Here is a 45,403-nt window from a genome sequence, read left to right as displayed (position 1 = left end):
AATTTTCAGCATTTTATTTTTCCTGAAAAGTGGCCGTCGCCATCTGCTGTCAAACAAGAGGGTGGCAGCTGTACACGGGTTGACAGACCGGTAGGAAAAATCAAAAACCCGGCGCACACGAGGTGCCCCATGCACAGCTGCCATAAAGGCAAAGCCATGGAATTTTAACCTGGGCGGCCTGTCAAAGCCGGTCGCTGATTAGCAGCGACCGTCCGAGACTAGGGCTCAACCCAGAGCACCGCAATGGCTTGAAAGGGGTTGGAAGTATGTTTGGGAAATGGACTACAAGGAATAGGGTAAGTCCTCAAAGCCAGGTGAAAAGCAGGGCCTGAAGTTCGACCGCATCATGGCCACCAGGCGCAAGTCACAGGCTATTGCAGCGTCCTCAAGATCGAGCGCCGCCCGCGAAGCCGGTGGCATGCCTCCCAGGTGCACAACAAGCCATCCCCCCAGCGCCACCACTTTTCCTGCCCCATCACTCCCACCTATTTAACTACCCCATCGCCCCACCCCCTCCTAGACTCGACCCATCCCGACTCAGGACCCAACACCATGCCCGAGACCCTGCTCAGCAGCCGCAACCTCGCCTTCGAACTCTACGAAGTCCTCGACGCCGAGGCCCTGACCCAGCGCCCGCGTTTCGCCGAGCACAGCCGGGAAACCTTCGACGCAGCGCTCACCACCGCGCGCACCATCGCCGAAAAGTACTTCGCCCCGCACAATCGCAAAGGCGACGAAAACGAACCGCGCTATGTCGACGGCCGCGCCGAACTGATCCCGGAGGTCAAACCTGCCGTCGACGCCTTCCTGCAAGCCGGTTTCCTCAACGCCAACCGCGACTTCGAAGCCGGCGGCATGCAGTTGCCAAGCCTGGTCTCGCAAGCCTGCTTTGCCCACTTCCAGGCGGCCAACGCCGGTACCACCGCCTACCCGTTCCTGACCATGGGCGCAGCCAACCTGATCGAGAACTTCGGCACCGACGAACAGAAGCGCCTGTTCCTCCAGCCCATGATCGACGGCCGCTACTTCGGCACCATGGCCTTGACCGAACCGCATGCCGGCTCATCACTGGCCGACATCCGCACCCGCGCCGAACCCGCCGCCGACGGCAGCTACCGGATCAAGGGCAACAAGATCTTCATCTCCGGCGGCGACCACGAACTGTCGGAAAACATCGTCCACCTGGTCCTGGCCAAGCTGCCGGACGCGCCCGCCGGGGTGAAGGGCATCTCGCTGTTCATCGTGCCCAAGGTCCTGGTCAACCCGGACGGCAGCCTCGGCGCACGCAACGATGTGCTGCTGGCCGGCCTGTTCCACAAGATGGGCTGGCGCGGCACGACCTCCACGGCGCTGAATTTCGGCGACAACGGCGCTTGCGTCGGTTACCTCATCGGCCAGCCGCACAAAGGCCTGGCGTGCATGTTCCAGATGATGAACGAGGCGCGCATCGGCGTCGGCATGGGCGCAGTAATGCTCGGTTACGCCGGCTACCTGTACTCACTCGAGTACGCGCGCCAGCGGCCGCAAGGGCGCCTGCCGGACAACAAGGATCCGCACAGCCCGGCCGTGCCGATCATTGCCCACACCGATGTGCGGCGCATGCTGCTGGCGCAGAAAGCCTACGTCGAAGGCGCGTTCGACCTCGGCCTGTACGCCGCGCGGCTGTTCGACGACACCCACACCGCGCCCGATGAGGCCGCCCGCCACCAGGCCCAGGAGTTGCTCGACCTGCTCACCCCAATCGTCAAATCCTGGCCGTCGGAGTTCTGCCTCAAGGCCAACGCGCTGGCCATTCAGGTCCTCGGCGGCCATGGTTATACCCGCGAATACCCGGTCGAGCAGTACTACCGCGATAACCGCCTGAACCCGATCCACGAGGGCACCCACGGCATCCAGTCGCTCGACCTGCTCGGCCGCAAGCTGGCGCAGAATGGCGGCGCGGGCCTCAAGCAGCTGATACGGCTGATCGCGAGCTGCACCGAGCGCGCCAGCCACCACCCTGCCCTGGACGCCTTGCGCGTGCCGCTGGAGCAACTGGTCACGCGCCTGCAACGCGTGACCCTGGCACTGCTCGGTGAACTGGCCGAGGGCAAGCTCAGCAGCGGCCTGGCCAACTCGGCGCTGTACCTCAAGGCCTTCGGCCATTGCGTGATCGGCTGGCGCTGGCTGGCACAGGCGATCCACGCCGAACTCGGCCTGCTCAATGGCAACGCCGCTGACCGCGACTTCTACTTGGGCAAGCTGCAGGCCGCGCGTTACTTCCTGACATGGGAAGTCCCTGGTTGCCATCACGAGCTGGCCTTGCTCGAAGCATCCGACGATACCTGCCTGGCCATGCAAGAGCAGTGGTTCTAGGGAGCCGTTGCGGGCGCGGCCGACTTGCGCGGCTGGCGAGTGATGACGATGCCTGCCGCGACCACCGCAATACCCACGTAGGTTGTCCAATGGATCACATCCCCGAACATCAGTGCCGCCCAGATCAACGTCACAGGCGGCTCCAGATAGACCAGCGCGGAAACACGGGTCGCCGACAGCTTTGTCAGCAATATCCACAGGCTCAAATAGGCAATGAACGTGGAGAACAGGGTCAGCCATGCGACAGCCACCCAGACCTGGGTGCTCGCCGGGACTTCGATCAACCCCAGCGGCAAGCCAGTAGTCGAGAGCAGTATCAGCGTTGCAGTCGATTGCAGGAACAGCGGTAGCAGCAAACCGTCCTTGCTGTGACCGGTTGCCATGATCGATTGCCGTCGCTGATAAAGCGTGGCGATGGACAATGTGATCGCGGCGATCAGCGGCAGGGCGTAAAGCCAGAGGTCAAGGCGGGTCGCCGACAGGCTGTACTCTGCGAAAATGATCAGGCTGACACCGGCGAACCCCAGCCCAAGCCCTAGCCACTCCTGCCGACCACTGCGCTCATGATGATCGCTGTTGCTCATCGACGCCGTGATCAATGGCTGCAGCGCGCAGATGATGGCGGCAATCCCCGCCGGTAGCCCGCCTCGGATGGCGATATACACACTGACCAGATACGCAAACTGTGCCAAGAACCCGATGACCGCGTTGTAGCGTATCTGCGCCCATGAAATTGCCCGCAGTCGATGCAGGACAAAGGGCAGCAGGCAGATGCTGACCAGCAGAAAACGCCAGAACAGCAGGTTTATGGCACCCGCGTCCTCCGTGCCCAGCCGAGCGCCAATGAAGCCCGAGCTCCAGGAAAGGACGAAGATGGCTTGCAGCAGGATCAGGTACAGCGCATTGCTTGGCATACTCACGCCCCCGTCTGATGCAGTTCCTCGAACGTGATCGGCTCGATGCCCAGACGTGAAAACTGTCGAGCAGCCGAGCGTTGCAATGCCCACCGCAACCCTAACCAACGGGGGACAGTCGCGGCAATGCCGTCGTCGGAGGCCACGTGCCAGAAACGGTTGGAGTCGTCAGCGAAGTAGGGGCAATGAAAAGACAGTACCAATGACATGCGTCGCCCACTCAACACCGGGCGAACACCGTGGAACAAGCGACTGCCGTAGATGAACAATGCATCACCTGGCTCGTCCAGCTGGGCGCTCTCGAAGGTCCGGTGATCCAGCGCATCAAAGGTATCGAGGGTGCCGTTGTGGTACAGGAACTCACCCCCGCTGTAGTCAGAACTCCCCGAGAGCACGATGTTCAGCACATAGTTGGTGCCGTCCGTGTGCCACATGCCCAGTTGCTGCTGTTGCTCGACCGGCTTGGGATAGAAGTAGTTGACCTGCGAGCGAGCATTGACCATGGGGTAAGGCACCAGCGGCACACCTGCAATACGCGAGACGGCCAACAGGAATGCACGACTGCTCATCATGTCGTTGATAAACGACGACAGTGCCGTCACCCCTCGCGTACGCCGTGAAATGATCCAGTCGCTGTCACCCGCCCCTTCCTCCAGACGGGCGCAGATGTCTTGCAAGACCGCGACCCCCTCGGGCGTGAACAACCGATGCACGACTGCCACCCCCGTGATGGTGTCCACGGCAACTTTTGCGTGAGGGCTGTGGGTGTAGCCAAGCTGGCCGAGTGTTCGGGTGCCGCCGAGCAGGTGTCCTTGCTGGCACAGCAAACCGTCGCGCCAGGGCATCTGCTCGCCGAGGCAGATCGACGAGGGCCGCGGGGGGCGCTTCAATGTCGTCTTGAGCGCCAGCTTCACCCGTCCAACGCCGCGCTGGAACAGGGGTAATGTGTCTGAAGGGTTCATGATGCGTCTGTACCTCTGGAGTCGCTACTGAAGGTATTTCGCGATCTGATAGCGTACCGAGCCGTCACCACTGGCGAACTCGTCCACCACACTGCAGTTGCAGTGCTGGGCTCTGATCCGGCGGAATTGTTCGGGCGTGTATTTGAGGCAGATGTTGGTCAGCAGATAGCCACGTTGCCCTAGGCGCTGCACGGGCTGCAGGGTCACGACCACATGGATAGGTTCATCAAGAATGCGTAGCGGCAAGAGGATTGCTGCGTGCTCGCCCACTGGGGTGAAGCCTTGTTGAAGCGCGACCATTCGGGAGAACTGGAGCATGCAGGGGTTGGCGTAGAACCCGAGGATGGTGTTTTCCAGGCCGACCTCGTACACCTGCATTTCCGAAAGAATATAGGTCGCGTTACCGGCAAGGTTACGGATCAGCCGCCCAGTGCTCACGGGCAGCTCGTTACCCTCCTGGAAGCCAAGCAGGGTGATCAGGGTGAGCTCCTGATCGTGGTGCAAATCATCGTGGGTGACCGTGCGATAGTCAGCGGCGATGTAGTTGAAGCTGCCCTCCCCTGGCACGATGGGGCGCACGGCATCGCTCATCGCGGCTTCCGAGGTCTGGTTGATGTCGATGGCGGTGTAGCGGATGGCACTGGAGGTCTCGGCCATGCGTTTCAACAAGCAGGCGCTCTTGATCGGCTCGGGCCCCAACTCGACGTAGTGCACGCGGCGCCCACTGCTCAGTGCAGCCAAGCGCTCGGCAACGTTGCCGATGACGGTTGTGAGTGCACCCTGCCCCTGTGCGTCGGCACAGAGCCCGTTTTGCCCCACGCCTTGCTCATTCAAGGCCCGCATCAGCAGAAAGATCTCGTGATTGAACCGGTGATCGCCTGCAAGCCCGGACTCAGGCTGAACCAGCGTCGAGTACTTCTCATGGTTCTCGACAGTCCAAAGGCGTGCGTGCTGGTAAGGGGGGGTTCGTACGAGTGCATCTACCACGAAGTCGTTCAGGCTCATCCGTATCATTCCATTGCAATTTCAGAGGCCGGTCGGCGTTGACCCCACAGTAAGAGTGGGTATAAAGCCTGTACAGTTGAATAAATCGAAGCGCTGGTTCGATCCAACCAAATCAGGAAGAACCATGGGCAAGGGCCTCGACATCGATGTACTCAGAACCTTCCAGGCAGTGGCCCGGCTAGGCCGTTTCAAGGATGCAGCCGACTACGTCCACCGCAGCCCATCGGCGGTGACGACGCAAATCCAGAAGCTCGAGGAAAAGATCGGGCAACAATTGTTCACGCGCAGTAACCAGTCCGTGGAGCTGACCCCCTCGGGCCGCCAGTTGTTGAGCGAGGCCACACGCTTCTTGATGGCCCACGACCGGCTGCTGGCTACGTTGTCGCCGCAGCAGATGACCGGCAAGGTGCGTCTGGGGGTACCGGACGGTTATGCCGCCAACCTCATGAGCGACTTTCTGCCAGTGTTTGTCGCCAGCAATCCGAAACTGGAGCTGGAGGCAGTAGCGCGCTCCAGCGCAGAGCTCATTGACCTGTTTGCGCGACAGCGGCTGGATTTGGCGGTGGCGGTCAGCAGTGACGATTGGCAGCAAGGGGAGTGGCTTCGCTCGACTCAACCTCGCTGGGCCGCAGCACCAGGATTCAGCCACGATGGCAGTCGCCCCTTGCCCCTGGCACTGCAGTTGAAGGGCTGCCCCTACAGGGAGGCGGCCTTGCAGGCACTCAAAGCCCAAGGCATTGCGTACCGTATCCTGCTCGAAAGCGCCAACTGGCATGCGGTGCTGGCCTGCATGAGGAGTGGCCTGGCAGTCGGCATTGTCGAAGGGCTGGAGAGCGGTGACAGATCGCTCGCGTACGTGGAGGGGCTGGGCTTGCCCGACTTCGCCGAGCATCACGTCTATTTGCTGACAGATACCTCTCACCATGTCGCGGTGCATCTGAACGAGATGTTGAAGGCCGCCATCCAGAAAGATGGCGTCGCAACGACGCCCCATTGCTGGGAAGGCGGAGCGCGATGATGCTGGGCGGTAGCCACGGCCAACCTCGGTAATTTGCCGGCCCTGTTTTATTTCCTGACCTGGGAAGTACCTGCCTGCCATAATGACCTGGCATTGCTCGAGGCCCGCGACGACACCTGCCTGGGCATGCAAGAGGGGTGGTTCTAGGGGGAGCCACCGCGCCAACGGAGGTTCCCGCATGTTCGATTCCAGCGCCTTGTTGCGCCAGCGCTTCGCCGCGCTGCGCAGCACGGCCGAAGTGTTTTCCCTGCGTCACGTGAAGCAGTCGTACCAGGGGCTTTCAGTACGCCGCAATGTCGCCGAGCCGCCTTTTTTCAGCACCGACGAAGGCGCCATGCTGACCGTGCGGATCAACGGCGTCGAAGCCTATGCCGCGACCGCCGACCTGTCCCAGTCCGGCCTGCAGCGGGCACTCGAGCAGGCCGAAGCGCTGGCCCGGCAGATCGCCGCGCACAGCCTGCTCGACCTGCGTGAGCAGCCGGTGCCCAGCGCACGCCACGACCACATCTCACCGAATTTTGAAGCGGCACTGCCCAACCTCGCCGACTGCCTGGGCCTGCTCGCCGCCGAATCGGCCAGCGTGCCAGCCGACAGCCGCCTGGTGGACTGGCAGGCCAGCCTGGGGATCAGCGCTGTCGAGCAGACCTACCTGAACTCGGCCGGCGCCGAACTGCGCCACGCCCAGCGCTTCCTGTTCCCCGGCCTCGGGGTGACCGCCAGCGATGGCCAGGACAGCCAGAGCCGCAGCCTGGGCCGGGAAAACTTCGGCCAGCAGGGCGGCCTTGAGGTCATCGAGCGCTGCGGCCTGATCGGCGCCGCCCGCCAGGTCGCCGACCAGGCCCTGCAGCTGCTGCTGGCGCCGAATACCCCCAGCGGCGCGCGCGACCTGCTGCTGATGCCGGACCAGATGATGCTGCAGATCCACGAGTCGATCGGCCACCCGCTGGAGATGGACCGCATCCTTGGCGACGAGCGCAACTACGCCGGCACCAGCTTCGTCAACGCCAGCGACTTCGGCCACCTGCAATACGGCTCGCACCTGCTCAACGTGACGTTTGACCCGACCATTGCCGAAGAGCTGGCCAGCTACAGCCATGACGACGATGGCAGCCCGGCGAGCAAGCAGTTCCTGATCCGCCAGGGCAAACTGCTCCGGCCCCTCGGCGGGGCCCTGTCGCAGTTCCGCTCCGGCCTCGACGGCGTCGCCAACAGCCGCGCCTGCAGCTGGAACCGCGCGCCGATCGACCGCATGGCCAACCTCAACATCGAGCCGGGCGACCAGTCGCTGGCGCAACTGATCGGCGGCATCGAGCACGGCATCCTCATGCGCACCAACCGCTCGTGGTCGATCGACGATGCGCGCAACAAGTTCCAGTTCGGCTGCGAGTGGGGCCAACTGATCGAGAACGGCCAGCTCAAGGGCGTGGTCAAGAACCCCAACTACCGGGGTATTTCCGCGCAGTTCTGGAGCAACCTGGCGGCGGTCGGCGACCGCAGCACCTTCGAGGTCCTGGGCACGCCTAACTGCGGCAAGGGCGAGCCCAACCAGGTGGTGCGGGTCGGCCACGCCTCGCCGGCCTGCGTGTTCCGCCAGATCGACGTATTCGGAGGAGACGCCTGATGAGCGCCACACCCCAGCACCGCTTCGAAGCCCTGCTGCAGGCACTGCGCAGCGCCCTGCAGGACGGCGAACAGTTCACCCTCGGCTACAGCGCCGAAGCCTCGCAGTTCATCCGTTTCAACCATGCCAAGGTGCGTCAGGCTGGTGCGGTCAGCCAGGCCAGTGCCCAGTTGCGCCTGGTCCGCGAGGGGCGCCAGGCCGAGCAGCAGTTCACCCTGTGCGGTGACGACGCGCTTGACCAGCAACGCCTGCACGACGCCCTCGCACAGTTGCGCCAGACCTTGCCGCTGCTGGCCGTCGATCCCTACCTGAGCCTCGATGACAGCGCCTGGCAGTCACACAGCCAGCAGGACCACGCGCTGCCCGATCCGGCCGAGGTGCTGGCCCTGGTCGAGCGCGAAGCGGGCCAGCTGGACCTGGTCGGCATCTATGCCGCCGGGCCGATCTGCCGCGGCTTTGCCAGCTCGTTCGGGGCGTTTGGCTGGCACCAGGCGACCAGCTTCAACTTCGACTGGAGCCTGTTCCACGCCAACGGTGAGGCGGTCAAGGCCAACTATGCCGGTCAGGCGTGGGACGCCGCGGCGTTTGTCGAGCGCCTGCGCCTGGCCCGCGAGCAACTGGCCTTTCTCGGGCGCCCCGCGATCAGCCTCAAGCCCGGCAGTTATCGCGCGTATCTGGCACCCGCGGCCATGGACGAGATCGCCGGGATGCTCGGCTGGGGCGGTTTCTCGGCCCAGGCCCTGGCCACCGGCAACAGCCCGCTGCAGCGGCTTTACAGCGGCGACGCGCAGCTCAGCCCGCTGGTCAGCTTCAGCGAACAGGTCAGCGGCTCGCTCAGCCCGGCGTTTTCCGATGAGGGCCTGGCGCGTCGGGATGTGCGCTTGATCGGCGAAGGGCGAGCGCTGGACCGCCTGGTCAGCGCCCGCAGCGCGGCCGAATTCGCCCAGCTGGCGAACGGCGCCGACAGTTATGAAGCGCCCTGTGCCTTGAGCCTGGCGCCGGGCAGCCTCGCGCCCGAGCAGATCCTCGCGCGGCTCGGCACGGGGCTGTACATCAGCAACCTGTGGTACCTGAACTACTCGGACCTGCCGGCTGCGCGGATGACCGGCCTGACCCGCTTTGCCACCTTCTGGGTGGAACAGGGGCAGATCCAGGGGCCGGTCAGCACCATGCGTTTCGACGACACCCTGTACAACCTGCTGGGCAGCCAACTGGAAGACCTGACCCGCGAGCGCGAGCTGATCCTGTCGACCAGTACCTATGGCCAGCGGCAGACCGGCTCGAGTCATTTGCCAGGGGCGCTGATCAAAGGACTGACCCTGACATTGTGATTCAGGCCTGACTGAGTCGGGGCTGCTGCGCAGCCCCATCGCGACACAAGGCCGCTGCCACAGGGTCAGGTGAAACCCCGCAGGAATTGAGGTTCACATGTCCGAACGCACACCGCTGGACCCTGTCACCGCCCGCTGGATCCCCTGGGTGGTGGCCATCGCTTTCTTCATGCAGTCGCTCGACGGCACCATCCTCAACACCGCGCTGCCGGCCATGGCCCGCTCGCTCGAGGAAGACCCGCTGCGCATGCAGGGCGTGATCATCGCCTACATGCTCACCGTCGCCCTGCTGATCCCGGCCTCGGGCTGGATCGCCGACCGTTTCGGCACCAAGCGCATCTTCTTCAGCGCGATCCTGCTGTTCAGCTTCGGCTCGCTGCTCTGCGCGCTGGCCAACAGCCTGACGTACCTGATCATCGCGCGGATCATCCAGGGCCTGGGCGGCGCGCTGATGCTACCGGTCGGCCGGCTGGTGGTACTGCGCGCCTACCCGCGCTCGGAGCTGGTGCGGATCATGAGTTTCATCACCATCCCCGGCCTGCTCGGGCCATTGCTCGGGCCAACGATGGGCGGCTGGCTGGTGGAGATCCTCAGTTGGCACTGGATCTTCCTCCTCAACCTGCCGGTCGGCGCGCTGGGCTGCTGGGCCGTGTGGAAGTTCATCCCCGACCTGCGCGGCAGCGAGCGCACCCGCTTCGACGGCCCAGGCTTCTTGCTGTTCGGCGCGGCGATGGTGTTGATCACGATCGCCATGGAAGGCCTCGGCGAGCTGCACATGCCGCACTTGCGGGTGATGTTGCTGTTGTTCGCCGGCATGGCCTGCCTGGCCGCCTACTGGCTGCGCGCGGGGCGCGACCCCGAGCCGCTGTTCTCGCCCAGCCTGTTTCGCGTGCGGACCTTTGCCATCGGCATTCTCGGCAACCTGTTCGCCCGCCTGGGAAGCGGCGCCCTGCCCTTCCTGGTACCGCTGCTGCTGCAGATCGCGCTCGGTTATTCGCCGTCCCAGGCGGGAATGAGCATGATCCCCCTGGCGGCGGCGGCAATGGTCGCCAAGTCGGTCGCCCGGCCATTGATCGAACGCCTCGGCTACCGGATCATCCTCACCGGCAATACGCTGCTGCTGGGCATGCTCCTGGCCAGCCTGGGCCTGGTCGACGAGCACACGCCGTACGCCTTGCTGCTGGTCCAGCTGTCGCTGCTCGGCGCGGTCAACTCGCTGCAGTTCACCGCGATGAACACGGTGACCCTGATCGACCTCGACGATGCCAGCGCCAGCAGCGGCAACAGCCTGCTGTCGGTGGTCGCACAGCTGTCGTTGAGCCTTGGCGTAGCGTGTGCCGGGGCACTGCTCGGCGGCTTTACCGCGGCCGGCAGCGCCGAGGGCGTGGAAAGCACCTTGGGCGCGTTCCAGCTGACCTTCGTCACCATCGGCCTGATGGCCATGCTGGCGGCGGCGATCTTCCTCCAGCTGGCGCCGACGGACGGAAGGCGTGCTCGTCGTCCGGAACCGGAGATCGAACCTTAGGGCGAATGGCCACGAGGCTGGTAGACTGTGCGGCATTTTTTCGCTTCGCAACGCAGGCCTGCCTCGTGACCACCGAATCCACCGCATTTGCCACTCTGCCGCTGTCCAACGCCATGCTGGCCAACCTGGACGCTCTCGGCTATGCCGCGATGACGCCGATCCAGGCGCAAAGCCTGCCGGTCATCCTCCGGGGCCAGGACCTGATTGCCCAAGCCAAGACCGGCAGCGGCAAGACCGCCGCCTTCGGCATCGGCTTGCTCAACCCGCTCAACCCGCGCTACTTCGGCTGCCAGGCGCTGGTCCTGTGCCCGACCCGCGAGCTCGCCGACCAGGTTGCCAAGGAGCTGCGCCGGCTGGCCCGGGCCGAGGACAACATCAAGATCCTGACCCTCTGCGGCGGCGTCTCGCTCGGCCCGCAGATCGCTTCGCTGGAGCACGGCGCGCACATCATCGTCGGCACCCCGGGGCGGGTCCAGCAGCACCTCGACAAGGGCACCCTGGTGCTCGACGGGCTCAACACCCTGGTCCTCGACGAAGCTGACCGGATGCTCGACATGGGCTTCTTCGACGCCATCGCCAGCATCATCGGCAAGACCCCGTCGCGCCGCCAGACCCTGCTGTTCTCGGCCACCTACCCGAGCGGCATCGAACAACTGGCCGCCGACTTCATGCGCAAGCCGCAACAGGTCAAGGTCGAGGCGCTGCACAGCGAGACGCAGATCGAGCAGAGCTTCATCGAGATCGACGCTGAAGGCCGTCTCGACGCACTGACCCGTGTGCTCGGCCACTACCGCCCTGAGTCGTGCGTCGCGTTCTGCTTCACCAAGCAGCAGTGCGAGGACGTGGTCGCCCACCTCACCGCCAAGGGCATCGTCGCCCAGGCCCTGCATGGCGACCTGGAGCAGCGTGACCGCGACCAGGTGCTGGCGATGTTCGCCAACCGCAGCAGTTCGGTCCTGGTGGCCACCGACGTCGCCGCCCGCGGCCTGGACATCGACGGCCTGGACATGGTGATCAACGTCGAGCTGGCCCGTGATGCCGAGATCCACGTGCACCGCGTCGGCCGTACCGGCCGTGCTGGCGAGAAAGGCGTGGCGGTAAGCCTGGTGGCGCCGGCCGAGGGCCATCGTGCGCAGGCCATCGAACAGCTGCAGAAGCGCCCACTGCGCTGGGAGCAACTGGACAGCCTGAAGAACAAGGGCGGCGAGCCATTGCTGCCGGTGATGGTGACCCTGTGCATCGGTGCCGGGCGCAAGGACAAGCTGCGCCCGGGCGATATCCTCGGCGCACTGACCGGCGATGCCGGGATCCCTGGCAAGCAAGTCGGCAAGATCGCCATCTTCGATTTCCAGGCCTTCGTGGCCGTGGAGCGGGCGTTGGCCAAGCAGGCCATGCAGCGCCTCAACAGCGGCAAGATCAAGGGCCGTTCGTTGAAGGTTCGCATCCTCTAAAAACCACACAAAACCCTGTGGGAGCAGGCTTGCCCGCGAATACGTCAGCAGGAACAACGGTGTTGTCTGGCCGGACGCATTCGCGGGCAAGCCCGCTCCCACAGGGACCGTGGCGATTTCTATTCAACTGTTTCCAGGTAATCCATCGTGCACTCCACCGACGTGATCATCCTCGGCGCCGGCGCCGCCGGCCTGATGTGCGCTCAACTCAGCGCCCGCCGTGGCCGCCGGGTGCTGCTGCTCGACCACGCCAACAAGCCGGGCAAGAAGATCCTCATGTCTGGCGGCGGGCGCTGCAACTTCACCAACATGTACACCGAGCCGGCCAACTTCCTCTCGCACAACCCGCACTTCTGCAAGTCGGCGCTGGCCCGCTACACCCAGTGGGACTTCATCGAGCTGGTGAGCAAGCACGGCGTGGCGTACCACGAGAAGAAGCTCGGCCAGCTGTTCTGCGACAACAAGGCCAGCGACATCCTCGACATGCTGCTCGCCGAATGCGACGCCGCCGGCGCCGAGCTGCGCATGCAGACCAGCATCGAAACCATCGAAAAGCGCGAACAGGGCTATGTGCTGCAGACCAGCGCCGGGCCGTTCGCCTGCCAGTCGCTGGTGATCGCCACTGGCGGCCTGTCGATCCCGACCCTGGGCGCGACCGGGTTCGGCTACCAGGTGGCTCGCCAGTTCGGCCACACGCTGCTGCCGACACGCGCCGGTTTGGTGCCTTTCACCATCACCGAGCCCCAGCTCAAGGCACTCTGCACGGAGCTTTCGGGGACCTCGCTGGACTGCACCGCCAGTTGCAACGGCAGCAGTTTCCGCGAGAACCTGCTGTTCACCCACCGGGGGCTGAGCGGCCCGGCGATCTTGCAGATTTCCTCGTTCTGGGAAGCCGGCGACACCGTCGAGATCAACCTGCTGCCGGACCGCGATGCGCTGCAATGGCTGCAACAGCAGCAGGTCGAACGGGCCAACAGCGAGCTGAAGACCGTGCTCGGCGAAGTGTTCACGCGCAAGCTGGCCAACCTGCTGGCCGATCAGTGGTTCGTCTCCAAGCCGATGAAGCAGTACACCCCGGCAGAGCTTGCGCAGATCGCCGACAAACTGGCGGCCTGGCAGGTGGTGCCGGCGGGCACCGAAGGCTATCGCACGGCGGAAGTGACCCTCGGCGGGGTCGACACCCGCGAGGTGTCGTCCAAGACCATGGAGTCGCTGAAGAGCCCTGGCTTGTACTTCATCGGTGAAGTGCTGGACATCAGCGGCCACCTCGGCGGCTTTAATTTCCAGTGGGCCTGGGCCTCGGCCAACGCCGCCTCGCAGTTCGTGTAAGGTAGAATCCTCTGAGCACGGAACGCTTCTTGCTGGTTCCGTCAAAGGGCGGCGTGAGACCGCCCTGAAGGGTTCTCATTCGATCACTGCCAGCAGGCCATCATGTCATCGAGCTCGTTCCGCCATTCTCTGCGTCGTCTGTGGGGCCAAGACAAGTTCAGTTACAGCATCCGGGTGACCGTCGCCCTCACCGGCAGCATGGCGCTGTGCTGGTACCAGGATGAAATGAACCTGCTCATCCCCTTGTTCCTCGGGATCATCGCCAGCGCGCTGGCCGAGACCGACGACGGTTGGCAGGGCCGGCTGAGCGCCTTGATGGTCACCCTGGGGTGCTTTGCCATCGCCGCGCTGGCGGTCGAGCTGCTGTTCCCCTACCCCTGGATCTTCGTCATTTCGATGGCCCTGGCCGCGTTTGGCCTGACCATGCTCGGTGCGCTGGGTGAGCGTTACGGGGCGATCGCGTCGGCCACGCTGATCCTCTCGGTGTACACCATGATCGGCGTCGACCAGCGCGGCGGCGAGGTCACTGATTTCTGGCACGAGCCCTTGCTGCTGGTGGCGGGCGCGGCCTGGTACGGGCTGCTCTCGGTGCTCTGGCAGGTGATGTTTTCCAACCAGCCGGTGCAGCAGAGCCTGGCCAAGCTGTTCTACGAGCTGGGGCGCTACCTCAAGCTCAAGGCCAACCTGTTCGAGCCGATCCGCAACCTCGAGGTCGAGGCCCGGCGCCTGGAGCTGGCCCAGCAGAACGGCAAGGTGGTCGCTGCGCTCAACGCCGCCAAGGAAATCATCCTGCACCGGGTCGGCAACAGCCAACCCAACTCCAAGGTCAGCCGCTATCTCAAGCTGTACTTCCTGGCCCAGGACATCCATGAGCGGGTCAGCGCTTCACACTATCCGTACAACGCCCTGGCCGAGGCCTTCTTCCACAGCGACGTGATGTTCCGTTGCCAGCGCCTGCTGCGCCAGCAGGGCTCGGCCTGCCAACAACTGGCCGAGTCGATCCGCATGCGCCAGCCGTTCGTCTACGGCACCGGCTTTGCCGAAGCCCTGGAAGACCTGCACGCCTCGCTCGAACACCTGCGCATCCAGAGCAACCCGGCCTGGCGGAGCCTGCTGCGCTCGCTGCGCGCACTGGCCGGCAACCTCGCCACGCTCGACCGCCTGCTGGGCGCGGCGAGCAACCCGGACGGCCTGGCCGATGCCAGCGACAGCAGCCTGCTCGACCGCTCGCCACGCAACTTCAAGGACGTCTGGAGCCGCCTGCGCACGCAGTTGACGCCGACCTCGCTGCTGTTCCGGCATGCCTTGCGCCTGCCGTTGGCGCTGTCGATCGGCTACGGCATGGTCCACCTGATCCACCCGACCCAGGGTTACTGGATCATCCTCACCACGCTGTTCGTCTGCCAGCCCAACTACGGCGCGACCCGCCGCAAGCTGGTCCAGCGGATTTTCGGTACCGCCATCGGCCTGACGGTCGGCTGGGCGCTGTTCGACCTGTTCCCCAACCCGATCATCCAGTCGATGTTCGCCGTGGTCGCCGGGGTGGTGTTCTTCGTCAACCGGACCACCCGCTACGCCCTGGCGACGGCGGCGATCACCCTGATGGTGCTGTTCTGCTTCAACCAGACCGGCGACGGCTACGGGCTGTTCCTGCCGCGCCTGTTCGATACCCTGGTGGGCAGCCTGATCGCGATTCTTGCGGTGTTTCTGTTCCTGCCCGACTGGCAGGGGCGGCGCCTGAACAAGGTGCTGGCCAATACCCTCACCTGCGCCAGCGCCTACCTGCGCCAGATCATGCAGCAGTACGCCCATGGCAAACGCGACGACCTCGCCTACCGCCTGGCCCGGCGCAACGCGCACAACGCCGACGCGGCGTTGTCGACGACGCTGGCCAACATGCTCATGGAGCCGGGGCATTTCCGTAAGGAAGCGGATGTCGGCTTCCGCTTCCTGGTGCTCTCGCACACCTTGCTCAGCTACCTTTCGGGGTTGGGTGCGCACCGCGACACGGCGCTGCCGAACGAGGTCCATGAGCAGTTGATCGATGGCGCCGGTGGCAGCCTGGCGAAGAGCCTGGAAGAGATCGCCAACGGGCTGGCGGCACGCTTGCCGGTGGCCATCCACAGTGACGAGGAAGAGGCCCTGGCCAACGCCCTGGAGCAGATGCCGGAAGAGCTGGACGAGCACCAGCGGCTGGTACAGACCCAACTGGCACTGATCTGTCGGCAGCTCGGGCCGCTGCGGACCATGGCCGCCCACCTGATCAAGGAAGCCGCGCCGGCCTGACCTCAGAACCCGTGCTGGCGCATCAGCCGCTGGTAGCTGCCATCGGCCTTCATCGCCGCGATCGCGCGCTCGAAGCGCCGCACGATGCGCTGGTGCTCGGGGTGTTTCAGGCTGACCAGGATGTGCAGGCTGTTCTCCCCCAGGGGCCGCTCGACAAAGGCCACCGCATCGCGCACCTGCTGCGGCTCGCGCTGCAGGTTGTACCGCGCCACGTACTCGTCTTCCACTGCCAGGGTGACCCGCCCGGCCGCGAGCATGCGCACCGCGGAGGAAAAGTTGCGCACCTCGACTCTGCTCAAGCGCGTGTCACTGTCGAACCCAGGCGCATAGGCGTACCCCCGCACGACCGCGATGGTATAGGGATACAGGTCAGCCTGACGCGTGTAATCGAAGGCTTCGCCCTGGCGCTTGAGCAAGCGGATGCGGTTACTCAGGTAAGCCTTGGAAAACGTCCCGATCGCCGTCCGCGAGTCGTCGTACCAGGCATTCACCAGCACATCGTAGCGGCCATCGCCGACCCCTTTCAGCGCCCGCGCCCACGGTACCTGCTCGAACTCGCTGGCATAGCCGGCACGCTGCAACGCAGTGGTGACGATGCTGGTGGCCAAGCCGCCACCCGGCATGTCGCGGTCGGTGAACGGCGGCCAGCTGTCGGACACCAGCCGCAACGTGTCGGCTGCCATCGCCGGTGGCAGCAGCATTGCGGCAAGCAAACCGACAACACCAAGCAGTGGCCGCATGCTCAAATCCTTTTGCAAATAGGGCTCACGCGGGAACTGGCAGTCGTCAAGACTGCCTGGCTTGGAAGATTACACAAGGGCAGCGCGGACAGCAGCCGACAATGATGTCAAATAGCCTCTATTTCCGCCGAATTTCGCTCGGGCCGTCGGCAGACCGGTAATCAGCCCTGCAGGGCCTCGAAGGCACAACGGGCGATCTGTGCATCCTGCACGGCGACGCCCGTGAGGTCGGCGAGGGTCAACTGGCCCTCGTGCTCGCGCCCAGGCGCGTGCCCTGCCAGCACCGCACCGATTTCGCTCAGTTGGCCCTGGGCGATGAGGCCAGCCTTCAAGGCATGCGCCACCTCACCGTACTGGCTGCATTGCACCCGCGAGTCGACGATGATCCGCTGGGCGCTGGCCACCAGGGCCGGCTCGAGTTCCTGCTTGCCCGGCGCGTCCGCCCCGACTGCCGTGATGTGCGTACCGGGCTGTAGCCACGCGTGGCGCAACAGGGCTTCACGTGAAGGGGTCGCACAGACGATCAGGTTGCACGCCTCGGCCACCGCCTTCGGCTCGGCGACGGTGCGCACTGCAAACCCCAACGCTTCGGCAAAGGCGCGGTAGCCGAGCAATCCAGCCGTGCTGCGCCCCCAGACCACGACCTGTCGACAGCCGGTCACCGGCATCAGCTGTTCGAGCTGCAGGCGCGCCTGGGTACCGGTACCCAGGATACCGATCGCCTCGACCCGGCCAGGTGCCAGCAACTGCGCGACTATCCGCCCGGCGAGTGCCGTGCGCATGGCGGTCAGCCAGCCGCCGTCGGCCAGCAGGGCCAACGGTGCGCCGGTGCATGCACTGAGCACCAGCATCAGGCCATCATTGCTTGCGAGGCCCAGGGCGGGATTGTCGTAGAACCCCGTCGACAGCTTGACCGTGAACGTGTCGCTGCCCTCCAGGTACGCTGACTTGATGCAGCAATCACCATTCGCCCGGGCGAAGCTGAAGGCCTGCACCGGCGGCACCTGAACCTTGCCTGCGGAATAGGCGATAAAGCCCTCTTCGATACGCCGCAGCGCCAGGTCGAGGTCCAGCGCGGCGATGATTGCCGGCTTGTCGAAGGTCTTCATGCGATCGCCTCGAGAAACTTCTCGAGGACGATGTTGCGCCCGCACAGGACCACCGCCACCCGCTTGCCGCGGTACTCATCAGCCAGTTTTTTCATACCCGCCAGGGCGACGGCCGCCGCCCCTTCGATGATCCAGCGCTCGCAGGCAGCGACATCGCGCATGGCTGCCTTGATCTCGTCCTCGCTGACCAGCACGGTCTGGCTCAACAGACGCTGGCACAAGCCGAAGGTGACGCTGTCGGGCTCGACGCCGCCGGCAGTGCCATCGGAGAGGGTCTCCTGCTCGACCATGTCGATGATCCGCCCGGCCTGGAGCGAGGCCTGCAGCGTCGGCGCATTGGCCGGCCAGCAGCCAATCATGCGGGTGTTCGGCGAAAGCCCGTGCAGGGCCGCGCCGATGCCGCCGATCAGCCCACCGCCACCGACCGCGACAAACACCGCGTCCAGCTCGGGCGCCTGCTCGAACAGCTCCATGCCAACGGTACCCTGGCCGGCAATGACCTGAAGGTCGTTGTACGGGGAGACGAACACCTTGCCCTGCAGCCGCGCCTGGCGACCGGCCTCGAGCTCGACGCCCAGCGGATCCAGCTCCAGCGCCAGCACCTCGGCGCCAAGTGTGCGCATGGCCTGGAGCTTGTAGACCGAGGCATCGTGAGCGGTATAGACGGTGACCGGTACGCCAAGCGTGCCACCGGCCAAGGCCAGGCCCTGGCCATGATTGCCGGAAGAGGCCGCGATGACCCCGCGCTTGCGCTGGTTGTCATCCAGCAGGCGCAGCTTGTTGCGGGCGCCGCGGTATTTGAACGAGCCGGTGTGCTGCAGGTGCTCGCACTTGAGGTGCACCTCGCAACCGGTCATGGCCGAAAGCCGAGCGCTGTGGCTGAGCGGGGTGACCGCCACCTCGGGGCGCAGTGCCTGGTGGGCTTCGCGGATAGCCTGCTGCAAGGCGGCAAGGGATGCGTCGTCGATCATCTACGGGTTCTCTTGCAAGGTCGCCGGCACAGACGCAACGGCAACGAGTGGAAATGAGATCCACGGTAGAATTATATTCCACTCAATGCAAGTGACCCGCTGCAACCCTGAGCGGCCCGATCGGCTCAGGGATAGCCCAGAACCTCTCGAATCCTGCGCAGGTGCTGGATGATCCACTGCTTGTCGATGGCGCCCCAGTCATGGATGCGGTAATGCCCGGCATGGTTGCGCGCCCCCGCCTCTTGCTCGAACTCACAGACGATATCCAGGTCGGCCAGTGCAGCGATGGTGTCCTGCGCGGTACGCCGGGGCATGCCGGTGGCTTCCATGAGGGCCGGAACACTGGTGGCGGTCTGGCTGTCGATCAGCCAGGCGACGTACAGGCGGCGATAGAAACTGCTCTTGGTCTTGCTCACTTCCATGCTGGCGGATCCTCAGGTGATGCCCGGCAGTTCCCGGTAGGTCAGGTAGACGCGCAGGTCGAACTCCAGTTGGTGGTAGTCCGGCTCCATGTGCTGGCAAAGTTGGTAGAACGCCTTGCTGTGATCGCGCTCTTTGAGGTGGGCAAGCTCATGCACCACGATCATGCGCAAGAACTGCGGCGCGGCGTCCTTGAACAGCGCGGCGATGCGGATCTCTTTCTTCGCCTTCAGCTTGCCGCCTTGCACCCGCGATACGGCGGTATTGAGGCCCAGGGCACGGTGGGTCAGGTCGAGGCGGTTGTCGAAGAGCACCTTGTCGAGGCTCGGCGCACTGCGCAGGTAGGCCTGTTTCAGCTCCTGGGCATAGACGTACAGCGCTTTGTCGTTCTGTACTTCATGCCGCGCAGGGTAGCGCTGGCGCAGGTAGTCGCCCAGACGGTCACTGGCGATCATCTGGCGGACCTGCTCCTGCAGGTGCGGCGGGTAGGCTTGCAAATAGCGTAGGTCGGTCATGGCACGGCGTTCGATGAAAGCAAACGCGATTCTAGCCAATCACGACCGTGGCCAGGGGAAATTTGCCGGAAACCCACCCGCATCGGCGGCGGTCATCGGCCGTGCCACCAGGAAGCCTTGCACGTACTGACAGTCGTGGGCCTTGAGCCAGGCCGCCTGCTCCGGGGTTTCCACGCCTTCGGCGATCACCGTGATGGCGTAGTCGGCACACAGGCCGATGACACTGCGCACCAGCGCCGTGTCCACCGCCGAGCCGGGCAGCCGGGCGACCAGGTGGCGGTCGAGCTTGAGCGTGTCGATGGGCAGGTCGCGGATCATCCGCAGCGAGCAGTCACCCGCGCCGAAGTCGTCCAGCGCCACGCGCACGCCCAGTTCACGCAAACGATTGACCTGCTTCACGGCCGCATCGATGTTGTACATCAGCGAGGTTTCCGCGACCTCGACTTCCAGCTGCGAAGGGTGCAGGCCATGCGCCTGGATCACCCCCTGCAACTCGTCGACCAGGTTGGGCATGGCGAACTGGATCCTGCTCAGGCTGATGCCCAGCACCAGCGCGTCGGCAAAGCACGCAGACCAGGCCTTGCGCTGGGCGGCGCCCTTGTCGTAGATCCAGCTGGCCAGCCGACTGATCAGCCGCGTCTCCTCCAGCAGCGGGATGAACAGCCCGGGCGGCACATCACCGACACTGGGGTGCTGCCAGCGCAGCAGCGCCTCGAAACCGCGCAAGCGGCCGTCGGCAAAGGCCACCTGGGGCTGAAACACCAGGTTGAAGTCTTTCTGTTCGATGGCCGCGCGCACACCGTCTTCGAGCATCAGCCGCGAGCGCGCCCGCCCGTTGAGCTCCTGGTCATAGAAGCGGTACTGCTGGCGTCCGGCTTTCTTGGCCGCATACATCGCCGCATCGGCGGCGCGCAACAAGCCTTCCACGCTGCCGCCACAATCGGGGTAGGTGGCGATGCCGATGCTCACGCCGAGGTGAACGTCGACCCCTTCGACCGGATGGCTGATCGACAGGCGCTCGATGACCTTCTCGGCGAAGCGCCCTGCCCGTTCGGGGTACGGCAGGCCGTCGAACAGCGCGGTGAACTCGTCACCGCCCATGCGCGCCAGCAGCGCCTCGCTGCCCAGGCAATCCTTGAGCTGCTCGCCGACCCAGCGCAGTACCTCGTCGCCGGCTTCGTGGCCGAGCGAGTCGTTGATCCGTTTGAAGCCATCCAGGTCCATGTACATCAGGGCCTGGACCTTGTCCGAGCGCTCACTGCGCAGCAGTGCCCCCTCGGCGGCCTGGTAGAAGCCGCGACGGTTGAGCAGGCCGGTCAGCGGGTCGGTCACCGCCTGGTATTCGAGCTGCTGGTGCAGGTTGTGCACCACCGACATGTCCAGCACGGTCACCACCATTGCCCGCTGTTCGGCGGGCAGTGGCGCACACGACAGCGCCACCGGCACCAACTGGCCACCGAGCGTGCGCAGCTGGGCGTCGTGGACGCGGAAGATCTGCCGGGCCAGGTAGGCCTGGTAGAAGTCCGACTCGCGCCACAGGCTGGCGCTGGACAGTTGCACCAGGTCGAGCACGTGCGCACCTTGCAGCGTCTCTACAGGGGTTTCGAGCAAGCGGGAGATGGCCGGGTTGGCGAAGCCGATGGTGCCGGCCTCGTCCACCACCAGGATGCCTTCGGCGGCGTTTTCCAGGATCGACGCATTGAATGCCCTGGCGGCTTCCAGCTCGCGGGTCAGGCGCTGCAGCATGCGCCGGTTGCGCTGCTGCTCGAGCAAGGCCTGGACCTTGGGTTTGAGCACTTGCGGGTCAAACGGTTTGAACAGGTAGTCCACTGCACCTGCGGCATAGCCTTTGAGCACCGCCGCCTGTGACTGCTCGTTGGCGGTGAGGAAGATGATCGGGGTCAGCCGGGTTCGCTGGCTGCCGCGCATCAGCCGGGCCACTTCGAAACCGTCCATCTCCGGCATCTGCACATCCAGCAGGACCAGGTCCACCTCATGTTGCAACAGCGCGCTCAAGGCTTCCATCCCGGAGCATGCGGTCAACACCTGCCAATCCTGACGGGCCAGTAGCGCCCGCATGCTGATCAGGTTTTCCTGGTAATCGTCGACAACCAGCAGGACCGATTTGCCGTCCGGTGCGTTGGGTTGAGCTTCATCCATGCTGCTTCTCTTGTAAGAGCGACGTCCATTACCCATTGGATCCGAATAACTACTCTAGTCGGGGGATGGCGGGGTGCAATGCAATCAGAACGCTATCAGTGAATATATTTAGCGTGGGGCGACTAACGGTCGCGATCGGCGCAGATGCCAGGCATAAAAAAACCCGCATTTCTGCGGGTTTTTCATGCGCCAGGGGTCAGATCAGTTGATCTTCGCCGCCAGCTCACCTTTGGCATAACGCTGGAACATGCCTTCCAGGGAGATCGGCTTGATCTTCGAGGCATTGCCGGCGGTGCCGAAGGCTTCGTAACGGGCGATGCACACGTCACGCATGGCCTTGACGGTTTCGCCGAAGAACTTGCGTGGGTCGAACTCGCTCGGGTTGGTGGCCATCAGGCGACGCATGGCACCGGTCGAGGCCAGGCGCAGGTCGGTGTCGATGTTGACCTTGCGCACGCCGAACTTGATGCCTTCGACGATTTCTTCAACCGGTACGCCGTAGGTCTCTTTGATGTCGCCGCCGTACTGGTTGATGATCGCCAGCCACTCTTGCGGTACCGAGGAAGAGCCGTGCATCACCAGGTGGGTGTTAGGGATGCGCTTGTGGATTTCCTTGATGCGGTCGATCGCCAGGACGTCACCGGTAGGCGGCTTGGTGAACTTGTAGGCACCGTGGCTGGTACCGATGGCGATGGCCAGGGCATCGACCTGGGTCTTCTTGACGAAGTCGGCGGCTTCTTCCGGGTCGGTCAGCATCTGGCTGTGATCCAGAATGCCTTCGGCGCCGATACCGTCCTCTTCACCGGCCATGCCGGTTTCCAGCGAACCCAGGCAGCCCAGCTCGCCTTCTACCGAAACACCGCAGGCGTGGGCCATGGCCACGGTCTGCTGGGTGACGCGTACGTTGTACTCGTAGTCGGTCGGGGTCTTGCCGTCTTCGCCCAGCGAGCCGTCCATCATCACCGAGCTGAAGCCCAGTTGGATCGAGCGCTGGCAGACGTCAGGGCTGGTGCCGTGGTCCTGGTGCATGCACACCGGGATGTGCGGGAATTCTTCGATCGCAGCCAGGATCAGGTGACGCAGGAACGGTGCGCCGGCGTATTTGCGAGCACCGGCCGAGGCCTGCACGATGACCGGAGAGTCGGTCTTGTCGGCGGCTTCCATGATGGCGCGCATCTGCTCGAGGTTGTTGACGTTGAAAGCCGGAACGCCGTAGCCGAACTCGGCGGCGTGGTCCAGCATCTGGCGCATGCTAATGAGTGCCATTGTATCTCTCTCTCCCGACAAGCGTCGTTGTTTCGTGCAAGCCTGCCGTAGGGGCGGTTGCTGTTCAAGTAGTGTGGGCCACAGCATGGCGGCCCGGCCAGTCACGGTGCCTTGCAGCCCCGCCCAATCAGATCGTTGGTCGCCACCCAGTACACCAGGCCTTCTTCGCCCTTGGTGTGCAAGGCCAGCACTCCGTCGCTGTACAGCGCGCCGGAGGCGCCCGGCTCGGCCTTGAGCCGGTAGACCTGGTCGCCGCCGCCAAGGCGAACGTCGACCGTATCCCGCGATGCATCGGCGAACCGCCAGAGCACTTCGGTCTGCGTGTCACAGACCCAGCGGGTCCAGGTGTCCGCCGGAGCGGTCTGCGCTGGGCGCAGGCTTGCGCATCCTGCCAATGTCGCCAGGGCCATCACGGCCATCAGCGCTTTCATTGAATATCCTCTAGATGACCACCGCACGAGTGCTTGGTTGCCCTGCACCGATGAAACGCACCGTTCAAGGGCAACCTGGCGCCTTGCGCTGGTGCTCGTCGTCGTACTTTTCCAGGCCGTCCGGGCCCAGGCGCTTGTTGATCACCGGCACCGTCTCGGCCTGCCATTGCGACTGGTAGCAGCCGCCCTGGGGGCCCTGCGCCGGTGGCGCGTCGCTGGCCGGGCCGCTGGAACACGCGCCCAGCAGGCCAGCCACGATCATCACAGGCAATTGCTTGACCATCAGGCCGCTCCCTTTGCCGTGCGCCTTCATGCTCAGGCCTTGGCTCGCGCTTCCAGGATTTCCACCGCGGGCAGGACCTTGCCCTCGACGAACTCGAGGAACGCGCCGCCACCGGTAGAAATGTAGGAGATATCGCTGCCAACGCCATATTTATCGATGGCTGCCAGGGTGTCGCCGCCGCCCGCAATGGAGAACGCGTCGCTGGCGGCGATGGCCTTGGCCAGCACCTGGGTGCCGTTGCCGAACTGGTCGAACTCGAACACACCGACCGGACCATTCCACAGTACGGTCTTGGAGGTCTTCAGCAGCTCAGCGAACTGCTCGGCGGTTTGCGGGCCGATGTCGAGGATCATGTCGTCGTCGGCCACATCAGCGATCAGCTTGACGGTGGCCACGGCGCTCTCGGCGAATTCCTTGGCGACCACCACGTCCACCGGCAGCGGCACGTTGACCTTGGCGGCGATTGCCTTGGCGGTGTCGACCAGGTCGGGCTCGTAGAGCGACTTGCCGACCTTGTGACCGGCGGCGGCGAGGAAGGTGTTGGCGATGCCGCCACCGACGATCAGCAGGTCACAGACGCTGCTCAGGCTGTTCAGCACGTCGAGTTTGGTCGACACCTTGGAGCCCGCGACAATCGCGGCCATCGGCTTGGCCGGGGCCTTGAGGGCCTTGCCCAGGGCATCCAGTTCGGCCGCAAGCAGCGGGCCGGCGGCCGCGACCTTGGCGAACTTGGCGACGCCGTGGGTGGAACCTTCGGCGCGGTGGGCAGTGCCGAAGGCGTCCATGACGAACACGTCGCACAGGGCGGCGTACTGTTGCGCCAGCTCGTCGGCGTTCTTCTTCTCGCCCTTGTTGAAGCGCACGTTCTCGAACAGCACCAGCTCACCCGCCGCGATCTGGACACCGTCCAGGTAGTCGGCGACCAGCGGCACATCGCGGCCGAGGGCCTTGCTCAGGTAGTCGGCGACGGGCTTGAGGCTGTTCTCGGCGGAGAATTCGCCCTCGGTCGGACGACCCAGGTGCGAGCAGACCATTACCGCGGCGCCTTTTTCCAGGGCCAGCTTGATGGTCGGCAGCGCAGCCAGGATACGCGCATCGCTGGCTACCACACCGTCCTTGACAGGCACGTTGAGGTCTTCGCGGATCAGTACGCGCTTACCTTGCAGGTCGAGGTCGGTCATCTTCAACACGGTCATGAATGCAGTCCTTCAGGGCTGTTTGATGCGGGTTTGGTGAACGACGTGCAGGTAGTGACCGGCAACGTCGAGCATGCGGTTGGCGAACCCCCATTCGTTGTCGAACCACGCCAGCAGGTTCACCAGGCGGGGGCCGGAAACACGGGTCTGGCTGGCATCGACGATGGCCGAATGCGGGTCATGGTTGAAATCGCAGCTGGCGTGCGGCAGCTCGGTGTAGGCCAGCAGGCCTTGCAACGGGCCACTCAGCGCGGCGTCACGGAGCACCTGGTTGACCTCGGCCGCCGTGGTGTCGCGGGCGGTCTGCAAGGTGATGTCCAGGCACGACACGTTGACGGTCGGCACGCGTACCGCTTTGGCCTGAATTCGCCCGGCAAGTTCCGGAAGCAGCCGTTCGATACCACGGGCAAGCCCGGTGGACACCGGAATCACCGACTGGAACGCCGAGCGGGTGCGGCGCAGGTCTTCGTGGTGATACGCGTCGATCACCGGCTGGTCGTTCATCGCCGAGTGAATGGTGGTGATCTGCACGTACTCGATGCCGAACGCCTGGTCCAGCACCCGCAGCAGCGGCACGCCGCAGTTGGTGGTGCAGGAGGCGTTGGACACCAGGCGCTCGGCGCCGCTCAGGCAGTCCTGGTTGATGCCGTAGACCACCGTGGCATCGACGTCCGCCTCGCTGGCCATCGGCTGCGAGAACAGCACCCGCGGTGCACCGGCATCGAGAAAGCGCTGGCCATCGGCACGGGTGTTGTAGGCGCCCGAGCATTCCAGCACCAGGTCGACGTCCAGCGCCGCCCAGTCGATGCCTTCAGGGGTGGCGCTGCGCAGCACCTGCACGCAGTCGCCATTGATATGCAGACAATCGCCGTCGACCCTGACCTCGCCGGGGAAACGCCCGTGGGTGGAGTCGAAGCGCGTCAGGTATTCCAGGCTGGCCTGATCGGCCAGGTCGTTCAGTGCAACGATCTCGAAGCCGGCCTTCGCCCCACGCTCGACCAGTGCGCGCAGGACACAGCGGCCGATGCGGCCATAACCGTTGAGTGCAACTTTGTAGGGGCGTGGCTGGGGCATCTGGGGCTCATACCTTATCTGTCTGAAGCGGGGCAGCTTTGCTGCCCATTCGCGGCACAAGGCCGCTCCCACACGATCCGCGCAACGCAGATCCTGTGGGAGCGGCCTTGTGTCGCGAGGGAGGGCCGAGCCCCCCCTTGCGCGACCCGGGAGGGCATCGCTGCCCGCCCTTGTGTCATCAGTCTTCCAGCAGCTCTTCAGCAGTGCCCAGGATGTTCTCCAGGGTAAAGCCGAACTCCTCGAACAGCGCCGAGGCCGGAGCCGATTCGCCGTAGGTGGTCATGCCGATGACGCGGCCTTCGAGGCCGACGTACTTGTACCAGAAGTCGGCATGGGCAGCTTCGATGGCGATGCGGGCACCGACTTGCAGCGGCAGTACCGACTGCTTGTAGCCAGCGTCCTGGGCGTCGAACACGCTGGTGCTCGGCATCGACACGACGCGGACCTTGCGGCCCTGCTCGGTCAGCTTGTCAAACGCCTGCACAGCCAGGCCCACTTCGGAACCGGTGGCGATGAGGATCAGCTCAGGCTCGCCCGCGCAGTCCTTGAGCACATAACCACCACGGGCGATGTCAGCGATCTGCTGGGCGTCGCGGTCCTGGTGCTGCAGGTTCTGACGCGAGAAGATCAGCGCCGACGGGCCGTCCTTGCGCTCCAGCGCGGACTTCCACGACACGGCCGATTCGACCGCATCGGCCGGGCGCCAGGTGTCCAGGTTCGGCGTGCTGCGCAGGCTGGTCAGCTGCTCGATCGGCTGGTGAGTCGGGCCGTCTTCGCCCAGGCCGATGGAGTCGTGGGTGTAGACGTGGATCACCCGCTGCTTCATCAGTGCCGACATGCGTACCGCGTTGCGGGCGTATTCCATGAACATCAGGAAGGTCGCGCCGTAAGGCACCAGGCCGCCGTGCAGGGCAACGCCGTTCATGATCGCGGTCATGCCGAATTCGCGCACGCCGTAGTACATGTAGTTGCCGCTGGCATCTTCAGCGCTGACGCCCTTGCAACCTTTCCACAGGGTCAGGTTGGAGCCGGCGAGGTCGGCCGAACCACCGAGGAACTCCGGCAGCAGCGGGCCAAAGGCGTTGAGGGTGTTCTGGCTGGCTTTACGGCTGGCGATGGTTTCGCCCTTGGCCGCGACTTCAGCGATGTAGGCCGAGGCCTTTTCGGCGAAGTCGGCCGGCAGCTCGCCGCTGAGGCGACGTTTCAGCTCGCTGGCCAGCTCAGGGAAGGCTGCAGCGTAGGCCGCGAAGCGCTTGTCCCACTCGGCTTCGACAGCCTTGCCGGCCGCCTTGGCGTCCCACTCGGCGTAGATATCCGCCGGGATTTCGAACGGGCCGTGGTTCCAGTTCAGCGCTTTGCGGGCCAGGGCGATTTCGTCGTTGCCCAGCGGAGCGCCGTGGCAGTCTTCCTTGCCCTGCTTGTTCGGCGAACCGAAACCAATGATGGTCTTGCAGCAGATCAGGGTCGGCTGAGCGCTCTTGCGCGCGGTTTCGATGGCGGTCTTGATCTCTTCCGGATCATGGCCGTCGACGTTGCGGATCACCTGCCAGTTGTACGACTCGAAACGCTTGGGCGTGTCGTCGGTGAACCAGCCTTCGACTTCGCCGTCGATGGAGATGCCGTTGTCGTCGTAGAAGGCGATCAGCTTGCCCAGGCCCAGGGTACCGGCCAGGGAAGCGACTTCGTGGGAAATACCTTCCATCATGCAGCCATCACCCAGGAACACATAGGTGTGGTGATCGACGATGTCGTGGCTTGGGCGGTTGAACTGGGCGCCCATGACCTTCTCGGCGAGGGCAAAGCCCACGGCGTTGGCCAGGCCCTGGCCCAGCGGCCCGGTGGTGGTCTCGACGCCTGGGGTGTAGCCCAGCTCCGGGTGACCCGGGGTGCGGCTGTGCAGTTGACGGAAGGCCTTGAGGTCTTCGATCGACAGGTCGTAGCCGGTCAGGTGCAGCAGCGAATAGATCAGCATCGAGCCGTGGCCGTTGGACAGCACGAAGCGGTCACGGTCGGCAAAGCTCGGGTTGCTCGGGTTGTGCTTCAGGTAGTCGCGCCAGAGCACTTCGGCGATATCCGCCATGCCCATAGGGGCACCTGGGTGGCCGCTGTTAGCCTTTTGCACGGCATCCATGCTGAGGGCACGAATGGCGTTGGCACGATCACGACGGCTGGGCATCGCTAAGTCTCCTGGGGGCTTTGAATAAGTAATGAAGCGCAAAAAGGCGACCATTTTCGCCCACAGGCGCCCCGGGGGCAATCACGGATGGTCGCAGAGGGGCATATTTCCTGTGTTTGGCCGTAATGAATGACAAAAGCGCGCAATCCGCCCGCCTCGCCACCCCACTCATCGCGCAATATCAAAACTTTTTGATATTGCTATTGCGAGGGCATCGCTGCCTGTCTAGACTGCCGCGTCATGAACCTACGTGCGCAGTCCATCCCCCTTCAGCGAAGCGACGACCTGGCAGCCTTGTGCAAAGCCAGCGGCGATGAACTGCGCCTGAATGTACTGCGCGCCCTGGCCAGCGACTCGTTCGGCGTGCTCGAACTGGCGCAGATCTTCGACATCGGCCAGTCCGGCATGAGCCACCACCTCAAGGTGCTGGCCCAGGCCGACCTGGTGGCGACGCGGCGCGAGGGCAATGCCATCTTCTATCGCCGCGCCCTGCCCGACAGCCTGCGCCCGGGCGGCCGGTTGCACACGGCCTTGCTCGAAGAAGTCGACGGCCTGGCCCTGGCCGACGATGTGCAAGCGCGCATCGCCCAGGTCCAGCAGCGCCGTGCGGCCACCAGCCAGGACTTTTTCCTGCGCGTGGAAGAAAAATTCCGCGCCCAGCAAGACCTGATCGCCGGCTTGCCGCAGTACCGCGAAAGCCTGCTGGCGATGCTCGACAAGCTGAGCTTCACGGCCAGCGCCAGCGCGCTCGAAGTCGGCCCCGGCGACGGCGGTTTTCTGCCCGACCTGGCGCGCCGCTTTGCCAGCGTCACGGCCATGGACAACAGCCCGACGATGCTCGAGCTGGCGCGCCAGGTCTGCGAGCGCGAAGGTTTGAATAACGTAAACCTGCAGTTGGCCGATGCACTGAGTGCAACGGATGTGGAAGCCGACTGCGTAGTGCTGAACATGGTCCTGCACCATTTCAGCGATCCGGCCCTGGCCCTGCGCCTGTTGGCCAAACGGGTAAAGGCAGGCGGCAGCCTGCTGGTCACCGAGCTCTGTAGCCATGATCAGCATTGGGCGCGGGATGCCTGCGGCGATCTCTGGCTTGGCTTCGAGCAGGATGACCTGGCCCGTTGGGCCCGGGTGGCAGGGCTGGCTCCCGGGGACAGCCTCTATGTGGGCTTGCGTAACGGTTTCCAGATTCAGGTCCGACATTTTCAGCGGACGGCTGGCGACACTCACCATCGGTAAATTTTAGGAACCCGTCGAGATGAGCGAATACTCCCTTTTCACCTCCGAGTCCGTGTCTGAAGGGCATCCGGACAAGATCGCCGACCAGATTTCGGACGCGGTCCTGGACGCCATCATCACCCAGGACAAATTCGCCCGCGTCGCGTGTGAAACCCTGGTCAAGACCGGTGTCGCCATCATCGCCGGCGAAGTCACCACGTCGGCCTGGGTCGACCTCGAGGATATCGTCCGCAAGGTCATCGTCGACATCGGCTACGACAGCTCCGACGTCGGCTTCGATGGCGCTACCTGCGCGGTGATGAACATCATCGGCAAGCAATCGGTAGACATCGCCCAAGGCGTTGACCGGAGCAAGCCGGAAGACCAGGGCGCCGGCGACCAGGGCCTGATGTTCGGCTACGCCAGCAACGAAACCGACGTGCTGATGCCCGCGCCGATCTGCTTCTCGCACCGCCTGGTCGAGCGCCAGGCCGAAGCGCGCAAGTCCGGCCTGCTGCCGTGGCTGCGTCCGGACGCCAAGTCGCAGGTCACCTGCCGTTACGAAGGCGGCAAGGTCGTCGGCATCGACGCCATCGTCCTGTCGACCCAGCACAACCCTGAAGTGTCGCAAAAAGACCTGCAGGAAGCGGTGATGGAGCTGATCGTCAAGCACACCCTGCCGGCCGAGCTGCTGCACAAGGACACCCAGTACCACATCAACCCGACTGGCCAGTTCATCATTGGCGGCCCAGTGGGCGACTGTGGCCTGACCGGCCGCAAGATCATCGTCGACTCCTACGGCGGCATGGCCCGTCACGGCGGTGGCGCGTTCTCCGGCAAGGACCCATCCAAGGTCGACCGTTCGGCGGCCTACGCCGGTCGCTACGTGGCCAAGAACATCGTCGCCGCCGGCCTGGCCGAGCGTTGCGAGATCCAGGTGTCCTACGCCATTGGTGTCGCTCAACCGACCTCGATCTCGCTGAATACCTTTGGTACCGGCAAGATCTCCGACGACAAGATCGTCCAGCTGGTGCGTGAGTGCTTCGACCTGCGTCCTTACGCGATCACCACCATGCTCGACCTGCTGCACCCGATGTACCAGGAAACCGCCGCCTACGGCCACTTCGGCCGTACCCCGCAGCAGAAGACCGTCGGCGACGACACCTTCACCACCTTCACCTGGGAGCGCACCGACCGCGCCCAGTCGCTGCGTGACGCTGCCGGCCTGTAATTAGCCCTGCAGCCGCAAACGAAAGCCCCTGCCGAGTGATCGGCAGGGGCTTTTTCGTGATTACTGCAGGCGTTTTCGCTTAGGGCGAGGTGCAGATCCTCGCCGCCCAGTTACGCCTGCATGCAATCAAGGGTTTCTAATTTCAGCGGATCAGGGCAGCATTTCCTTTTCCGCTGCCCTGCCTTCGAATGGAGTCCCCGATGAAACTGTTTTCGTCCCTTGTCCTGTCCGCCGTCTTCGGCCTGGCTGCCCAGAGCGCACTGGCTGCCGAGCAACAGCCCGGACTGAGCGGTTGCGCGGCCAAGAAACAGGCGATCAGCGAACAGATCGAACAGGCCCGCGCCCACGGCAACGGTGAGCAGCAGGCAGGCCTGGAAAAGGCCCTGAGCGAAGTCAACGCCAACTGCACCGACGCCAGCCTGCGCAAAGAGCGTGAGCAAAAAGTGCTCGATGCCCGCCACGAAGTGAACAAGCGCACCAAAGACCTGGACAAGGCCATGAAGAAAGGCGACTCGGAGCGGATCAACAAGCGCAAGGACAAGCTGGCCGAGTCGAAGAAGGAGCTGCAGGACGCCCTGGACGACCTCGAACGTTAAGGTGCGAAATAGCAAAGCGCTATATCGAAACTACGACTACGTTTAAACAGGATCGAATCTTGTAGGGATTTTCTGAAAAAGGGTCCGATAAATCCTCCTAGGGTTCAGTAGTTCGCGAAATCAGGGCAGGATTCCCACCTCTATTTCGACTACTGCCCCTGCAAGGAGGCGCCATGAAACTCTTCTCTTCCCTTGTGTTGATCGCCGCTGTCGGCGTTGCGGCCACCCAGGCGCAGGCCGCACGGCCCGATCCGGGCTTGACCGGTTGCGCAGCCAAGCACAGCGAAATCGTCAACGAAATCGCCGAGACCAGCTGGTTCAACTGGTCCAAGAAACGCGGCCTGGAAAAAGCCCTGAAAGAGCACGACGCCCACTGCACCGATGCGGGCCTGCGCGCCGAGCGCGAAGCCGAGGTGGCCAAGGCGCAGGCAGAAATCGCCGAGCGTGAGGTCGACCTCAAGGCCGCCGAAGCCAAAGGCGACGCCGACAAGATCGCCAAGCGCAAGGCCAAGCTGGCAGAGTCGCAAGCCGAGCTCAAACAGGCCGAGCTGGAACTGCAGCGCTAACCGCCCCGCGCAGGCGTCGGCCACCCAGGCCGGCGTCGCGGCCTGCCCGGCAGCCCTCGCTGGTCAGTGATTACGAAATTCGCTATGGCAGGCCTTGCAGGCGGCCTCTACCTTGTCCATCGGCGCTTTCAGGCTCGCCGCGTCCAGCGGCTGACTGCGCGTCTCGCTGAGCAGTTCACCGGTCACCCCCTCCAATTGCCGCGCCAGGTCCTCGAACCGTGCCTGACGCTGCCACACCTCAGCCCGCGCACTGCTGTCGCCCTCATCCCGCACCTGCGGGAAGTGCTGCCAGGGCGCATGCGCCAACCCATCGAGCTGCTGCGCACCCTCGGCAAACCTGCCCGGCTCGAACGGCAGCCGGCCGCGCAGCATGCCACCCAGGTCTTCGCTGGTCTTGAGCATCTGCTTGAAGATCGTCTTGCGCTGCCCGAGCGGTGAGTTAGGATCGACGCGGTCGCAGGCTGTCAGGGTCAGGCAAGCCAACAGCAGCACGGTGAAACATTTGAACATCACGGTCACATTGGCATCGGATTAGGGCCGACAGTATCCTCGCCTGCTCGACAAACACCAATACCCTCACGAAAAACAGGGGCAACCATGACCGGCTGCCCGCTCAAGGATTCAGCCATGAAATCTGCTCTGCGCCACCTCGCCTGGGCGCTGCCCGCCCTGGCCCTGCTGGCCGGCTGCAACGGCGGCGAAAGCGCCAAGCCCGAACCCCATGCCATCGCCACCTATGCCCCAGCCACCTGGCAAGACCTGCCCAGCGTCAGTGACGCTGACCTGCTGGCGGGGTTCCAGGCCTGGCGCAATGGCTGCGAGAAGCTCAAGCGTGATGCGGTCTGGGCCAGCACCTGCGAAAGCGCCCAGGCGATCCCCGCCGATGCCGCCCAGGCCCGCGCCTTCCTGCAGCAGAACTTGCAGGTCTATGGCCTGCGCTCGGCCGAGAACAACGCCAACGGCCTGATCACCGGTTACTACGAGCCGGTCTACCCCGGCAGCCTGAAGCAGACCGCCGCCGCAGGGGTACCGGTCTACGGCGTCCCGCAGGACATGATCGTGGTCGACTTGGCGAGCATCTATCCCGAGCTCAAGGGCAAGCGCCTTCGCGGGCGGCTCGACGGCCGTGCCCTCAAGCCGTATGACACCGCTGAAGTGATCTACCGCGACGGCGTGCAGGCGCCGGTGCTGGCCTGGCTGACCGACCCGATGGACCTGCAGTTCTTGCAGATCCAGGGCTCGGGCCGGGTCCAGCTGGAAGACGGCCGGCAACTGCGGCTGGGCTACGCCGACCAGAACGGCCACCCGTATCGGCCGATCGGCCGCTGGTTGATCGAGCAGGGCCAACTGAAGAAAGAAGAGGTCAGCATGGGGGCGATTCACGCCTGGGCCGAAGCCAACCCGCAGCGGGTACCGGAGCTGATTGCGAGCAACCCCAGCTATGTCTTCTTCAGCGCCCGACCCGACAGCAATGAAGGCCCTCGCGGCTCGTTGAACGTGCCGTTGACGGCTGGCTACAGCGTGGCGATCGACCGCAAGGTGATTCCGCTGGGCAGCCTGCTCTGGCTGTCGACCACACGCCCGGATGGCAGCCCGGTGGTGCGCCCGGTGGGGGCACAGGACACCGGCGGCGCGATTACCGGCGAGGTCCGTGCTGATCTGTTCTGGGGGACGGGTGCTGCGGCCGGGGAGCTGGCGGGCAACATGAAGCAGCAGGGGCAGATCTGGTTGCTCTGGCCCAAAGGCGCGGCGCTGCCTGAAGTACCGAAAGTACCCTGATCGGCAGCGCGCTCATCGCGGGCAAGCCCGCTCCTACAGGGCCCTCTGCTGGCCGGGAGAGCGACCCGGAACCTGTAGGAGCGGGCTTGCCCGCGAAAGGAGCGACGCGGATTCAGACCGATACGACGAAGAAAGACACGATCAACGCCAGCCCGGCAAACCACACCAGCGAGCGCAATGCCGCCCAGTCCGCCAGGTAGCAGATGATGTAGAGCAGGCGACTGGTGATGTACATCACCGCCAGGACATCCTGGGTCACCTGCTCGGCGTTGCCGACGATGTCCGCCACCAACACCGCCGCGGCAAATGCCGGAAACGCCTCGAAGCTGTTCAGTTGCGCGGCATGCGCGCGCCGGGGCAGCCCTTCGAGCTTGTCCAGAAACGCCCGAGGGTCGTGGTTGGCGCCCAGGCCAAAGCGGCCGCTGCTGAGCTTGGCGATCAACGCACACAGCGGCGGCAGGACCAACGCAATCAGAATGCACCACAGGGCAACGGTCATAGGCAGGACTCCTTGTTCGAAATGATCGGGATCAGAGCTTCATCACCAGCATGCCCGCCAGGACCAGCCCGCAAGCTAAGAGCCTCGGCCCGCCAAAAGGTTCTTTGAGGTAGCGCACGCCCAACAGCACCACGAGGATCACGCTGACCTCGCGCAGCGCCGCCGCCTCCGCCACCGAGCCCAGGTGCATGGCCCACAGCACCAGGGCATAGCTGAGCAGTACACACACGCCGACCGCCAGCCCAAGCCGCCATTGTGTCCGCCAGAACTGGGCGAACGGTGCCCGGCGTGCGACGCTGGCCAGCAACGGGAAGGGCCAGGCGCTGAGCAGGGTCAGCCAGACCAGGTAATCCCAAGGCTGGCCCCACAGGCGCACGGCCTGGCCGTCGAACCAGGTGTAGCAGCCGATGCACAGGCCAATCAGCGCCACCACCGGCAGCATCGACCACGGCAAGCGGTCACCGCCGCCGCCCTGCCACAGCAGGCAGGCCATCGCGCAGGGGATCAGCAGGATGCCGATGATCTGCTGCTGGCTCAGCGACTCACCGGCAAACGCCAGGGTCAGGCCCAGCACCACCAGCGGCGACAACCCGCGCATCAGAGGATAGACCAGGCCCAGGTCGCCGACCCGGTAGGCCTTGATCAGCAGGACCCGGTAGAGCTGCTCGGCCAGCGCCGAGGCGACCAGCCAGGGCCAGATGGCAGCTGGCGGGACGTCGACGAAAGCCACCGCCGCGACGGCGAACGCCAGGGCCACCGAGTCCATGCTGGCGATGACCAGCAGGCGCTCGCCACTGAACTTGATCAGGGTGTTCCAGGTGGCATGCAAGAGGGCTGCGACCAGTACCAGGGAGGTTGCCAACACGCGAGAGTCCTTGCCGGTGGCCTCGTCGGGCCAATCACTTGTGAAGGCTCGAATATAGCGGGTTCCTGGCGATGGTTGGGGGCTGCGATGCCGCCTTGAATTTGGAACGATTCGTACATTTCTGGTCAGAGGGTGTGTCCCGACCCCCTCGGCAGGTCATCAAAGAACTGCCCGAGCGATTCGGGTAACGACTTGGACGCCACTCTTTACAGGATTCGGGATGCTTGAACTTGTTGCCGCTTTTATCTGCCTGACCACCCTCCTCACCTACGTCAACTACCGCTTCATCGGCCTGCCGCCGGCCATCGGCGTGATGGTCACGGCCTTGCTGTTCTCGTTGATACTGCAATGCCTGAGCCTGGTGGGCTTTCCTGGCCTGGAAGAACGCGTCGAAGGCCTGATGAATCAGATCGACTTCAACGACCTGCTGATGCACTGGATGCTGTCATTCCTGCTGTTCGCCGGCGCCCTGCACGTCAACCTCGGCGACCTGCGCAGCTACCGCTGGCCGATCGGCTTGCTGGCTACCCTCGGCGTGCTGATCGCGACCGTGGTGATCGGCTTTCTCGCGCACTGGATCTTCGCCCTGTTCGGCTGGCACGTCAGCCTGATCTACTGCCTGCTGTTTGGCGCACTGATTTCGCCGACCGACCCGATCGCCGTGCTCGGCGCCCTGCGTACCGCCAATGCCTCCAAGCCGTTGAAGACCACCATTGTCGGCGAGTCGCTGTTCAACGACGGCACGGCGGTGGTGGTGTTCACCGTGCTGCTGGGCATCGTCCAGCTCGGTGAAACGCCGAGCGTTTCCGAGACGGCCATGCTGTTCGCCCGCGAAGCCCTGGGCGGCATCGCCTTCGGCGGCCTGATCGGCTATGCCACCTACCGCATGATCAAGAGCATCGAGCAGTACCAGGTCGAGGTCATGCTGACCCTGGCGCTGGTCATCGGCGGTTCGGCGATGTGCTACGAACTGCACGTTTCAGCGCCGATCGCCATGGTCGTGGCCGGCCTGATCATCGGCAACCTGGGGCGCAACCTGGCGATGAACGACATGACCCGGCGCTACATGGACGGCTTCTGGGAGCTGATCGACGACATGCTCAATGCGCTGCTGTTCGCCCTGATCGGCCTGGAGCTGTTGCTGCTGCCGTTCAACTGGCTGCACCTGGCCGCGGGCGCGGTGCTGGCGGTGGCGGTATTGATGTCGCGACTGCTGACCGTAGCGCCGGCCATCGTCCTGTTGCGGCGCTGGCGCAGCGTGCCACAGGGCACTATCCGGGTACTCACCTGGGGTGGTTTGCGGGGTGGGGTGTCGGTGGCCCTGGCACTGTCGCTGCCGGTGGGCGAGGAGCGTGACCTGCTGCTGTCGATCACCTACATCGTGGTGCTGGCGTCGATCCTGATCCAGGGCCTGAGCATCGGCCGCGTGGTGCGTGGGGTCACTGCCCAGCCGAATACCGCGACACACTGAACGGACCTCGTGGGAGCGGGCCAGCCCGCTCCCACGCAACGCCGTTTCCAGCCAATCTCAACCGTTACTCGACAGCGCTGTCGGGGAACTGATCCTGCACGTACTTGATCTCGGTCCGCCCATGAGCGGCCGGCTGGCCATCATCGCCCAGGTTGACGAAGACCATCTTGTCGACGGTGAGGATGCTCTTGCGGGTGATCTTGTTGCGCACTTCGCACTTGAGGGTGATCGAGGTGCGGCCAAATTCGGTGGCGGTGATGCCCAGCTCGATGATGTCGCCCTGGCGCGAGGCGCTGACGAAGTTGATCTCCGAGATGTACTTGGTCACCACGCGCTGGTTGCCCAGCTGGACGATGGCGTAGATCGCCGCCTCTTCGTCGATCCAGCGCAGCAGGCTGCCGCCGAACAGGGTGCCATTGGGGTTGAGGTCTTCGGGTTTAACCCACTTGCGGGTGTGGAAGTTCATCAAAGCTCCTACCGGCTTGGTTTACGTGCAGCCATCATGGCAGAGCCTGCCGCGGGTCTCCATTGATGATCGACTATCGTCTCGATTAATCGACAGAAAACCTTGGGCCTGGGCACACGCCGAGCTATAATCTGCGCCGTTTCACATGGCAACCCGCCGCGGTGCCATGCCCGCCACCCATCCGAGGGGCGCTGCAGCAGGCTCGGCCTGTCAGGCTCGGTTGGGGCGTTGTCCGCCCTGCGGACGCTCAACGCACAACGGCGCCCATTCGCACACTACGAATGGAGGCTCTTCATGAGCGCTGTAAACACGCCTGCTGGTTTTACCGATTTCAAAGTCGCTGACATCTCCCTGGCCGCCTGGGGCCGTCGCGAAACCATCATCGCCGAATCGGAAATGCCGGCACTGATGGGCCTGCGCCGCAAGTACCTCGAAGAGCAACCGCTCAAAGGTGCGAAGATCCTCGGCTGCATCCACATGACCATTCAGACTGCCGTGCTGATCGAAACCCTGGTTGCCCTGGGTGCCGAAGTGCGCTGGTCGTCGTGCAACATCTTCTCCACCCAGGACCAGGCTGCCGCCTCGATCGCCGCCGCCGGTATCCCGGTGTTCGCCTGGAAAGGCGAAACCGAGCAAGAGTACGAGTGGTGCCTGGAGCAGACCATCCTCAAGGATGGCCAGCCATGGGACGCCAACATGATCCTCGACGACGGTGGTGATCTGACCGAGCTGCTGCACAAGAAGTACCAAGCCGTACTGGATCGCGTCCACGGCGTCACCGAAGAGACCACCACCGGCGTGCACCGCCTGCTCGACATGCTGGCCAAGGGCGAGCTGAAAGTCCCGGCGATCAACGTCAACGACTCGGTCACCAAGAGCAAGAACGACAACAAGTACGGCTGCCGTCACAGCCTCAACGACGCCATCAAGCGCGGCACCGACCACCTGCTGTCGGGCAAGCAGGCGCTGGTCATCGGCTACGGTGACGTGGGCAAGGGCTCGGCCCAGTCGCTGCGTCAGGAAGGCATGATCGTCAAGGTCTCGGAAGTCGACCCGATCTGCGCCATGCAGGCCTGCATGGACGGCTTCGAGCTGGTCTCGCCGTTCATCGACGGTATCAACAACGGCACCGAGTCGAGCATCGACAAGGCCCTGCTGGGCAAGATCGACCTGATCGTCACCACCACCGGTAACGTCAACGTCTGCGACGCCAACATGCTCAAGGCCCTGAAGAAGCGTGCCGTGGTCTGCAACATCGGCCACTTCGACAACGAGATCGACACCGCCTTCATGCGCAAGAACTGGGCATGGGAAGAGGTCAAGCCGCAGGTGCACAAGATCCACCGTACCGGCGCTGGCGACTTCGACCCGCAGAACGACGACTACCTGATCCTGCTGGCCGAAGGCCGTCTGGTCAACCTGGGCAACGCCACTGGCCACCCAAGCCGGATCATGGACGGCTCGTTCGCCAACCAGGTGCTGGCGCAGATCTTCCTGTTCGACCAGAAGTACGCCGACCTGTCGCCCGCCGAGAAAGCCGAGCGCCTGACCGTCGAAGTACTGCCCAAGAAGCTCGACGAAGAAGTGGCCCTGGAAATGGTCCGCGGCTTCGGCGGCGTGGTCACCCAGCTGACCTCGCAGCAGGCCGAGTACATCGGCGTGACCGTCGAAGGCCCGTTCAAGCCGGACGCCTACCGCTACTAAGCGGCTGGCTGCGAGCGTCCGCGCGGCGCTCGCAGTACGGATCTTGAAAGATGCCCAAGCCAGGCCGGCCCACACCGCCCTGGCTTTTACTTGCAGCGTGCGGCCTCGAGCTTGCAGCTGAGGATTGAAAGATGTCCCAAGAACGCCGTTACAGTTTCGAATTCTTCCCGACCAAGACCGAAGCGGGCCATGAAAAGCTGATGGGCGTTGCCCGCCAGCTGGCCGGCTACAACCCCGACTTCTTCTCCTGCACCTACGGTGCCGGTGGCTCGACCCGCGACCGCACGCTGAACACCGTGCTGCAGCTGGAAAGCGAAGTGAAGGTCGCCGCCGCCCCGCACCTGTCATGCGTCGGCGACACCAAGGCTGACCTGCGCGCGCTGATCGGCGAGTACCAGGCTGCCGGGATCAAGCGTATCGTCGCCCTGCGTGGCGACCTGCCGTCCGGTATGGGCATGGCCTCGGGCGAGCTGCGCTACGCCAGCGACCTGGTCGAGTTCATCCGCCAGGAAAGCGGCGATCACTTCCACCTGGAAGTCGCCGCCTACCCGGAGATGCACCCGCAGGCGCAGAACTTCGAGGCCGACCTGGCCAACTTCGTGCACAAGGTCAAGGCCGGTGCCGACAGCGCCATCACCCAGTACTTCTTCAACGCCGACAGCTACTTCTATTTCGTCGAGCGCGTGCAGAAGATGGGCGTGGACATCCCGGTGGTGCCCGGCATCATGCCGATCACCAACTACAGCAAACTGGCACGCTTCTCCGATGCCTGCGGCGCCGAGCTGCCGCGCTGGATCCGCAAGCAGCTGGAAGCCTATGGCGACGACACCGCCAGCATCCAGGCCTTCGGTGAAGACGTGATCACCCGCATGTGCGAACAGCTGCTGCAAGGCGGCGCACCCGGGCTGCACTTCTATACCCTGAACCAGGCCGAGCCGAGCTTGGCGATCTGGAACAACCTGAAGCTGCCGCGCTAGTTTCGCTCGCGTCCGACGGGCCCCATCACGGGGCCCGTCCGCCCTGCGATAGAGCGGCTCGGGCTTGTACAAAAAACCCTTTTTGCACAACCCAGCTTCACTGTTCATCCCCCGACGGACGGCGTACTCTCACGCCATGCCACGCCTCGCCTACACCCTCTGCCTGTTGCTGCTGACCTGCCTGTGCTCACTGGCCCAGGCCGAACGCCTGCGCCTGGTCACGGACGAGTGGGCACCCTACGTGTACCAGCAGGACGGCCAGCCCAAGGGCATCGACTACGAAGTCGCCCGCGAGGTGTTCCAGCGTCTGGGCATCGAGCTGGACGTGCAGTTCATGCCCTGGAAGCGCTGCCTGGTGATGGTCGAGCAGGGCCTGGCCGACGGCGTGCTGGACATCTTCCTGAGCGAGGCGCGCAAGGCGTACATGGTGTTCCCCGAGGAGCCCATGTCTGAGGCCGAGTTCGTACTGTTGCGCAAGCGCGGCCAAGGCCCTGCAGTCGAGCGCCTGGCAGACCTTCAGGGGCTGACTGTCGGCACCTCGCCGGGCTACAACTACGGCGCCGCGTTCAACCAGTCGCCGCTGTTCAAGCGCGAACCTGCCCCCACCCATGAGGCCAACTTCGGCAAGCTGATGCTCGGCCGCATCGACCTGCTGGTCACCGACCGCCGCGTCGGCCGCTACCTGCAACAGCAGTTGGGATTGCAGCAAGACCTCGAACAACAGCCCCTGGTGATCAGCCGCAACCAGCAGTTCCTCGGCCTGGCGCGCAAACCCGGGCGCGACAAAATAGCCCGCGCGTTCGCCGACGAACTGCGCCGTTTCAAGCAGGAACCCGCGTATGCCAGCCTTGTTGCCCAGTACGACAGCCCGCCCGGGCGCTTTCCTGGCGCCGTTGAGCAGCAGGAAAGCGGCACGCCGCGATAGCTCTGTTATACTCGGGCCTTCCCGCCCGGCTCACGCCCGGACGCTCGGCCTCGCAACAGGCATCTCGATCGTCGCCAATGCACTCCATAAGTGCCTACTCGACGCCTCCCGGATGCGCAGTGACGCCAAGCTGGACCGGACGCGATCGCATCCCTCAGATGCCCGTCGCGCCAGGCAGATCACCCCATAGGGCCTAGCCCCCACGAGAACAGGATTGCCCATGTCCTTTGCTTCCCTCGGTCTCTCCGAGGCACTTGTCCGCGCTATCGAGGCAGCGGGCTATACCCAGCCCACCCCGGTGCAACAGCGGGCCATTCCCGCCGTGTTGCAAGGTCGCGACCTGATGGTCGCCGCACAGACAGGTACAGGTAAAACCGGCGGCTTCGCCCTGCCAATCCTCGAGCGCCTGTTCCCGGGTGGTCACCCCGACAAGTCCCAGCGCCACGGCCCGCGCCAACCGCGCGTACTGGTCCTGACCCCGACCCGCGAACTGGCGGCCCAGGTCCACGACAGCTTCAAGGTCTATGCCCGTGACCTGAGCCTGGTCAGCACCTGCATCTTCGGCGGTGTCGGCATGAACCCGCAGGTCCAGGCCATGGCCAAGGGCGTCGACGTCCTCGTGGCCTGCCCGGGTCGCCTGCTCGACCTGGCCGGCCAAGGCAAGGTCGACCTCTCGCATGTCGAGATCCTGGTCCTCGATGAAGCCGACCGCATGCTCGACATGGGCTTCATCCATGACGTCAAGAAGGTCCTCGCCCGCCTGCCGGCCAAGCGCCAGAACCTGCTGTTCTCGGCGACCTTCTCGAAAGACATCACCGACCTCGCCGACAAGCTGCTGCACAACCCCGAGCGCATCGAGGTCACGCCGCCGAACACCACCGTCGAGCGTATCGAGCAGCGCGTCTACCGCCTGCCCGCCAGCCACAAGCGTGCCCTCCTGGCGCACCTGATCACCCTCGGTGCCTGGGAACAGGTACTGGTGTTCACCCGCACCAAGCATGGCGCCAACCGCCTGGCCGAGTACCTCGAGAAGCACGGCCTGCCGGCTGCCGCGATCCACGGCAACAAGAGCCAGAACGCGCGCACCAAGGCGCTGGCCGACTTCAAGGCCAACACCGTACGCATCCTCGTGGCTACCGACATCGCCGCCCGTGGCCTGGACATCGACCAGCTGCCGCACGTGGTCAACTTCGAGCTGCCCAACGTCGAGGAAGACTACGTTCACCGCATCGGCCGTACCGGCCGTGCCGGTCGTTCGGGCGAGGCCATCTCGCTGGTCGCGCCGGATGAAGAGAAGCTGCTCAAGAGCATCGAGCGCGTCACTCGCCAGAAGATCCAGGACGGCGACCTGATGGGCTTCGATGCCAGCCAGGTAGAAGCCGAGAAGCCGGAAGTTCGCGAACGTCCGCAGAACCCTGGCCGCGGTGGCCGTAACCAGCCACGTGGCGACGCCGGCAAAGACAGCAACGGCGGTCGCAAGGATAAGGGAAAGGACAAAGGCAAGGCCAAGCAGCCCGCCGCTGACAAGCCTGCCGAGAAAAAGTCCGGCGACAAGCCGCAACAACAGGCGCGCAAGCCACGTGACAACAAGCCACGTCAGCCGCAGGCCGCCCAGGGCGAGAAGCGCGAGGCGTCCGGCAATCGCGACCCGGAAACGTTCCTCGACGACGACGTCGACAACTTCGGTAACCGCGCCGACTACGTCAGCCCCTACCAGAACGCCAAGAACCAGGGCCGCAACCGTCGCCCCGGCGCTGCGCCTGCACAGGGCCAGACTCAAGGCAGCGGTCGTCCCGCCGGTGGCGGTGGCCAGGGCCAGGCCCGCAGCAACAACGGCAGCAACAATGCCGGCCAGCCGCGTCAAGGCTCGGGCGAGAAGCGTCCACGCAGCAACAACAGCAACAACGGCGGTGGTCGTCGTGATGGCAACCCGGGTCGCAACCGCTCCGCCGGCCGCGACGACGCTGCCAGCCAGGAGCCTGCAGTGCGCAACCCGCGTGACTCGCAGAGCCAGCCCGTGATCATCCGCAAGGAATCCAAGCTCGACCGTTACCCGACGCCTGAGCAGCTGGAAGACCTGCCGAGCCGCCCACGTGGCGAACGCCCGGCACTGCTGACCCGTAATCGCTGATTACGTTTCTGCAGACCTGAAAAAGCCGCCCAATCGGGCGGCTTTTTCATGGGCTTGGATCGGCCCCGCGAAGAGGCCGACAGCTTCAGCAGATTACTTCTGCTTCACGCCTTCCAGGCTGATGTCCAGGTCGACGGTCTGCGAAGTCGGGCCTGGGCCCTTGATGCCGAAATCGTTCAGGTTCAGCGTGGTGGTGGCGTTGAAGCCAGCACGCTCGCCGCCCCATGGATCCTTGCCTTCACCGTTGAAGGTGGCCTTGAAGGTGACCGGCTTGGTCACGCCGTGGAAGGTCAGGTCGCCGGTGACGTCAGCCGTCTTGTCGCCGGTCGATTTGACCGCGGTGGAGACGAACTTGGCGTCCGCGAACTTGGCCACGTCGAGGAAGTCTTTGCTGGCGATGTGCTTGTCACGCTCGGCGTGGTTGGACCACAGGCTGGCGGTTTTCAGGTCGACGGCAATCTTGCTCGCTTCTGGCTTGGCGCTGTCCCAGCTGAACGTGCCGTCGAAGTCCTTGAAGGTGCCGTGGATGAAGCTGTAGCCCAGGTGGCTGATCTTCCAGTCGACGAACGCGTGCTGGCCTTCCTTGTCGATCTTGTAATCGGCAGCCATGGCCTGGCCAGCGGTGAACAGAGCGGTACCGAGCGCCAGAGCGGCAAAGGTCTTTTTCAACATGCTTACGATTCCTTGCAATTGAGGTTGAGAGTCAAGCTTTGCGGCCCAGCATGCGCAGCAGGGTCGCGTCACGGTCGATGAAATGGTGCTTGAGAGCGGCCAGGCCATGCAGGACGGCGAAGATCACCAACCCCCAGGCCAGGTAGAAGTGGATCAGGCCGGCGGTGTCTGCCTGGTCGGGCAGGTTGCTGAGCAGCGCCGGCACTTCGAACAGGCCGAATACCGGGATACCGGCACCGTCGGCGGTAGAGATCAGGTAACCGGCGATCATCACGGCAAACAACCCGAGGTACAGCGCCAGGTGCCCCAGCGTCGCGGCGACGCGGGTCAGTGGCCCGTGGTTGGCCGGTGCCGGTGGTGGTGGGCTGACGAACCGCCAGACGACCCGCAGGGCCATCACGGCCAACAGCACCAGGCCGATGCTCTTGTGCAGGTCAGGGCCGGACTTGCGCCATGGGCTGTAGTAGTCGAGGCCGACCATCCACAGGCCCAGGGCGAACAGGCCGAAGACCGCCAAGGCCACACCCCAGTGCATGACGATGCTGACCAGGCCATAGCGAGAAGGTGAGTTGCGAACTTGCATGTTGGCGTGATTCCCCGTGGAAGCTGTGCACAGACTAACCTGTAACGTATCGAATAAAAGCGGAAAAAACCGCTATTTATTATCGGATTTGCAGATAGGTATTGTGTGAGTTCGCTATTAAGGAAACATTAACCATAGCGGAAATTCTGCAGGGGGAGGTGGTTCAGAGGCTGGGGCCGCCAGGGCCCCAGCCATCCAGAGGGTGTCAGCCAGCCTTGGCCTGGGCATTGGCCGCAGGCTTCTTCACCGGCTCCGACTTGGCAGTCGCTTTCTTCACCGGTGCCGGCTTGGCAGCGGCCTTCTTGGCCGGCTCGGACTTGGCCGCCGGCTTGTGCGCCGGGGCATGCTTGGCAGGGGCGGCCTTGCTGGCCGCTGGCTTGACCGGCGCTGGCTTGACCACCGGCGCTGGCGCAACCGGTGCCGCCACGGGCGCAGGGGCTGCAACCGGGGCGACCTCTTCAGCCTTGGCCATCGGCGCAGTCTTCACCTCGGGCTTGTCGCCACCGCCAAACAGGCGCGAGAAGAAGCCCGGCTTTTTGACCTGTTCAGCCTCCTTTGCGGTCACCGGCTCGGCCTTGGCGGGTGCCTTGTCTTGCTTGTCGGTCTTGTCGGCGCCGCCGAACAGGTTGGAGAAGAACCCGCCCTTGCCCTTCGCCGCCACTGCACCCGCCGCAGCCGCGACCGGTGCAGCCTTGGCCGGGTCGAACGACTTGCCCGCCGCCAGGTCCTGAACCTGGCCAGCCGCACGCTGACCACTGCGCAGGGCGCCTTCGAGGGTGCCCGGGTAAAGCGCATCGGTGTGCTCACCGGCAAAGGCGATACGTTGCACCGGACGTTCCCACAGGCGCCAGTACTTGCTGATCTGCCCCGGGCCGTAGGCCAGGTAGGCGCCGCCGGTGCCGGCATCGGTGCTGTAGCGCTTCACTTCATAGCCGGTGAAGGCACCGCGAGCCTGCGGGTAGAAGGCGTGCAGGCGAATCAGCACCTGGTCGACCATCTGCTTGTCGCCAAAGGCCTGCAGCAGGCGAGCGTTGTCGCCGGACAGGTTGATCACCACGTTGGCGCCGCCTTTGAGCGCGGGCTCGATCCACAGCATGCCCAGGCCGGTGTTGCTGAAGATCTCGCCGGACATCCGCGCGCGGCTTTCCCACACGGGCTGCTTGAACTTGAGCATCAGCTGGTCACGCCAGCCATAGTTGGTGCCTTTCATGGCCGCCAGGTGCTGGTTGTCCAGGCCCGGGGTCATCTGGATCTTGCCCAGGGCGCGCAGCGGCACGGCCATCACCAGGTAGTCCGCCTGGTAGCCGACGCTGCCGACCTTGACCGTGACGCCGTCCTTGTCCTGGACGATGGCGGTGACCGGCGAGCTGGTCTTGATGGTCTTCAGTTGCTTGACGAAGGCCTGCGCCAGCACCGGGCTGCCACCCAGCAGGCGGGCGGCGCGCAGGTCGCGGTCGCTGACGCCGCGGTAGACGCGAGTCTGCTGGGCGAAATACAGCAGCGACAAGCGCGACGGCTCGTCGTAGCGGCTGCGGATCTGCTGGTTGACCAACTGACGCGCCGTCGCGGGCAGCTGCAGCTTGTC

40 protein-coding genes, 1 pseudogene and 1 riboswitch are annotated in these 45,403 nt (G+C 64.5%); of the genes and pseudogenes, 19 read left to right on the top strand and 22 right to left on the bottom strand.

Features of this window, described 5'->3' with window-relative positions:
- Positions 1-552 precede the first annotated feature (552 nt).
- Entirely contained in the window at positions 553-2,355 is a 1,803-nt protein-coding gene (locus tag CCOS865_RS26520; protein ID WP_119146495.1) for an acyl-CoA dehydrogenase, read from the top strand.
- On the opposite strand, the gene CCOS865_RS26515 is transcribed toward CCOS865_RS26520, so the two are convergent.
- Genes CCOS865_RS26515 through CCOS865_RS26505 form a run of 3 tightly spaced genes read right to left on the bottom strand, consistent with a single transcriptional unit; the run spans position 2,352 to position 5,236 of the window.
- The gene (locus CCOS865_RS26515; protein WP_119146493.1) at positions 2,352-3,269 is read right to left on the bottom strand and encodes a DMT family transporter; all 918 of its coding nucleotides are present in this window, start codon (positions 3,267-3,269) and stop codon (positions 2,352-2,354) included. The two genes, CCOS865_RS26520 and CCOS865_RS26515, sit on opposite strands and share 4 nt — an antisense overlap.
- A gap of 2 nt (positions 3,270-3,271) precedes the next feature.
- A complete protein-coding gene (locus CCOS865_RS26510; protein WP_119146491.1) occupies positions 3,272-4,231 on the bottom strand; it encodes a 2OG-Fe(II) oxygenase in 960 nt (319 codons plus the stop codon).
- A 24-nt stretch (positions 4,232-4,255) separates the two neighbouring features.
- Complete coding sequence (locus CCOS865_RS26505) at positions 4,256-5,236, bottom strand: hypothetical protein (RefSeq protein ID WP_119146489.1); 981 nt, start codon at positions 5,234-5,236, stop codon at positions 4,256-4,258.
- A 124-nt stretch (positions 5,237-5,360) separates the two neighbouring features.
- Here CCOS865_RS26505 and CCOS865_RS26500 point away from each other — a divergent pair, with 124 nt between their 5' ends.
- The 8 genes and pseudogenes from CCOS865_RS26500 to yccS all read left to right on the top strand — a co-directional run bounded on the left by CCOS865_RS26500 (position 5,361) and on the right by yccS (position 15,797).
- Positions 5,361-6,254: a LysR family transcriptional regulator gene (locus CCOS865_RS26500; RefSeq protein WP_119146487.1), complete on the top strand. Its 894-nt coding sequence runs from the start codon at positions 5,361-5,363 to the stop codon at positions 6,252-6,254.
- 27 nt (positions 6,255-6,281) lie between these two features.
- A pseudogene (locus CCOS865_RS28880) lies at positions 6,282-6,401 on the top strand (hypothetical protein); the annotation flags it as partial.
- A gap of 31 nt (positions 6,402-6,432) precedes the next feature.
- Positions 6,433-7,875, top strand: a complete 1,443-nt coding sequence (locus CCOS865_RS26495) for a TldD/PmbA family protein (RefSeq protein WP_119146485.1) — start codon at positions 6,433-6,435, stop codon at positions 7,873-7,875.
- Positions 7,875-9,206, top strand: coding sequence for a TldD/PmbA family protein (locus tag CCOS865_RS26490; RefSeq protein WP_119146483.1), 1,332 nt, complete (start codon positions 7,875-7,877; stop codon positions 9,204-9,206). Before CCOS865_RS26495 ends, CCOS865_RS26490 begins: the two co-directional genes overlap by 1 nt.
- 97 nt (positions 9,207-9,303) lie before the next feature.
- Positions 9,304-10,731 carry a multidrug transporter subunit MdtD gene (mdtD, locus tag CCOS865_RS26485; RefSeq protein WP_119146481.1) on the top strand — a complete coding sequence of 476 codons (1,428 nt, stop codon included), beginning with the start codon at positions 9,304-9,306 and terminating at the stop codon, positions 10,729-10,731.
- A 113-nt stretch (positions 10,732-10,844) separates the two neighbouring features.
- Positions 10,845-12,182, top strand: coding sequence for an ATP-dependent RNA helicase DbpA (dbpA, locus tag CCOS865_RS26480; RefSeq protein ID WP_244216183.1), 1,338 nt, complete (start codon positions 10,845-10,847; stop codon positions 12,180-12,182).
- Positions 12,183-12,329: 147 nt separating this feature from the next.
- Positions 12,330-13,511 carry a BaiN/RdsA family NAD(P)/FAD-dependent oxidoreductase gene (locus CCOS865_RS26470; RefSeq protein WP_119146477.1) on the top strand — a complete coding sequence of 394 codons (1,182 nt, stop codon included), beginning with the start codon at positions 12,330-12,332 and terminating at the stop codon, positions 13,509-13,511.
- Positions 13,512-13,613: 102 nt separating this feature from the next.
- Positions 13,614-15,797 carry a YccS family putative transporter gene (gene yccS / locus CCOS865_RS26465; protein WP_119146474.1) on the top strand — a complete coding sequence of 728 codons (2,184 nt, stop codon included), beginning with the start codon at positions 13,614-13,616 and terminating at the stop codon, positions 15,795-15,797.
- A gap of 2 nt (positions 15,798-15,799) precedes the next feature.
- Here the strand turns inward: yccS and CCOS865_RS26460 are convergent, their stop codons facing one another.
- The 12 genes from CCOS865_RS26460 to tkt form a co-directional block, all read right to left on the bottom strand.
- Complete coding sequence (locus CCOS865_RS26460; RefSeq protein WP_119146472.1) at positions 15,800-16,537, bottom strand: substrate-binding periplasmic protein; 738 nt, start codon at positions 16,535-16,537, stop codon at positions 15,800-15,802.
- 161 nt (positions 16,538-16,698) lie between these two features.
- Positions 16,699-17,646, bottom strand: coding sequence for an ornithine cyclodeaminase family protein (locus tag CCOS865_RS26455; protein ID WP_119146470.1), 948 nt, complete (start codon positions 17,644-17,646; stop codon positions 16,699-16,701).
- Complete coding sequence (locus tag CCOS865_RS26450) at positions 17,643-18,617, bottom strand: threonine/serine dehydratase (protein ID WP_119146468.1); 975 nt, start codon at positions 18,615-18,617, stop codon at positions 17,643-17,645. Before CCOS865_RS26450 ends, CCOS865_RS26455 begins: the two co-directional genes overlap by 4 nt.
- A 125-nt stretch (positions 18,618-18,742) precedes the next feature.
- Positions 18,743-19,039 carry a winged helix-turn-helix domain-containing protein gene (locus CCOS865_RS26445; RefSeq protein WP_119146466.1) on the bottom strand — a complete coding sequence of 99 codons (297 nt, stop codon included), beginning with the start codon at positions 19,037-19,039 and terminating at the stop codon, positions 18,743-18,745.
- Between the two features lie 12 nt (positions 19,040-19,051).
- Positions 19,052-19,552 carry a M48 metallopeptidase family protein gene (locus CCOS865_RS26440; protein WP_119146464.1) on the bottom strand — a complete coding sequence of 167 codons (501 nt, stop codon included), beginning with the start codon at positions 19,550-19,552 and terminating at the stop codon, positions 19,052-19,054.
- A 39-nt stretch (positions 19,553-19,591) separates the two neighbouring features.
- A complete protein-coding gene (locus tag CCOS865_RS26435) occupies positions 19,592-21,712 on the bottom strand; it encodes a putative bifunctional diguanylate cyclase/phosphodiesterase (protein ID WP_119146462.1) in 2,121 nt (706 codons plus the stop codon).
- Between the two features lie 201 nt (positions 21,713-21,913).
- Positions 21,914-22,978, bottom strand: coding sequence for a class II fructose-bisphosphate aldolase (fba, locus tag CCOS865_RS26430; RefSeq protein ID WP_119146460.1), 1,065 nt, complete (start codon positions 22,976-22,978; stop codon positions 21,914-21,916).
- Positions 22,979-23,079: 101 nt separating this feature from the next.
- On the bottom strand, positions 23,080-23,409 hold the full coding sequence (locus CCOS865_RS26425; RefSeq protein ID WP_119146458.1) for an MliC family protein: 330 nt from the start codon (positions 23,407-23,409) through the stop codon (positions 23,080-23,082).
- Between the two features lie 64 nt (positions 23,410-23,473).
- Positions 23,474-23,692 carry a hypothetical protein gene (locus CCOS865_RS26420; RefSeq protein ID WP_119146497.1) on the bottom strand — a complete coding sequence of 73 codons (219 nt, stop codon included), beginning with the start codon at positions 23,690-23,692 and terminating at the stop codon, positions 23,474-23,476.
- Positions 23,693-23,724: 32 nt separating this feature from the next.
- Positions 23,725-24,888 (bottom strand): phosphoglycerate kinase, encoded by a 1,164-nt coding sequence (locus CCOS865_RS26415; RefSeq protein WP_119146456.1) that lies wholly within the window; start codon positions 24,886-24,888, stop codon positions 23,725-23,727.
- 12 nt (positions 24,889-24,900) lie between these two features.
- Positions 24,901-25,962: an erythrose-4-phosphate dehydrogenase gene (epd, locus tag CCOS865_RS26410; RefSeq protein ID WP_119146453.1), complete on the bottom strand. Its 1,062-nt coding sequence runs from the start codon at positions 25,960-25,962 to the stop codon at positions 24,901-24,903.
- A 178-nt stretch (positions 25,963-26,140) separates the two neighbouring features.
- On the bottom strand, positions 26,141-28,138 hold the full coding sequence (tkt, locus tag CCOS865_RS26405; RefSeq protein ID WP_119146451.1) for a transketolase: 1,998 nt from the start codon (positions 28,136-28,138) through the stop codon (positions 26,141-26,143).
- A 240-nt stretch (positions 28,139-28,378) separates the two neighbouring features.
- On the opposite strand from tkt, the gene CCOS865_RS26400 reads away from it, so the two are divergent.
- The 4 genes from CCOS865_RS26400 (at position 28,379) to CCOS865_RS26385 (ending at position 31,746) form a co-directional block, all read left to right on the top strand.
- Complete coding sequence (locus tag CCOS865_RS26400; RefSeq protein ID WP_119146449.1) at positions 28,379-29,374, top strand: ArsR/SmtB family transcription factor; 996 nt, start codon at positions 28,379-28,381, stop codon at positions 29,372-29,374.
- 19 nt (positions 29,375-29,393) lie between these two features.
- Positions 29,394-30,584: a methionine adenosyltransferase gene (gene metK / locus CCOS865_RS26395; protein ID WP_119146447.1), complete on the top strand. Its 1,191-nt coding sequence runs from the start codon at positions 29,394-29,396 to the stop codon at positions 30,582-30,584.
- 200 nt (positions 30,585-30,784) lie between these two features.
- Positions 30,785-31,180, top strand: coding sequence for a DUF1090 domain-containing protein (locus CCOS865_RS26390; RefSeq protein WP_119146445.1), 396 nt, complete (start codon positions 30,785-30,787; stop codon positions 31,178-31,180).
- A gap of 173 nt (positions 31,181-31,353) precedes the next feature.
- On the top strand, positions 31,354-31,746 hold the full coding sequence (locus CCOS865_RS26385) for a DUF1090 domain-containing protein (protein WP_119146443.1): 393 nt from the start codon (positions 31,354-31,356) through the stop codon (positions 31,744-31,746).
- 63 nt (positions 31,747-31,809) lie between these two features.
- On the opposite strand, the gene CCOS865_RS26380 is transcribed toward CCOS865_RS26385, so the two are convergent.
- On the bottom strand, positions 31,810-32,256 hold the full coding sequence (locus CCOS865_RS26380; RefSeq protein WP_119146441.1) for a c-type cytochrome: 447 nt from the start codon (positions 32,254-32,256) through the stop codon (positions 31,810-31,812).
- Between the two features lie 117 nt (positions 32,257-32,373).
- On the opposite strand from CCOS865_RS26380, the gene mltA reads away from it, so the two are divergent.
- Positions 32,374-33,525, top strand: a complete 1,152-nt coding sequence (mltA, locus tag CCOS865_RS26375) for a murein transglycosylase A (RefSeq protein WP_119146439.1) — start codon at positions 32,374-32,376, stop codon at positions 33,523-33,525.
- 112 nt (positions 33,526-33,637) lie between these two features.
- Here the strand turns inward: mltA and CCOS865_RS26370 are convergent, their stop codons facing one another.
- A complete protein-coding gene (locus CCOS865_RS26370) occupies positions 33,638-34,024 on the bottom strand; it encodes an MAPEG family protein (protein ID WP_119146437.1) in 387 nt (128 codons plus the stop codon).
- Between the two features lie 31 nt (positions 34,025-34,055).
- Positions 34,056-34,889, bottom strand: coding sequence for a DMT family transporter (locus CCOS865_RS26365; protein WP_119146435.1), 834 nt, complete (start codon positions 34,887-34,889; stop codon positions 34,056-34,058).
- 220 nt (positions 34,890-35,109) lie between these two features.
- Here CCOS865_RS26365 and CCOS865_RS26360 point away from each other — a divergent pair, with 220 nt between their 5' ends.
- Positions 35,110-36,360: a cation:proton antiporter gene (locus tag CCOS865_RS26360; protein ID WP_119146433.1), complete on the top strand. Its 1,251-nt coding sequence runs from the start codon at positions 35,110-35,112 to the stop codon at positions 36,358-36,360.
- A 64-nt stretch (positions 36,361-36,424) separates the two neighbouring features.
- Here CCOS865_RS26360 and CCOS865_RS26355 read toward each other — a convergent pair whose 3' ends face one another.
- Complete coding sequence (locus CCOS865_RS26355) at positions 36,425-36,826, bottom strand: acyl-CoA thioesterase (protein ID WP_119146431.1); 402 nt, start codon at positions 36,824-36,826, stop codon at positions 36,425-36,427.
- Between the two features lie 177 nt (positions 36,827-37,003).
- A riboswitch (S-adenosyl-L-homocysteine riboswitch) is annotated at positions 37,004-37,099 on the top strand.
- Positions 37,100-37,120: 21 nt separating this feature from the next.
- Here CCOS865_RS26355 and ahcY point away from each other — a divergent pair.
- From ahcY to rhlE2, 4 genes are all read left to right on the top strand, one after another.
- Complete coding sequence (ahcY, locus tag CCOS865_RS26350; RefSeq protein ID WP_119146429.1) at positions 37,121-38,530, top strand: adenosylhomocysteinase; 1,410 nt, start codon at positions 37,121-37,123, stop codon at positions 38,528-38,530.
- Between the two features lie 131 nt (positions 38,531-38,661).
- On the top strand, positions 38,662-39,507 hold the full coding sequence (gene metF, locus CCOS865_RS26345; protein ID WP_119146427.1) for a methylenetetrahydrofolate reductase [NAD(P)H]: 846 nt from the start codon (positions 38,662-38,664) through the stop codon (positions 39,505-39,507).
- 136 nt (positions 39,508-39,643) lie between these two features.
- Positions 39,644-40,432 carry a substrate-binding periplasmic protein gene (locus CCOS865_RS26340; protein ID WP_119146425.1) on the top strand — a complete coding sequence of 263 codons (789 nt, stop codon included), beginning with the start codon at positions 39,644-39,646 and terminating at the stop codon, positions 40,430-40,432.
- 220 nt (positions 40,433-40,652) lie between these two features.
- Positions 40,653-42,563, top strand: a complete 1,911-nt coding sequence (rhlE2, locus tag CCOS865_RS26335; RefSeq protein WP_208644569.1) for an RNA helicase RhlE2 — start codon at positions 40,653-40,655, stop codon at positions 42,561-42,563.
- Between the two features lie 93 nt (positions 42,564-42,656).
- On the opposite strand, the gene CCOS865_RS26330 is transcribed toward rhlE2, so the two are convergent.
- The 3 genes from CCOS865_RS26330 to CCOS865_RS26320 form a co-directional block, all read right to left on the bottom strand.
- The gene (locus CCOS865_RS26330) at positions 42,657-43,235 is read right to left on the bottom strand and encodes a YceI family protein (protein WP_119146423.1); all 579 of its coding nucleotides are present in this window, start codon (positions 43,233-43,235) and stop codon (positions 42,657-42,659) included.
- A 31-nt stretch (positions 43,236-43,266) separates the two neighbouring features.
- Positions 43,267-43,818, bottom strand: a complete 552-nt coding sequence (locus CCOS865_RS26325) for a cytochrome b (RefSeq protein WP_119146421.1) — start codon at positions 43,816-43,818, stop codon at positions 43,267-43,269.
- 205 nt (positions 43,819-44,023) lie between these two features.
- Positions 44,024-45,403: flavin monoamine oxidase family protein (locus CCOS865_RS26320; RefSeq protein WP_119146419.1), on the bottom strand; the 1,380-nt coding region annotated here is incomplete at its 5' end.

Origin of the sequence: Pseudomonas reidholzensis (assembly GCF_900536025.1) — a bacterium.
Lineage (GTDB): Bacteria > Pseudomonadota > Gammaproteobacteria > Pseudomonadales > Pseudomonadaceae > Aquipseudomonas > Aquipseudomonas reidholzensis.
This window is presented reverse-complemented; position numbering and strand designations above follow the sequence as displayed.

What these genes read in the sequence shown, in the direction of transcription:
- CCOS865_RS26520 (WP_119146495.1), top strand. Translation starts at nt 553, where the DNA reads ATGCCCGAGACCCTGCTCAGCAGCCGCAACCTCGCCTTCGAACTCTAC.
- CCOS865_RS26515 (WP_119146493.1), bottom strand. Translation starts at nt 3,269, where the DNA reads ATGCCAAGCAATGCGCTGTACCTGATCCTGCTGCAAGCCATCTTCGTC.
- CCOS865_RS26510 (WP_119146491.1), bottom strand. Translation starts at nt 4,231, where the DNA reads ATGAACCCTTCAGACACATTACCCCTGTTCCAGCGCGGCGTTGGACGG.
- CCOS865_RS26505 (WP_119146489.1), bottom strand. Translation starts at nt 5,236, where the DNA reads ATGAGCCTGAACGACTTCGTGGTAGATGCACTCGTACGAACCCCCCCT.
- CCOS865_RS26500 (WP_119146487.1), top strand. Translation starts at nt 5,361, where the DNA reads ATGGGCAAGGGCCTCGACATCGATGTACTCAGAACCTTCCAGGCAGTG.
- CCOS865_RS26495 (WP_119146485.1), top strand. Translation starts at nt 6,433, where the DNA reads ATGTTCGATTCCAGCGCCTTGTTGCGCCAGCGCTTCGCCGCGCTGCGC.
- CCOS865_RS26490 (WP_119146483.1), top strand. Translation starts at nt 7,875, where the DNA reads ATGAGCGCCACACCCCAGCACCGCTTCGAAGCCCTGCTGCAGGCACTG.
- mdtD (WP_119146481.1), top strand. Translation starts at nt 9,304, where the DNA reads ATGTCCGAACGCACACCGCTGGACCCTGTCACCGCCCGCTGGATCCCC.
- dbpA (WP_244216183.1), top strand. Translation starts at nt 10,845, where the DNA reads ATGCTGGCCAACCTGGACGCTCTCGGCTATGCCGCGATGACGCCGATC.
- yccS (WP_119146474.1), top strand. Translation starts at nt 13,614, where the DNA reads ATGTCATCGAGCTCGTTCCGCCATTCTCTGCGTCGTCTGTGGGGCCAA.
- CCOS865_RS26460 (WP_119146472.1), bottom strand. Translation starts at nt 16,537, where the DNA reads ATGCGGCCACTGCTTGGTGTTGTCGGTTTGCTTGCCGCAATGCTGCTG.
- CCOS865_RS26455 (WP_119146470.1), bottom strand. Translation starts at nt 17,646, where the DNA reads ATGAAGACCTTCGACAAGCCGGCAATCATCGCCGCGCTGGACCTCGAC.
- CCOS865_RS26450 (WP_119146468.1), bottom strand. Translation starts at nt 18,617, where the DNA reads ATGATCGACGACGCATCCCTTGCCGCCTTGCAGCAGGCTATCCGCGAA.
- CCOS865_RS26445 (WP_119146466.1), bottom strand. Translation starts at nt 19,039, where the DNA reads ATGGAAGTGAGCAAGACCAAGAGCAGTTTCTATCGCCGCCTGTACGTC.
- CCOS865_RS26440 (WP_119146464.1), bottom strand. Translation starts at nt 19,552, where the DNA reads ATGACCGACCTACGCTATTTGCAAGCCTACCCGCCGCACCTGCAGGAG.
- CCOS865_RS26435 (WP_119146462.1), bottom strand. Translation starts at nt 21,712, where the DNA reads ATGGATGAAGCTCAACCCAACGCACCGGACGGCAAATCGGTCCTGCTG.
- fba (WP_119146460.1), bottom strand. Translation starts at nt 22,978, where the DNA reads ATGGCACTCATTAGCATGCGCCAGATGCTGGACCACGCCGCCGAGTTC.
- CCOS865_RS26425 (WP_119146458.1), bottom strand. Translation starts at nt 23,409, where the DNA reads ATGAAAGCGCTGATGGCCGTGATGGCCCTGGCGACATTGGCAGGATGC.
- CCOS865_RS26420 (WP_119146497.1), bottom strand. Translation starts at nt 23,692, where the DNA reads ATGGTCAAGCAATTGCCTGTGATGATCGTGGCTGGCCTGCTGGGCGCG.
- CCOS865_RS26415 (WP_119146456.1), bottom strand. Translation starts at nt 24,888, where the DNA reads ATGACCGTGTTGAAGATGACCGACCTCGACCTGCAAGGTAAGCGCGTA.
- epd (WP_119146453.1), bottom strand. Translation starts at nt 25,962, where the DNA reads ATGCCCCAGCCACGCCCCTACAAAGTTGCACTCAACGGTTATGGCCGC.
- tkt (WP_119146451.1), bottom strand. Translation starts at nt 28,138, where the DNA reads ATGCCCAGCCGTCGTGATCGTGCCAACGCCATTCGTGCCCTCAGCATG.
- CCOS865_RS26400 (WP_119146449.1), top strand. Translation starts at nt 28,379, where the DNA reads ATGAACCTACGTGCGCAGTCCATCCCCCTTCAGCGAAGCGACGACCTG.
- metK (WP_119146447.1), top strand. Translation starts at nt 29,394, where the DNA reads ATGAGCGAATACTCCCTTTTCACCTCCGAGTCCGTGTCTGAAGGGCAT.
- CCOS865_RS26390 (WP_119146445.1), top strand. Translation starts at nt 30,785, where the DNA reads ATGAAACTGTTTTCGTCCCTTGTCCTGTCCGCCGTCTTCGGCCTGGCT.
- CCOS865_RS26385 (WP_119146443.1), top strand. Translation starts at nt 31,354, where the DNA reads ATGAAACTCTTCTCTTCCCTTGTGTTGATCGCCGCTGTCGGCGTTGCG.
- CCOS865_RS26380 (WP_119146441.1), bottom strand. Translation starts at nt 32,256, where the DNA reads ATGTTCAAATGTTTCACCGTGCTGCTGTTGGCTTGCCTGACCCTGACA.
- mltA (WP_119146439.1), top strand. Translation starts at nt 32,374, where the DNA reads ATGAAATCTGCTCTGCGCCACCTCGCCTGGGCGCTGCCCGCCCTGGCC.
- CCOS865_RS26370 (WP_119146437.1), bottom strand. Translation starts at nt 34,024, where the DNA reads ATGACCGTTGCCCTGTGGTGCATTCTGATTGCGTTGGTCCTGCCGCCG.
- CCOS865_RS26360 (WP_119146433.1), top strand. Translation starts at nt 35,110, where the DNA reads ATGCTTGAACTTGTTGCCGCTTTTATCTGCCTGACCACCCTCCTCACC.
- CCOS865_RS26355 (WP_119146431.1), bottom strand. Translation starts at nt 36,826, where the DNA reads ATGAACTTCCACACCCGCAAGTGGGTTAAACCCGAAGACCTCAACCCC.
- ahcY (WP_119146429.1), top strand. Translation starts at nt 37,121, where the DNA reads ATGAGCGCTGTAAACACGCCTGCTGGTTTTACCGATTTCAAAGTCGCT.
- metF (WP_119146427.1), top strand. Translation starts at nt 38,662, where the DNA reads ATGTCCCAAGAACGCCGTTACAGTTTCGAATTCTTCCCGACCAAGACC.
- CCOS865_RS26340 (WP_119146425.1), top strand. Translation starts at nt 39,644, where the DNA reads ATGCCACGCCTCGCCTACACCCTCTGCCTGTTGCTGCTGACCTGCCTG.
- rhlE2 (WP_208644569.1), top strand. Translation starts at nt 40,653, where the DNA reads ATGTCCTTTGCTTCCCTCGGTCTCTCCGAGGCACTTGTCCGCGCTATC.
- CCOS865_RS26330 (WP_119146423.1), bottom strand. Translation starts at nt 43,235, where the DNA reads ATGTTGAAAAAGACCTTTGCCGCTCTGGCGCTCGGTACCGCTCTGTTC.
- CCOS865_RS26325 (WP_119146421.1), bottom strand. Translation starts at nt 43,818, where the DNA reads ATGCAAGTTCGCAACTCACCTTCTCGCTATGGCCTGGTCAGCATCGTC.